The 45,535-nt window shown below is 58.8% G+C and carries 41 protein-coding genes and 2 pseudogenes; 24 read left to right on the forward strand and 19 right to left on the reverse strand.

The genetic code is table 11. The features are described from left to right. The first annotated feature begins 239 nt into the window (after positions 1-239). The 7 genes and pseudogenes from ACZYSM_RS12660 (at position 240) to ACZYSM_RS12690 (ending at position 5,651) form a co-directional block, all read left to right on the forward strand. On the forward strand, positions 240-362 hold the full coding sequence (locus tag ACZYSM_RS12660; RefSeq protein WP_489071829.1) for a hypothetical protein: 123 nt from the start codon (positions 240-242) through the stop codon (positions 360-362). 49 nt (positions 363-411) lie between these two features. Further along, positions 412-1,326: pseudogene (locus tag ACZYSM_RS12665) on the forward strand (pyridoxal phosphate-dependent aminotransferase); the annotation flags it as partial. Between the two features lie 159 nt (positions 1,327-1,485). Then, positions 1,486-2,247: an ABC transporter ATP-binding protein gene (locus ACZYSM_RS12670; protein WP_489071872.1), complete on the forward strand. Its 762-nt coding sequence runs from the start codon at positions 1,486-1,488 to the stop codon at positions 2,245-2,247. Positions 2,248-2,280: 33 nt separating this feature from the next. After that, positions 2,281-3,063: a transporter substrate-binding domain-containing protein gene (locus ACZYSM_RS12675; RefSeq protein WP_489071830.1), complete on the forward strand. Its 783-nt coding sequence runs from the start codon at positions 2,281-2,283 to the stop codon at positions 3,061-3,063. A 166-nt stretch (positions 3,064-3,229) separates the two neighbouring features. Continuing rightward, positions 3,230-3,943, forward strand: coding sequence for an ABC transporter permease (locus ACZYSM_RS12680; RefSeq protein WP_489071831.1), 714 nt, complete (start codon positions 3,230-3,232; stop codon positions 3,941-3,943). Positions 3,944-3,948: 5 nt separating this feature from the next. Then, a complete protein-coding gene (locus tag ACZYSM_RS12685) occupies positions 3,949-4,650 on the forward strand; it encodes an ABC transporter permease (protein ID WP_489071832.1) in 702 nt (233 codons plus the stop codon). Continuing rightward, positions 4,647-5,651 (forward strand): DMT family transporter, encoded by a 1,005-nt coding sequence (locus ACZYSM_RS12690; protein WP_489071833.1) that lies wholly within the window; start codon positions 4,647-4,649, stop codon positions 5,649-5,651. The genes ACZYSM_RS12685 and ACZYSM_RS12690 overlap by 4 nt, the downstream gene beginning before the upstream one ends. On the opposite strand, the pseudogene ACZYSM_RS12695 reads toward ACZYSM_RS12690, so the two are convergent. After that, positions 5,607-6,146, reverse strand: a pseudogene (locus ACZYSM_RS12695) (TetR/AcrR family transcriptional regulator); the annotation flags it as partial. The gene ACZYSM_RS12690 and the pseudogene ACZYSM_RS12695 sit on opposite strands and share 45 nt — an antisense overlap. Positions 6,147-6,247: 101 nt before the next feature. Here ACZYSM_RS12695 and ACZYSM_RS12700 point away from each other — a divergent pair. Beyond that, positions 6,248-7,261 carry a M14 family metallopeptidase gene (locus ACZYSM_RS12700; protein ID WP_489071834.1) on the forward strand — a complete coding sequence of 338 codons (1,014 nt, stop codon included), beginning with the start codon at positions 6,248-6,250 and terminating at the stop codon, positions 7,259-7,261. 47 nt (positions 7,262-7,308) lie between these two features. Here the strand turns inward: ACZYSM_RS12700 and ACZYSM_RS12705 are convergent, their stop codons facing one another. Continuing rightward, positions 7,309-8,223: a LysR substrate-binding domain-containing protein gene (locus ACZYSM_RS12705; RefSeq protein WP_489071835.1), complete on the reverse strand. Its 915-nt coding sequence runs from the start codon at positions 8,221-8,223 to the stop codon at positions 7,309-7,311. Positions 8,224-8,430: 207 nt separating this feature from the next. On the opposite strand from ACZYSM_RS12705, the gene ACZYSM_RS12710 reads away from it, so the two are divergent. The 3 genes from ACZYSM_RS12710 to scpB are packed head-to-tail and all read left to right on the forward strand — an operon-like array spanning position 8,431 to position 11,822. After that, positions 8,431-9,723: an MFS transporter gene (locus ACZYSM_RS12710; RefSeq protein WP_489071836.1), complete on the forward strand. Its 1,293-nt coding sequence runs from the start codon at positions 8,431-8,433 to the stop codon at positions 9,721-9,723. A 45-nt stretch (positions 9,724-9,768) separates the two neighbouring features. Further along, on the forward strand, positions 9,769-11,025 hold the full coding sequence (locus ACZYSM_RS12715; protein ID WP_489071837.1) for a CaiB/BaiF CoA transferase family protein: 1,257 nt from the start codon (positions 9,769-9,771) through the stop codon (positions 11,023-11,025). Beyond that, complete coding sequence (scpB, locus tag ACZYSM_RS12720) at positions 11,022-11,822, forward strand: methylmalonyl-CoA decarboxylase (protein ID WP_489071838.1); 801 nt, start codon at positions 11,022-11,024, stop codon at positions 11,820-11,822. Before ACZYSM_RS12715 ends, scpB begins: the two co-directional genes overlap by 4 nt. 123 nt (positions 11,823-11,945) lie before the next feature. Here scpB and ACZYSM_RS12725 read toward each other — a convergent pair whose 3' ends face one another. The 8 genes from ACZYSM_RS12725 to ACZYSM_RS12760 all read right to left on the reverse strand — a co-directional run bounded on the left by ACZYSM_RS12725 (position 11,946) and on the right by ACZYSM_RS12760 (position 21,533). Beyond that, a complete protein-coding gene (locus ACZYSM_RS12725) occupies positions 11,946-12,545 on the reverse strand; it encodes a phosphatase PAP2 family protein (protein ID WP_489071839.1) in 600 nt (199 codons plus the stop codon). Between the two features lie 308 nt (positions 12,546-12,853). Then, on the reverse strand, positions 12,854-14,278 hold the full coding sequence (locus ACZYSM_RS12730; protein WP_489071873.1) for a gamma-aminobutyraldehyde dehydrogenase: 1,425 nt from the start codon (positions 14,276-14,278) through the stop codon (positions 12,854-12,856). A gap of 118 nt (positions 14,279-14,396) precedes the next feature. Then, a complete protein-coding gene (locus ACZYSM_RS12735; RefSeq protein WP_489071840.1) occupies positions 14,397-15,944 on the reverse strand; it encodes an APC family permease in 1,548 nt (515 codons plus the stop codon). Between the two features lie 146 nt (positions 15,945-16,090). Further along, positions 16,091-17,131: a heme-dependent oxidative N-demethylase family protein gene (locus ACZYSM_RS12740; RefSeq protein ID WP_489071841.1), complete on the reverse strand. Its 1,041-nt coding sequence runs from the start codon at positions 17,129-17,131 to the stop codon at positions 16,091-16,093. 17 nt (positions 17,132-17,148) lie between these two features. After that, positions 17,149-18,117, reverse strand: a complete 969-nt coding sequence (locus tag ACZYSM_RS12745; protein WP_489071842.1) for a PDR/VanB family oxidoreductase — start codon at positions 18,115-18,117, stop codon at positions 17,149-17,151. Continuing rightward, positions 18,114-18,716 (reverse strand): dimethylamine monooxygenase subunit DmmA family protein, encoded by a 603-nt coding sequence (locus ACZYSM_RS12750; RefSeq protein ID WP_489071843.1) that lies wholly within the window; start codon positions 18,714-18,716, stop codon positions 18,114-18,116. The genes ACZYSM_RS12745 and ACZYSM_RS12750 overlap by 4 nt, the downstream gene beginning before the upstream one ends. Positions 18,717-18,966: 250 nt before the next feature. Then, on the reverse strand, positions 18,967-20,403 hold the full coding sequence (locus tag ACZYSM_RS12755) for a sigma-54 interaction domain-containing protein (RefSeq protein ID WP_489071844.1): 1,437 nt from the start codon (positions 20,401-20,403) through the stop codon (positions 18,967-18,969). Then, a complete protein-coding gene (locus ACZYSM_RS12760) occupies positions 20,400-21,533 on the reverse strand; it encodes a PAS domain-containing protein (RefSeq protein ID WP_489071845.1) in 1,134 nt (377 codons plus the stop codon). Before ACZYSM_RS12760 ends, ACZYSM_RS12755 begins: the two co-directional genes overlap by 4 nt. Before the next feature lie 322 nt (positions 21,534-21,855). Here ACZYSM_RS12760 and ACZYSM_RS12765 point away from each other — a divergent pair, with 322 nt between their 5' ends. Genes ACZYSM_RS12765 through ACZYSM_RS12775 form a run of 3 tightly spaced genes read left to right on the forward strand, consistent with a single transcriptional unit; the run spans position 21,856 to position 25,097 of the window. Then, on the forward strand, positions 21,856-23,145 hold the full coding sequence (locus ACZYSM_RS12765; RefSeq protein ID WP_489071846.1) for an NAD(P)/FAD-dependent oxidoreductase: 1,290 nt from the start codon (positions 21,856-21,858) through the stop codon (positions 23,143-23,145). A 25-nt stretch (positions 23,146-23,170) separates the two neighbouring features. Next, positions 23,171-23,728 carry a helix-turn-helix domain-containing protein gene (locus ACZYSM_RS12770; RefSeq protein ID WP_489071847.1) on the forward strand — a complete coding sequence of 186 codons (558 nt, stop codon included), beginning with the start codon at positions 23,171-23,173 and terminating at the stop codon, positions 23,726-23,728. A gap of 22 nt (positions 23,729-23,750) precedes the next feature. Then, complete coding sequence (locus ACZYSM_RS12775) at positions 23,751-25,097, forward strand: glutamine synthetase family protein (RefSeq protein ID WP_489071848.1); 1,347 nt, start codon at positions 23,751-23,753, stop codon at positions 25,095-25,097. Between the two features lie 48 nt (positions 25,098-25,145). On the opposite strand, the gene ACZYSM_RS12780 is transcribed toward ACZYSM_RS12775, so the two are convergent. After that, positions 25,146-25,820, reverse strand: coding sequence for a DUF3313 domain-containing protein (locus tag ACZYSM_RS12780; protein ID WP_489071849.1), 675 nt, complete (start codon positions 25,818-25,820; stop codon positions 25,146-25,148). Between the two features lie 279 nt (positions 25,821-26,099). Between ACZYSM_RS12780 and ACZYSM_RS12785 the strand changes: the two genes are divergently transcribed. The 6 genes from ACZYSM_RS12785 to ACZYSM_RS12810 all read left to right on the forward strand — a co-directional run bounded on the left by ACZYSM_RS12785 (position 26,100) and on the right by ACZYSM_RS12810 (position 33,676). Continuing rightward, on the forward strand, positions 26,100-26,984 hold the full coding sequence (locus ACZYSM_RS12785; RefSeq protein WP_489071850.1) for a helix-turn-helix domain-containing protein: 885 nt from the start codon (positions 26,100-26,102) through the stop codon (positions 26,982-26,984). 152 nt (positions 26,985-27,136) lie between these two features. Then, positions 27,137-28,495, forward strand: coding sequence for a glutamine synthetase family protein (locus ACZYSM_RS12790; protein ID WP_489071851.1), 1,359 nt, complete (start codon positions 27,137-27,139; stop codon positions 28,493-28,495). Positions 28,496-28,573: 78 nt separating this feature from the next. Beyond that, positions 28,574-29,638, forward strand: coding sequence for a polyamine ABC transporter substrate-binding protein (locus ACZYSM_RS12795; protein ID WP_489071874.1), 1,065 nt, complete (start codon positions 28,574-28,576; stop codon positions 29,636-29,638). Between the two features lie 51 nt (positions 29,639-29,689). Then, entirely contained in the window at positions 29,690-30,988 is a 1,299-nt protein-coding gene (locus ACZYSM_RS12800) for an NAD(P)/FAD-dependent oxidoreductase (RefSeq protein ID WP_489071852.1), read from the forward strand. Between the two features lie 59 nt (positions 30,989-31,047). After that, complete coding sequence (locus tag ACZYSM_RS12805) at positions 31,048-32,790, forward strand: amidohydrolase (RefSeq protein ID WP_489071853.1); 1,743 nt, start codon at positions 31,048-31,050, stop codon at positions 32,788-32,790. A 109-nt stretch (positions 32,791-32,899) separates the two neighbouring features. Further along, positions 32,900-33,676 carry a TorF family putative porin gene (locus ACZYSM_RS12810; RefSeq protein ID WP_489071854.1) on the forward strand — a complete coding sequence of 259 codons (777 nt, stop codon included), beginning with the start codon at positions 32,900-32,902 and terminating at the stop codon, positions 33,674-33,676. A 55-nt stretch (positions 33,677-33,731) separates the two neighbouring features. On the opposite strand, the gene ACZYSM_RS12815 is transcribed toward ACZYSM_RS12810, so the two are convergent. From ACZYSM_RS12815 to ACZYSM_RS12835, 5 genes are all read right to left on the reverse strand, one after another. Continuing rightward, positions 33,732-34,115: a VOC family protein gene (locus ACZYSM_RS12815; RefSeq protein ID WP_489071855.1), complete on the reverse strand. Its 384-nt coding sequence runs from the start codon at positions 34,113-34,115 to the stop codon at positions 33,732-33,734. Positions 34,116-34,208: 93 nt separating this feature from the next. After that, on the reverse strand, positions 34,209-35,327 hold the full coding sequence (locus ACZYSM_RS12820) for an S-(hydroxymethyl)glutathione dehydrogenase/class III alcohol dehydrogenase (RefSeq protein WP_489071856.1): 1,119 nt from the start codon (positions 35,325-35,327) through the stop codon (positions 34,209-34,211). 58 nt (positions 35,328-35,385) lie between these two features. After that, entirely contained in the window at positions 35,386-36,528 is a 1,143-nt protein-coding gene (locus ACZYSM_RS12825; RefSeq protein WP_489071857.1) for an FAD-binding oxidoreductase, read from the reverse strand. A gap of 1 nt (position 36,529) precedes the next feature. Continuing rightward, on the reverse strand, positions 36,530-37,603 hold the full coding sequence (locus tag ACZYSM_RS12830; RefSeq protein WP_489071858.1) for an aromatic ring-hydroxylating dioxygenase subunit alpha: 1,074 nt from the start codon (positions 37,601-37,603) through the stop codon (positions 36,530-36,532). A gap of 207 nt (positions 37,604-37,810) precedes the next feature. Next, positions 37,811-38,581 (reverse strand): ABC transporter substrate-binding protein, encoded by a 771-nt coding sequence (locus ACZYSM_RS12835; protein ID WP_489071859.1) that lies wholly within the window; start codon positions 38,579-38,581, stop codon positions 37,811-37,813. Between the two features lie 165 nt (positions 38,582-38,746). Between ACZYSM_RS12835 and ACZYSM_RS12840 the strand changes: the two genes are divergently transcribed. The 3 genes from ACZYSM_RS12840 to ACZYSM_RS12850 all read left to right on the forward strand — a co-directional run bounded on the left by ACZYSM_RS12840 (position 38,747) and on the right by ACZYSM_RS12850 (position 40,587). Further along, positions 38,747-39,691 carry a LysR substrate-binding domain-containing protein gene (locus ACZYSM_RS12840; protein ID WP_489071860.1) on the forward strand — a complete coding sequence of 315 codons (945 nt, stop codon included), beginning with the start codon at positions 38,747-38,749 and terminating at the stop codon, positions 39,689-39,691. Between the two features lie 67 nt (positions 39,692-39,758). Beyond that, positions 39,759-40,097: a carboxymuconolactone decarboxylase family protein gene (locus ACZYSM_RS12845; protein WP_489071861.1), complete on the forward strand. Its 339-nt coding sequence runs from the start codon at positions 39,759-39,761 to the stop codon at positions 40,095-40,097. Between the two features lie 19 nt (positions 40,098-40,116). Further along, positions 40,117-40,587 carry a YbhB/YbcL family Raf kinase inhibitor-like protein gene (locus ACZYSM_RS12850; protein ID WP_489071862.1) on the forward strand — a complete coding sequence of 157 codons (471 nt, stop codon included), beginning with the start codon at positions 40,117-40,119 and terminating at the stop codon, positions 40,585-40,587. Between the two features lie 161 nt (positions 40,588-40,748). Here the strand turns inward: ACZYSM_RS12850 and ACZYSM_RS12855 are convergent, their stop codons facing one another. The 3 genes from ACZYSM_RS12855 to ACZYSM_RS12865 are packed head-to-tail and all read right to left on the reverse strand — an operon-like array spanning position 40,749 to position 44,714. Further along, complete coding sequence (locus ACZYSM_RS12855) at positions 40,749-41,909, reverse strand: iron-containing alcohol dehydrogenase (protein WP_489071863.1); 1,161 nt, start codon at positions 41,907-41,909, stop codon at positions 40,749-40,751. 2 nt (positions 41,910-41,911) lie between these two features. Beyond that, positions 41,912-43,303 (reverse strand): aldehyde dehydrogenase family protein, encoded by a 1,392-nt coding sequence (locus ACZYSM_RS12860; protein ID WP_489071864.1) that lies wholly within the window; start codon positions 43,301-43,303, stop codon positions 41,912-41,914. Between the two features lie 37 nt (positions 43,304-43,340). Beyond that, positions 43,341-44,714, reverse strand: a complete 1,374-nt coding sequence (locus ACZYSM_RS12865) for a glutamine synthetase family protein (protein WP_489071865.1) — start codon at positions 44,712-44,714, stop codon at positions 43,341-43,343. Positions 44,715-45,048: 334 nt separating this feature from the next. Between ACZYSM_RS12865 and ACZYSM_RS12870 the strand changes: the two genes are divergently transcribed. Beyond that, positions 45,049-45,366 (forward strand): Rieske (2Fe-2S) protein, encoded by a 318-nt coding sequence (locus ACZYSM_RS12870; protein ID WP_489071866.1) that lies wholly within the window; start codon positions 45,049-45,051, stop codon positions 45,364-45,366. Positions 45,367-45,535 lie beyond the last annotated feature (169 nt).

Genomic DNA, 45,535 nt, shown 5'->3' on the forward strand with positions numbered 1-45,535 from the left:
CCACTCTCACGCAGCGGCTGCAATCGCGCCATAACCCGATCGGGTAGGTGAGCGGTGCGTTCGAGTTTGAAACCTTTTTCCGGGCTATGAACTCCCTCAAATCACGGTTGTTTGAGCACCGTTCAACGCTCGTTGAAAATTCACGTTGAACGAGTGTTCAGTTTCATTTATGTTGGCTGCACCCCCCGGCTGGTTACATGCGGGCTTGCGCTTTTTCTATCTGAACGAGAGGCTCTGGCATGCGGTTTTCACCCTTTGTTGAGCGAATTTCAGGGCAGGGTGTCGCTGCCTGGGACATCCATCACGAGGCTTTCGATGCTCAGCGCAGGGGCGAAGACGTGATTATCCTCAGCGTCGGCTGATCCGGATTTCTCCACCCCGCAGTTCATTACCGATTCTGCGGTAGAGGCCTTGCGCAAGGGTGACACCCATTACACCGAAATCGCTGGCCGCCCGGCCTTGCGCGACGCTATAGCCACCCGTTACAGCCAATCTCTCGGTCGTCCCCTGCAGGCAGAAAACGTCATCACCGTGGCCGGTGCGCAGAACGCCTTGTACGTGACGTCTATGTGTCTGTTGCAGGCCGGCGATGAGGTTGTCGTACTCGATCCGATGTACGTCACCTACGAGGCGACGCTCAAGGCCAGCGGCGCGACCCTGGTGCGGGTGCCGTGCTCCGCAGACTCGGGTTTCCGCCTCGACGCCGCGCTGTTGGCAAAGGCCATTACTCCTCGAACCCGGGCGATTTTTTTCTCCAATCCGAATAACCCTACCGGCGTTGTGCTCAGTCGTGAAGAGCTGCAGGGTATCGCCGATCTGGCGATTGCCCATGACCTGTGGGTGGTGGTGGATGAAGTCTATGAAAGCCTGGTGTTCGATGGCGAATACCTCAGTCTCGCCGCGTTACCGGGCATGGCTTCGCGCTGCATAGTGATCGGCAGCCTGTCCAAATCCCACGCCATGACCGGCTGGCGCATCGGCTGGATCATTGCCGAACCGACCATGATTGCCCACGCCGAAACCCTGGTGTTGAGCATGCTTTACGGTTTGCCCGGTTTTGTCATGGAGGCGGCGCTGACCGCGATATTGGCCCATGACGAGGTCACCCAGGGCATGCGCGAGACCTATCGTCGGCGGCGCGATCTGGTGGTCGAAGGGCTGAGTAATTGCCCGGGCATTTGCGTGCTAAAGCCGCAAGCCGGGATGTTCGTCTTGGTGGATGTGCGCGATACCGGGCTTGGCTCACTGGATTTCGCCTGGCGTCTGTTTCGTGAAGCCGGCGTGTCGGTGCTCGACGCGGCGGCGTTCGGTAAGCCCGCCGAGGGCTTCGTTCGGCTGTCGTTCACCTTGGGTGAGGAGCGGCTGTTGCTGGCTTGTGAACGAATCACCGCATTCGTCCGGGCTCTGCAAGCCGAAGTGCCGACACGAGTCAGAATCGCCGTCGCTGCGGCTGTAACACCGCCCGCGCCCGCAGCGGCGAAGAAAATGATCGAGGTCGACACGCTGCATAAACGCTTCGGCAATATCGAGGTGCTCAAGGGCATTTCCCTGACCGCTCACGAGGGTGAGGTGATCTCCCTGATCGGCGCCAGTGGCTCAGGCAAAAGCACACTGCTGCGCTGCATCAACATGCTCGAAGTGCCGGACCAGGGCAGCATTCATGTCGACGGCGAAAGCATCAAACTCAATTACGAGCGGCCCGGCAGCCCGCTGGTTGCCGACGCGAAACAACTGGTGCGCATCCGCTCCACCCTCGGCATGGTCTTCCAGAATTTCAACCTGTGGCCCCATCGTACGGTGTTGGAAAACCTCATCGAAGCGCCGATTCAGGTGCTGCGCGAAAGCCGGGCCGAATCCATCGAGCGCGCTGAAGCGCTGCTTGAGCGGGTCGGGTTGTCGGCCAAACGTAATGAATACCCGGCCTTTTTGTCCGGTGGACAGCAACAGCGGGTGGCCATCGCCCGCGCCTTGGCCATGCGGCCCAAGGTCATGCTGTTCGATGAACCCACCTCGGCGCTGGACCCGGAGCTGGTCGGGGAAGTGCTGAAGGTGATCCGCTCACTCGCCGAAGAAGGCCGGACCATGATCCTTGTGACCCATGAAATGGCCTTCGCCCGCGATGTCTCTTCCAAAGTGGCCTTTCTCCATCAAGGGCTGATTGAGGAAACCGGTTCGCCGGATGAAGTGTTTGTAGATCCACGCAGTGAACGTTGTCGTCAATTCGTTAACGCACATCAAACTCGCTAACTCCAACACACAATAAAAAGACGGGGCAACATCATGGGACAAAAACGTTTGGCAAACTGGTTGGGCAGTGCAGTGTTCATGCTTGTGGCAGGCACCGGCCTGGCTCAGGCAAAACCCATTGTGTTTGCGGTCGCGGCGGAACCCTATCCACCGTTCACCCTGAAACAGGCCAATGGGCAATGGTCCGGGTTCGAGGTCGACCTGATTCACAAGCTGTGCGAAGAAATAAAGGCGCAATGTGAGATCAAGGAAGTGGCGTGGGACGGGATCATTCCATCGCTGCTGGCGAAGAAGATCGACGTGATCTTCTCTTCGATGTCGATCACCGAAGAGCGTGAAAAGCAGATCGCCTTCAGCAAGGCTTATTACGATACGCCGGTAGCAATTGCCGGTCCCAAAGGCACCAAAGTGGACATTTCCCCGGCCGGGCTCAAGGGCAAGACAATCGGCGTGCAGATTTCCACGGTCAGCGCCAACTTCCTCAAGAAATACTACGAAAACATCGCTGACCTGCGTTATTACGACACTCAGGATTCGGCCAACGCCGACCTCATTGCCGGCCGCATCGACCTGATGATGGCTGACGGCACTGCGGTGTCCAGCTTCGTCAAATCCCCGGACGCCAGTGGTCTGGACAACCTCGGTACCGTGCCGTACGACCCGGTATTCGGTCGCGGTGTAGGCGCGGGTCTGCGCAAGGACGACACCGAACTGAAAGCCCATCTTGATACGGCCATCAAGACGCTACTGGCGAGCAAGGATTACGACGCCATCTCCCAGAAATACTTCGATATCAGCGTCAAGCCCGCTCAATAACGGATCCGTAGGTTAAACGCATCTACTGTAGGAGCGAGCTTGCTCGCGATAGCGGAATAACATTCAGCAGTGATGTCGACTGTCAGTCTGCTATCGCGAGCAAGCTCGCTCCTACATTGGATTGTCGCTATGGGTGAGACCGTCGATAAATCCGTGGAGGGCTGAGATGCCGGCGATATTCGATTTGATTGATTTCAGCGAGCAAGGATGGGGAAACGCGCTGATGAAAGGGTTGTGGATGACCCTGCAAATTTCGGCCGGGGCCTTTATGGTCGGTCTGTTCATCGGCCTGGTGGTGGCCTGCGCCAAACTCAGTGGGCCGCGCCCGGTGGCGACTCTGATGCGCGGTTACACCACCTTGTTTCGGGCAATCCCGGAGTTGTTGCTGATTTTACTCCTGTATTACGTAGGCTCCATGGGCCTCAACGCGCTGATGGTGTGGGCCGGCTATTCCGAAGTGAACGTCAGTGGGCCGTTGGTGGCGATTCTGGTGTTGGGCCTGGTGCAGGGCGCGTACGCCTCGGAAATTTTTCGTGCGGCGATTCTGGCCATTCCCCATGGGCAGATCGAAGCGGCGCGCGCTTTCGGTTTGAACGGCTTCGGGCTGTTTCGCCGGGTCACGTTGCCGATCATGGCGCCGTATGCGCTGGCCGGCATGTCCAACTTGTGGATCAACCTGATCAAGGACAGCGCCCTGATCAGCGTGGTCGGGACCAACGAGCTGCTCTACACCGCCAAGCAGGCGGCCGGTTCAACCCGTCATTACCTGCTGTTTTACCTCACGGCGGCCGCGCTTTATTACCTGGTGACACTGACCTCCAATTACCTATCGGGACGCATCGAGCGACGAATCCGTCGCTGGATGCCTTTGGCTGAGTGAACGCGATGATTCCAGCGTGGATGTTCGAATATGCGGCGCTGATGGTTCGAGGCTTGCAAACGACGATCTCGATTCTGTTGATTTCCAGCGTGTTGGGCTTTGGGTTGGCGGTGCTGACGGCACTGGCCCGCTTGTCGCGGCGCAAGCTGATTGCCAAATGCAGCCTGGCCTATACCAGCGTGATTCGCGGTACGCCGTTGTTGATCCAGATTTACATCTTCTACTACGGACTGGGCAGCCTGTTCGCACAGTTTCCGGCGCTGCGCGGTAGCTTCCTCTGGCCGTTTCTACGGGAGGGTTACTGGTACATCGTGTTTGCGTTGGTGCTGTCGGTCGGGGCTTATGTCGGCGAAGTCATTCGCGGTGGGCTGATGGCGGTGCCCAAAGGGGAAATGGAAGCCGCTTCGGCGTTTGGCATGACCCCGCGTCAGGCGTTGCTTCGGGTCCGTCTGCCGCGCGCGATGCGCCTGTTGCTGCCGACCCTGGCGGGTGAAAGCGTGATGTTGATGAAGTCGACCGCATTGGCCTCGACCATTGCCGTGGTCGATTTGTTGGGCGCAGCCAACGTGGTTCGGGCTCAGACCTTTCAGATTTATCAGCCATTGCTGTTGGTGGCGGGCGTTTATGTCTGCCTGACTTTCCTGATCGAAGCCGTGTTCGCCATTGCCGAGCGGCGGGGCACTCCGTTGCGCAGGTCCGTGGGATGAGCACATCGAAGGTCGACCGTTCGCTGCAAGGCATCGCCTTGTGCACCCTGGCCTATGCCTTTTTGGCCCTGCAGGATGCGGCAATCAAGTGGCTGGTGGCGGATTACTCGGTCTTCACCATCCTGTTCTGGCGCAGTCTGGTGGTGGTTGTAGCCTGTGTTCTGGCTGGGCGCATGGGTTTGCTGCAACGAGCCTGGCGCTCGTCCAGCATGCGTCTGTTGGTGACGCGTGGGTTGCTGTCGATTGTCGCCTGGCTGTTGTATTACACGGCGGCCCGGGACCTGACCTTGGCGGAAATGACCACGTTGTATTTCTCCGCGCCGATCATGGTCACCGTGCTTGCCGCAGTCATTCTCAAAGAGCGCGCCAGTCGTTGGCAGTGGTTTGCCCTGATCATCGGTTTTGTCGGCGTTGTCATCGCGTGTCGGCCCAGCAACATGGTCGAACCGCTGCCGATTGCGCTGACTTTGTTGGCGGCGATGTGCTGGGCATTTACCTATATTCAGTTGCGTCAGGTCGACAACGAAACCTCGGTACTGGAACAGATGCTGATCACCAATGTGGTGTTCGTGATGTGCATGGCCGTGGCGTTGCCCTGGACCCACACGCCGCCGCCGACTTCGGCCTGGCTCGGCATGCTCGGTGCCGGCCTGGTTGGTGGCATTGGGCAGTTTCTGTTGTTCGCCAGCTTCCAGCGCGCTACCGCGACCTTGCTGGCACCGTTCGAATACACCGGTTTGATCTGGGCATTCATATTGTCGAGCCTGGTCTGGGGCACGCTGATGGATGTGTCGCTGATGATCGGCGCCGGTCTGATCGCGGTCAGCGGCACCTTGGCGATGATCTTCGCCCGGCACCATTCACAGGACGTGGTCGGGGCTGAATGCTCCGTGACGCAGGCCCTTTATCCAGCAGCGGCAGATGTGCAACCCGTTGTCGGGGCTGAAGGTGCTGGGGTTCAGGCACCACTCGAGCCAGAGGCCATCGAGCATCGCCGATAAACCGATGGCTGCCAGGCGCGTGTCGTGAATCACGAAGCCTTCGCCGGCCGCCAAATCGTCGAGTAACTGCCTGATCAGATCAAGGTAGGCCCGATAGCTTTTTTCATGAGACTCACTGACATGGGGCGAATGCCGGATCAGGCTCCAGAACACCACCCAAACGCTGAGCAGTTGCGGGTCCAGCACATTGGACGAGAAGGACCCTACCAGAAACGCGTCCATCCGGGCGGCAGGACCTTGGACTTGATCGACTTCGTGCCAGAGGCCGGCGGTTACTTCGCTGGCGAGTTTTTGATAGGTGTCGGCAATCAGCACGTCGATGCTGCCGAAATGATGATTGAGCAAACCGACGGAAACCCCGGCCTCTTTCGCGATACGCCGTACGGAAATACCGGCGTGGCCGTCGCGCGCCAAGCATCTGAGTGCAGCGGCGACCATCAGGTCGCGACGTTCGTCGGGGTCGGTGCGGCGAAACTTGAACACGTCGGTAGTCATGGGATTCCTTTGACGAAGTTACAGGCTAGCGAGCTTAGTTGAACGACTGTTCAATCTCCAGTCGCACACTTGACCATGCAGTTAGAAAAGGAGGGGAGAGTATGGCGAAAGATGTTTCGTTAAGCGCTCGGGGTGATTCCGGTGAAACGCTACGCATTGGTGCGTGGCGTTTCGACGGCGATGGCGGCGGCCCAAACGTGCACCTCCAGGCAGGGGTGCATGCCGACGAAATCGCTGGCATGTTGGTGCTGCATTTGTTGTTGCCGCGTTTACAGGCAGCCCTTGATCAGGGGCTCCTCAAGGGCAGTGTGACGGTGGTGCCGCAAGCTAATCCGTTCGGCATCGGGCAATTTTGGCAGGGGCGGATTCTCGGCCGTATTCACGAGGCAACCGGGCAGAACTTTAATCGGCTGTTTGATCAGTCGCTGGCCTTGACTCGACCAGCGACCAATCTAGGGCATTGGCAAAAAAGCCTGGCGCTATTGGCGGCCGACGCCGACCTGATGCTCGACCTGCACACCGATGATGAAGCGCTGCCTTACCTCTATATCCACCGCAGCTTCTGGCCCAAGGGCCGCGAGTTGGCGGCAGCGCTGAAGGTCGACGTGGCAATCCTCTGGGATGAAGGCGGCGATGGTTCTTTCGAAGAGACCATCATTGAACCCTGGTTAAGAGAAGGCGGGGTCGGTCAGCGGCTGGCCGCGACCGTCGAACTGCGAGGGCAGGCTGACGTCAACGATCTCCTGGCAGAGCAAGACGCCGCCGGGCTCTACGCTTGGCTCTGCGCTTGCGGGGTCATCAATGAGCATGTTCCGCTTGAGGAGTGGCAGGGCGAGGCGGTGGATATCGGCTGTATGGAGTCGATCTTCGCTCCGCAGCCCGGCGTACTGATCTTCGAGAGGGTGCTGGGCGATCACCTTGAAGAAGGCGAACGCTTCGCCAGGATTCTCGGCAGACCAGGCGATCCGGCATCGGAGGTCGTACTGCATGCTGCCCAGTCAGGGCGGATGGTGACCCGTTATCGTGATCGATTGATCCCGCAAGGCGCGGTGGTCGCCAAATTCACGGGGAGTCGGCAGTCACAGAACTGGGCGGGTGGGTTGCTGGATCCGTAACATCGGCGCTTCAGCAAGAGGTGTTTCACCACGCAACGGACGGGTAATTATCCACCTGTCCACTCCGGGTACCGCCCCAACTCGTCGAACAATTCAAAAATGGTTGCCTTGACCTTTTGCACGGCGTTGCTCAGCACCGCCGTGTCATGCCAGCACAGAGAGAGATCACGAGAGAACAGTCCGTGATCGATCTTGGCCAGCTTGAGCTTATGCTGATCAAGTTCAACGCGCGCGGCCGCCCAAGGCAGGATGGTGACGCCTAGCTTTGCCAGAACGGCGGCGAATAACAAGTCCGTGGAATTGGCTTCGAACTGAATGTCACATTGCAGACCGGCCTCGTGCAATGCCGACTCGACTCGACTGCGAATCGTGTTCGGTGCACTTGGCAGAACCAGCGGCATCTTCGCCAGGTCGACGATCGACACCGGTTCATCCGGTATCGAAAATTCCGGCCACGCGACCAGATACAGCGCTTCGGTGAGCAGCCGTTGCGAGGCCACACCACGGGTTTCGACCGCATCGACAATTACCGCGAGCGCAACCCGCCCGACAGTGATCAGGTTTCCCAGGTCGGCGCTCGGTGCATCGATCAACTCCAGCTTGATACCCGGATAGCGGCTGCGAATCGTGCGTGCGAGCGGGATCGCCAACATGCGAGCGGTACTCGACGGCATGCCGACCGACACCTTTCCTTGCGGGAGTTCGGCGTCCTGACGGAGTAGTTCACGGGTACCGTCGGCTTGACGCAGCAGTTCGATGGCATGCCGGTAAAGCGTCTGCCCAGCTGCGGTGGGTACCACGCCATGCACGCTGCGCTCGAGCAATTGCATGTCCATATCACGTTCCAGATTGCGCATCTGCTGGCTGATCGCAGGCTGTGCGATATGCAGCGCTTCACTGGCGCGCGTGATATTGCCGCATTCAACCACCTTGATGAAATACCGCAACTGTCGCAGGTCCATGCTTGCTCCCAAAGACGTTCACCCTATACAAATATCCGATAGAACCAAAGGAATATCATATTTGTAGCTTATGAGGCGGGTGCCTAGACTGATTTCACAATAAACGAAGCGCTGACGGCCGCAACAGCCTCGCGGCGCTTCTATAGGCCTGATCAAGGTCAATGGGAGATCTTAATGTCTAGAGCATTAACAGCATCAGCAACGAGCGTGAAACCCATCAAAACGCCCCTGACCCGCGAGCAGATACGCGGCTTCTGGACGGTCTACGTGGGATGGGTTCTGGATGGCGTGGATTCGGTGATCTTCGCGCTGGTTTTGATTCCTGCCCTGACCGAGCTGCTCCCCGTCTCGGGCATTGACCCAACACCCACCAATATCGCCATGTACGGCTCGCTGATGTTCGGGCTGTTTCTGATCGGTTGGGGCTTGTCGTTTATCTGGGGGCCGCTCGCCGACCGCTTTGGCCGGGTGAAGATGCTGGCGGCCAGCATTCTGGTCTACTCGCTCTTTACCGGGGCGGCGGCATTCTCGGAGAACATTTGGCAGTTGGCCGCTTTTCGGCTGATCGCCGGGATCGGCGTAGGCGACGAGTGGGCACTCGCCGGCACCTATGTGGCCGAGAGCTGGCCGGAAGATCGCCGCAAGATGGGCGCGGGCTATCTGCAAACGGGCTACTACTTCGGCTTCTTCATCGCCGCGCTGCTGAACTACACCGTCGGCGCAACGTACGGCTGGCGCGTCATGTTTCTCTGCGGCCTCTTCCCCGCGGTCATTGCGATCTATACCGCGCTGAAGGTGAAAGAGCCTGGCCAGGTGCGCAAGGCTGCGCACAACGTCAAACGTCCCGACTCGACGACTGCCCCGCGCACATCGTGGTGGGAAATATTTGCCCCCGCCTTTCGGCGACGCACGCTGACCAGCTCCTGCCTGGTCGGGGTTGCTATCGTCGGTTTGTGGGCCGGCTCGGTTTACGAAGCGACGGCTGTCGTGACACTGGCGACGCGCGCCGGTATCGACCACGTCGGGGCGGTGCATCTGGCATCCATTGGCGCTGCGGTGCTGTCGCTCAGCACGATCCTCGGATGCCTCGTGGCGCCATGGCTGGCCGAACGACTGGGGCGACGGGTTGCGCTGGGCATCTACTTTGCGGGCATGGCCACGTCGATCGTGGTCGCCTTCGGTTGGGTTTTCTACATGGACGACGGCCTTAACCTATTCATGGTGTCGTTGGTGTTCCTCGGTTTCTTCGGCGGCAATTTCGCGATTTTCTCACTCTGGCTGCCCGAGCAGTATCCGACCCGTATACGCGCCACGGCGTTCGCCTTCAATGCATCGGTCGGGCGCTTTATCGGTGCGGGCGTCAACTTCCTGTTGGCCGCTGCGATCCACTGGTATGGCTCGCTGGGCGCGCCCATCGCATGGACGGCAGCTGCCTTCGTGATCGGCATTCTGATCCTGCCGTTTGCCGTTGAAACCCGTGATCAGACGTTGCCGCAATAGCGCGCACTCAAAACGGCATCGTTTATTAATTCACTGGAGAACACCATGCAAGCATTGCAAGGCGTAAAAGTAGTCGACCTGAGCCGTGCGCTGTCGGGGCCGTTCTGCACGATGGTGCTGGCCGACCTCGGGGCCGATGTGATCAAGATTGAGCCCGGCCCGACTGGCGATATGAGCCGAACCTGGGGCCCGTTCGACCGGGGCGTGAGTACCTACTACCTATCGTGCAATCGCAACAAGCGCGGCGCGTGCATCGATTTCCGGGATCCCCAAGGGTTGGCCACGATCCATCGGCTGATTGATGAGGCCGACGTCGTGATCGAGAACTTCAAGCCCGGCACGCTTGAGAGCATGGGGCTCGGCTATGACGTGCTCAGCGCACGCAATCCGCGACTGATCATGGGCAGCATCAACGCCTTTGGCGCCGACGGACCAATGAGCAGCTGGCCGGGCTTCGACCAGATTGCACAGGGATACTCGGGGCTGATGAGTCTGACCGGTTTCGTCGATGGCGATCCGACCCGCACCGGCACGGCGATCGGCGACCTGACCTCGGGCATGTGGCTGGTGACGGCGGTGTTGGCAGCGTTACTGGAGCGTGAACGCACCGGGCGCGGTCAGCACGTCAGCACGTCGTTGCTGGCCAGCCTGGTCGGGCTGTTAAGTGTGCACGGTCAACGCTACCTAAGCCTGGGTGATGTCCCGCGCCGCACGGGTAACGCACATTCGGTCATTGCGCCTTACGGCGTATTCCAGACGCAAGACGGCCCGCTCAATCTGGCGCCGATTACCTCTGCCATGTGGGGGCGTTTATGCGTCCTGCTCGACTTACCCACGCTGCCGGACGATCCGCGCTTCGCGACCAATGAAGTTCGGGTCGAACATCGTGACGAATTGAAGGTGATCCTGGAGAGCCGCTTGAAGACTCGCAGCAAGCGAGAGTGGACCGAACTGTTCATCGGTGCGGGGTTGCCGGCTGGCCCGATCAATACACTCGACGAGGTGTTCGACGACCCGCAGGTGGTGCATTGCCAACTGGTCGAGACACTCATGCATCCCAAACTTGGCGCACTGCGTCAGGTGGTGACGCCCGTGTTCAGCGCCACTGATGGGGCTGAACCGTCGGTAGGCGTCAGCCAGCGGCCACCACCCAGCCTTGGCGAGCACAGCGTTGAAGTGCTACGCGAGGCAGGTTTCGACGCAGCCTCGATCAATGCGCTGCTGGCCGCGAAGGTCGTGTACCAGGACACAGACGATTCGCTAGCAATGGCGTCCAGACAATCAACAGGAGCAGCACAATGACCCCGACGCAAGTATCTTCCGCCACCGTGATTGCCAACATTGTCGAAGAACGAATTGGGCGGTTGGTCTTCAGTAATCCCACACGTCGGAACGCTCTAAGCGCCGAACTGCTGATGGCGCTCGACGAAAGTCTTGCCGCATTGGCCTCACAACACATACCGGTCGTTGTACTGGGCAGCGAGTCGGGACAGGCGGTCTGGAGCGCCGGCCACGACATCCGTGAACTGGAGCATGACCGCGACCCGGTTGCCTACGGCAAGCCACTCGAACAAGTATTGCGCCGCATACGCGCCTACCCCGGCGTGGTCATTGCCATGGTATCCGGCTCGGTGTGGGGCGGCGCGGTCGATCTGGTGATGAGTTGCGACCTGGTCGTCGCCGATCGCAGCGCATGCTTTGCCATGACCCCGGTAAACATCGGCTTGCCTTACACAACGAGTGGGCTGCTGCGCTTCTTCAACAACCTGCCAATACACGTGCTGAAGGAAATGTTTTTCTCAGCGCAGGCGCTCGATGCAGAGCGTGCCGAGCGCTTCGGTGTGGTGAACAGGCTGGTCGATAGCAACGCGCTGGAGGCAACTGCGCTTGAACTGGCACGCGGTATCGCCGGCAAGGCGCCACTGGCCATTCAGGCGGTCAAAGAGCAGTTGCGTATCCTCGAAGACTTGCAACCGATCCCCGTCCAGGCAATGGAGCAGATCGCCGAACTGCGTCGGCAGGCGTGCGAAAGCAGCGACTTTGGTGAGGGGCTGGCAGCATTTGCGGCGCGCAGGCCGCCAGTATTCTGCGGTAGGTAATACCCTCGGTGCGTGGCGAAACCGTGCCAATATCAGGATGGTTTCGCCTTCCATGGCAGCACCTGTAAATGCTGCTACGTAGCCATCCTATGGGGCAGGAGACCACGAGAACTCGCATGAAGGTCAAGCATGAGCCCATCCCTTGGCGATCGGTAATGCGAACAGACGTCGGTACAGGCTTTCCAGCCCATCCAGTAAACGCTCGCGCAGTGGTTTGAAACCCAGTACTAGCGCGACGACCCAATTACTGACAAATGCCACCAAGAGGCCCCCGACGATGTCGAACGGGAAATGCACTCCCAGGTAAACGCGAGCCCATCCAACTCCTACGCCAAGCAACAAGAGCAGAGCCCCGGCCTTGCGCAAAGAGCCCCACATAAAGGCCAGACCCAAGGCGAAAAACACAACGGCATGATCGCTGGGGAAGGAGGTTTCCGCTTTGTGTGCCAGGAAAGTGTGACCCAACTCAATCATGAATGGCCGTGGGTGCGTCCAGAGCATGCCGATCAACACGTTGCAACCCAGTGCGAACGCGATACTCAGCACGGCAGCCAACACGACAGCTCGGCTCTCTCTCCCGCCCCATAGCCATAGCCCGGCCAGCAACAGAGGAACACCATAAATCAACCATTGTGCCAGGGCATTAGCCATGAACAGCGCGCCTGAGGAGGGGTTTGCACTGGCATTGATGATCAGAAACAGTGAACGATTCAGTTCTTCCATAACGCGATTTCACTCATAGATAAAATATTGATGGCGGCGAAAGCCTCATCACCTTGATCGCCCGCTACCTTAGGTGGAAATACCCCATTCAAAGCGTAACTGATTCAGCGAAAAAGCTTGCCCGAGGGAGCGTGAAGAAACCGTCATTTTGGACGCGGGAAATTAATAAATCCGTGTTAATCGGGGGGGGGACGGTGCTTCATGCAAAGTGGGTCGAGGAAGGGGGGGGATGCCAGAAAAGATCGCAGCCTGGCGGCAGCTCCTACGCTGACCGCGTACAGCCTCCCGCAGGCTGCGATCTTTTGAGGTTAATGCTTGAACATCACATGCCTTACGGTGGTGTAGTCCTCCAGCCCGTACATGGACATGTCCTTGCCATAACCGGACAGCTTCTGCCCGCCGTGAGGCATTTCGCTGACCAGCATGAAGTGTGTATTGACCCAGGTGCAGCCGTACTGCAAACGCGCAGCGAGGCGATGGGCACGACCGACGTCGGCGGTCCACACCGACGACGCCAGGCCGTAGTCCGAATCGTTGGCCCAGCCCAGCACCTGTGCTTCATCGGTGAATTGGGTGACCGACACCACCGGCCCGAACACTTCGCGACGAACGATTTCATCGTCTTGATGCGCATCGGCCAACACCGTGGGTTCGAAGAAGAACCCGTTGCCTTCCACCGCCTTGCCGCCGGTGATCAAGCGAATGTGCGGTTGCGCCACCGCACGTTCGACAAACCCGGCCACACGGTCGCGATGTTGAGCCGTGATCAACGGACCCAGCTCGGTAGCCGGATCATCCTGCAAGCCGTACTTGATGGTGCTGACTGCCGCGCCGAGCTTCTCGACGAATGTGTCGTAGATGCCTTCCTGCGCGTAGATGCGGCAGGCGGCGGTGCAGTCTTGCCCGGCGTTGTAGAAACCAAACGTACGAATGCCTTCCACGGCGGCGTCGATGTCGGCGTCGTTGAAGATGATCACCGGGGCTTTACCGCCCAGCTCCATGTGCATGCGTTTGACGCTGTCGGCGGTGCTGGAAATGATGTTCGCGCCGGTGGCAATCGAGCCGGTCAAAGACACCATGCGCACTTTCGGGTGAGTGACCAGCGGGCTGCCGACACTCGGGCCACGGCCGAAGACCAGGTTGAGCACGCCGGCCGGGAAGATGTCCGACGCCAGTTCAGCCAGACGCAACGCAGTCAGCGGGGTTTGTTCCGACGGCTTGAGCACCACGGTATTGCCGGCGGCCAGAGCCGGGGCGATTTTCCAGGCAACCATCATCAGCGGGTAGTTCCACGGCGCGATGGAGGCAACCACGCCCACCGGATCACGGCGGATCATCGAGGTGTGGCCGGGCAAGTATTCGCCACCGGCCGTACCGCTCATGCAACGGCTGGCGCCAGCGAAGAAGCGGAACACATCGGCAATCGCCGGAATCTCGTCGTTCAGCGCAGCGCTGTAGGGTTTGCCACAGTTGTCCGATTCCAGCTTGGCCAGCTCCTCGCCGTGGGCCTGGATGACGTCAGCAAGTTTGAGCAACAGCAGCGAGCGCTCTTTCGGCGAGGTCTGCGACCAGCCTTCGAACGCGGCATCGGCGGCGCGTACGGCGGCGTCGACCTGGGCTTCGCTGGCTTCATTGATCTCTATCAGCACCTGACCGAGAGAGGGATTGAAAACAGGTTGGCTCGGGCCTTCGCCGACCACCAACTGGCCATTGATCAGCAGTTTGGTTTGCATATTCATGTTCTCTTCAATGCAGTGCGTAGGAGTTGCCTCAGGCTGCGATCTTTTAGCGCCAATGAAACCGCCAAAGATCAAAAGATCGCAGCCTGAGGCAACTCCTACAGGGGGTTAGTTATTTACCGCTGCTACCGACAACCTTTTCACCGCCGCGAGCCTGATATCCGGGCTTGGCAAGCGGTTTGGAAAACTTCCAGGCATCGCCCGCAGGCGCTGTACCTTTGTCATACGGCCTGCCCAGCAGCATGTAAACCAGACCGGCGCCCATCACCACCAAGGTGGTCAGAATCATCCCGTAGTTGATATGCCAGGGGGCTTCCGGCGTGCGCGGCCATACCATATTGACGATGGCACACAGGCCATAGACGAGCGCCGCAAGGTTTACCCACAGCCCCCAGACGCCGAGGGTGAACTGGCCGTTGGGGCGCCAGCCGTTGGCACGGGCGATCAATGCGGCAATGACGATCAACTGGAAGGCCACGTAGATACCAATTGCCGCAAAACCGACAATAGTCGCCACCGCATCAGCCATGAACAGCCCCAGACAGACAATGGCAGCCGGTACCAGGCCGCTGACCAGCAGCGCGAAAGACGGCACATGGTTGGCCGACAGGCGCTTGAGCAACGAGCTACCGACGATCATTTCGTCCCTGGCATAGGCGAACAACAAACGACTGGCCGCGGCCTGCAGACTCAGCACACAGGAGATGAAAGACACCATCACCACAGCCATCACCAGCCGCGAACCGACCGGGCCGAAGGCAGTGGCCAGGATGGTGGTGACCGGGTCGGTATCTTCTCCGCTCAGAACCTTGGCCATGTCTGGCACGGAGAGGATCAGTGCCAGGCAGGCGAACATCGCCGCAGCGCCACCGATATAGATGGTCATGCGCATGGCCTTGGGAATGCGCTTGCCCGGGTTCGGGGTTTCTTCGGCAACGTCACCGCAGGCCTCAAAACCGTAGTACTGGAACAGACCGGCCAGGGAGGCCGCGAGGAATGCCGGCAAATACGAACCACCGACCTGGATGTTGAAGGTGTCGAACAGCACGCTGAACGGCTGATGACGCTCGAAGATCAGCAGATAGCCGCCGACCAGAATCGCCCCGACCAGTTCACAGAGAAAGCCGAACATCGCCACCCGCGCCAGCAGTTTGGTGCCCACCAGATTCAGCCCGGTCGATAACAGGATCAGCGTGAGGGCAATATAGATATTGGCTTCGGGGCTCGCTTTAAAGCCTAGCAAGGTAGCCAGGTATGGCCCGGCACCCACCGCGACCCCGGCGATGGTCGCACACAAGGCCCAGGCATAAACCCAGCCGACCATCCACGCCCAACGCTTGCCCACCAGACGACGGGCCCAAGGGTAGACACCGCCGGAAATCGGGAATTGCGAGACCACTTCACCAAAAATCAGACACACCAACAGTTGCCCGGCGCCGATCAGCAGATAGGACCAGAACATCGGCGGGCCACCGGCGGCCAGACACAAGCCGAACAAGGTGTAGACGCCGACGACGGGCGACAGGTAGGTAAAGCCCAGGGAAAAGTTTTCCCACAGGCTCATGCTTCGATTGAAATCCGAGCTGTAGCCGAGGGCGCGAAGTTGTTCGGCATCCTGATCGGCACTGACGCTTGCACGCGCGGTAGATGAGCCACTCATGTTATTTCCTCATTATCAATGGCAGGTGATTGCAGGGTTGGCGGGTTGGCCCGCCAATGCTCTTGTAGGAGCAAGGCTTGCCCGCGATGACGATCTCAACGACGCCATCGCGGGCAAGCCTTGCTCCTACGAAGAGCGGTTACGGTTCAAGCCTGTTTTTTTGGCTCACTGTCGCGACCGTCGTCGTACTGCGAGAGCCATTCAACAGCGGCGTCGCGGTAGCGGCTAAAGCCTTTGTAGTCGACCAGTTGCTGGTTCAGGTCCCTGAGGACCCTATGCATGCGTCGGGCCCAGGCCGGGTTGGTGGCGATGTCCTCAAGGCTGAGCAGGTAGGTGCGAATCGGAAAGACGATGGCGTTGCTACGCGGCAGGCGATGCAACGGCTGTAACTCGATGCGCAGGTAGACCAGCTTGCCGGCGTTTTCCGCGGTCACGATGGTCCGATCCGGCGCCCATTCCGGCAGGCTTTCGGCAGAGACCTCCAGACGTGGGTTGACGGTCAGCGACCAGTTCAGCCGGCGTACCGGGTGGCCGGTGCGCAGGCGCAGAAGGAACTTCAAGGCACGGTCGAGCATGCCGATCTCTTTGACCAGCGGCACCGGGCCGTGGAACTCCTCCCAGCTCATGCCAAGGTTGAAGCGCAAGGAGTAATCGGCGCGCTGGGTGGCGATCCCGGCACCCCAGTACAGGGTGCCATCGCGCTCTTCCTGCAAGACCCAGTCACCCTGGGCCTGGCGAGTCACGTATTCCATGGGTTCGTAGGGCAGGGTGGCCGGATCGCCGAAGGTGAAGCGGTCGTCGATGTCCAGCAAACGGTTGACCCAATGCCACTGCCGACCTTCACGCGCCAGGCTGAAGTACTGCGGATAGTCCCGGGCATAGGATTCCATGATCAGTTCGAGCAGGTCCCATTGCGCCTCCATCATGTGCGGCGCCGAGACATAGTGCATGCCCGGATCCTTCTCCAGGGTGATGGCGCGGTCCCGGCACTCGCTGATGTAGTGCTCATCGATATCGAAAGCGGCGCGGAACGCACCATCGCCCACCGATACATGGGGCTCGAGATTCATCGAGTACATGTAGTCGTCGTCAGGGAACGGGAAAGGCGCACGGGCGATCGTTTTCGGGCTGTTGGCAAAGGTGTAGTCGTCGCGATAGGTTTCGTCGGGGTTGAATTGGATGTTCACTGTTATGTCTCCGTCGATCAGAGGTCGATGACCAGGCGATTGCACTTGGCCCGGGATACGCATGGCATGATTTTCTTGCTGGTCAGCTTGTCTTCGTCCGACAGCCAGTCATCGCAGTGGATGAGTTCGCCGTCCAGTTCCAGCACCTCGGTTTCGCAGTGACCGCAGGCTCCACCCCGACACAAGTAGGGCATCGTGTAGCCGGCGGCTTCTACGGCCTCGAGCATGCTCTGGTCGGGCGAAACCGAGAGGGTTGCGCCGCTGCGACCGAGGGTGAAACTGAAGGCTTCGCCGCCGCTGCTTTGTTCGAGGAAGCGTTCGAAGTGCACATGGCTGTCGGTCCAGCCCAGGCCTCGGGCACACAACAATGTGGCGTCGATCATGCTGTCCGGACCGCAAACGTAGACATGACTGCCGAGCGGGCGGGCGGCGAGTACCCGGGCAATCTCCATACGCGGTTCGATACCCTTGCGGTACAGATGGACCTGCTCGCCGTAGGTGGCCTGAAGCTCCTTGCCGAGCTGCGCATGCTCCTCACCGCGGACCGCGTAATGCAGCTCGAAAGGCACCTTGCTCAGACGTAGCTCTTCAAGCTGAGAGATCACCGGGGTGATGCCGACGCCGCCGGCAATGAACAGATGCAGGCGGGCCTGTTTGATCAGCGGGAACAGGTTGACCGGTGGCGTGACCTCGATCAGGTCGCCTTCACGGACGTTGTCGTGCAGCGATATCGAGCCGCCACGGCCACTTTCCACACGGCGCACAGCGATCTGATAGGCGCTGGTGTCGTAAGGGGAACTCAGCAGCGAGTAGGGGTTGCGCAAAGTGTTGTGTTCGTTGGCGATCAGCACCACGACATGGCTGCCACCAGAGAACGCCGGCAGGTGTTCTCCGGTTGGCGAGACTAGGGTGAAGCGCTTGATTTCCGGGGTCACCGATTCGATTCGGGCCACACGCAGATTCAAAGTCCCATTGTTCTGGCTCATGTATCGAGCTCCTCGGCTTGCGGCAATTCACCCGGGACTTCGGCATCGGCCTTGACCGCCTGAAAAGCTGCCAGCCGCCGGGAATAGTGATCGCGCACCACCAGCGTCAGACCGCAACCGGGGCAGTCATAAACACGTTGGGTGACGTTTTCGGTATAGGTGTCGCAATGCACGCACCAGACTCGGCGGACCAACGTTCCGGAGTGCTCGCGAAGCACTTCATCGCGGTTCAGATCGAACAGCGTGGCCACTTGCATGGCACTGCCGAGGAAGCTCTCCGAGCCCGCGAGGTACAGCCGGGTTCCCATGCGAGCTTCGCCGAGCAGGGTCTGGAGGTCGTCGACCAAAGCCTGATTATCCGCATGCACGCGCAGATGATGGCTCGGGTGCTGCTGCAGCTCGCCGAGGAAGTCCTGACCAGAAAAGGATTCCTGCGAGTAAAGCAAGGTGATGTGCAGATCCAGGCCGACCATATCGCTCAGCAAGCGCAACATGGCCCGGCCGCCGCTCCCTTGGCCGGCAATGATGTGCCGGACACCTCCCGGCAGCGGGTGCAACTGGTCATAGACCGGTCGGCTTTTGATCCCGGTGATCAACATTTTTATTGTTCCTCCTGGCTACCGGCTCGGTTGATGGAGGCCGGCTTTGATGCAAAGACCCATAAACGGTGATGGGTTGCAGGTAGCAGGAGCACAGGGCGTGCCAGTTCTATAACCTATTGAATTTAAAGTATTTATATAAATTCAAAGAGCGAGATATAGGCAGGAATGATGATTTCTGTAGGCGTTTTTGCAGCGTTTCACATGGAAAGCAGGAGGTGGACACATCCCTGTGTCGGGGGGAGGGGAGTCAGTTGCGTTGAAGTTTGCGGATCAGCGTGCCGATGTCGATGCCCAAGTGCTGCGCGGCCTTGCGTTTGCTACCGCACAGGTGCACGGCCTTCAGGATTACTTGCCGCTCGAAATGTTGAACCTGGAGCTTGAGGTTCTGTTCAGGATTGTCTCTCGGGTCGCCGTCCACGGCCGAGGGTTTCAGACGTTCCTGGAAACCTGTCGGATCGAGCATCTCGGCCGGTAGATGATGCTCTTGCGCTTCATCGTCGGCGAGTACCGCCAGCCGTTCAAAGATATTCACCAGCTCACGGACATTGCCCGGGAAGTCATAGCTCATCAGCCGATGCCGGCATCCGGCAGACAGGCCCAGTGACGGTTCACGATCACGGTTAATGCGGCTCAGCAGGATGTCGATGAGAAACGGTAGGTCATCGCGGTGCCGGCGTAGCGGCGGGATTTCTACCGGCAGGACCGCCAGCCGATAGTAGAGGTCGGCGCGGAACTCGCCGATGCTGACTAGATGACGCAGGTCCTTGTTGGTGGCGGCAATGACTTGCACCTGCACGTTCTTGCTCAAGGGTGAACCGACCGACTGAATGGTGCTGTCTTCGAGGAACTTCAAAAGCTTGGCCTGAACATGCAAGGGGATTTCGCCGATCTCGTCGAGGAACAATGTCCCACCCGAAGCGGCCTCAATGTAGCCCTGCTTGCCGCCCTGCAGCGCGCCGGTAAAGGCACCGCGTTCATAGCCGAACATCTCCGATTCGAACAAGCTCTCCGGAATGCTCCCGCAGTTGACGTGAATGAATGGTCGGTCGCCCCAACCCGCCGCGCGGTGGATATGCCGGGCGATGGCAGTCTTGCCGACCCCCGGTTCGCCCAGCAGCAATAGCCGCGCGCGACGACGAAAGGCTCGTACTCCGGTGTCGGCGATGCTCGAGAGCTGGGGTGAAAGATGCAGGGCGTTGTCTTGGGGGTCGCAGAGTCCTTGTGTCTCCGCCGGCCGGTTGCTCAACGAGGGGCGTCGCTGTGGCTTGCTGCCGTCAAAGTCCCGCTGGGTCAGCATCATGAAGGGTTTTTCGTAGGCGCTGGTGGGAATCGCATGAGTACTGCTGAGTAGTACCCGGCCTTCCCTTGAGCGGGTCAGGGCACTGTTGCCACCGCGGTTCAGAGCGGCTTGCAAGTCGTCGTAATTCAACGCCGAGCGTTGGAAAAATTCGTTATTGGACAGACCGATGGCTTGCTGTCTTGACAGGTGATTGACGCGTTCGGCGGCCAGGTTGAGAAAACGCACCCGGGCTTCACTGTCAGTAATGATCAGAGCTTCGCCGAAGCTGTCCAGCAAGGCGTGCAACGCGGGTGTTTCGAGCAAGGCGACCAGGATCTCACTGCTGACGTTGACCGAAGAACGCATGCCCATCTGCAAGGAGGGCGGCAGGTTGTTGTCTTTCATGGGTGCAACTCTTCGGCGCGTGTCGCGCCTTGACGCGTTTCACGCAATACCGCGACCCGCCAGGCCACGCCTTCGCGAATCAAGATGCGCGAGCAGTGCACATTGAAGCTCAGGACGCGTCCACTAAAATCGGGCAGAGGCAGGCTATGCCAGGTGCGCTCGGGCAGGGCGTTATCCAGCAGCATGCGAGCAATGCCGGCGCCGTTGGTGATGCCGAACGTGTCCTCGAAGGCCGCGTTACGCCATTGCGGTTGTAAGTGTTCGTCGATCACCAGCACCGCATCCGGCACCGCATCGAACACCCGGCGCAAGGCATCGATGCGCTGCTCGGCGTCATGTTGCATCCTCAATTCCTGGCTGACGTCACGAATGCTGCCCCACATGCGCAACAGATACCCGTTGACGATGGTCGCGCGTACATCGTTTTCTACATAGGCCGGTGAGCCATCGTGACGACGATCCACGGAGAGTGCGCCGTCGACGCTGAACCCTGCTTCGATCAGGCGTCGTACGAACTCTTCGTTGGCCGGGCTGCGAGGCCAGTAAAGGCGCACCGGCTGTTGGTTGAAATCGACATCCGAGGGCATTTCATAGACCTCGGCCATGGCACGGTTGCACAGGCGCCAGTGGGAGTCGTTTTCGAATACCTGGCGAACGATTTCGTCCGGGGAGTTGTTGATGTCCACGGCCTCAGCGAACTCAATACACCAGTAGGCGACCTTGGCGCTCTGCAGCATCTGGCTCATCACTTCATTGGCGTTGTGCATTTCCCGCAGCCGATGACCAAGAGTACCGAGGGGGATTTTCAGCAGATGCAGGTGGGCTGGTTGCATCGAACGCCACTCCAGAAGGCCGCAGGCTATGATCGGCAGCAAGCTGCCGTTGTGACGGATCAGGGTCAGTTCCAGACTCTGAATCCGCTCATCGGCCGGGGGATTAGCAAACAGGTACTGCAAGGCGCGCACAGACTCGGCGCTGTAGATGCGTTCAATCGGCTGATTCTGCAAAGTCTCAAGCTCATAGCCCAGTTGATCGCTCAAGCTGGAAGACAGGCTGATAAGTCGACCGTCAGCACAGACAGTGCTTGAAAGGGGCAGTGTTTTTTCTGCCAGCAAATTCAGGATATCCATCGTAGATCTCGGGCTCGATGTGGCTTATGGAGTACTTGGCTGCAAACACCAGGTAGCAGAAGCAGGGGCATTTTGCATGCCAATTAAAAACCGGGTGGGAGCTAGGCGATTGAGAGCGTTTTGGATGTCAAGTGCTGCGTTATTACAGCAGCGTGTGCATTTTTGCAGCATTTTTTTGGGCAGTTTAGCCCTGTTACATGCCTTGCTCGAGCCGATCTGATCAGAGGCTACTTGCCTGAGTAATGGGTGGAGTGTTGCGCTGGTGAAATTTATGATGTAGTTTTTCATGAAATTATAAGAACATAATTTCATGGGTGCCCAGATGTTTCAGCAGTCTACGCAGCACGTTGCCAGTTATTACGCCCACAGTTGCGCTGATCGCCTATTGACTCGGGCCGCTCTGGAAGGCGAACACAACACCGAGGTGCTGATCATCGGTGCCGGTTTCAGTGGCCTGCATACGGCCTTGCGTCTGGCCTTGGCGGGCAAGCGTGTGACGCTGCTGGAAGCCAGCCGGGTTGCCTGGGCGGCCTCGGGGCGCAACGGTGGTCAAGCGATTCTCGGTTGGTCGTGTGATATGCCGCCGTTAGAGGCTGCGCTTGGCTATGAGCGAGCACGGCGGTTGTGGGACAGCATGCGCTGGGCTGCGCAGGAGTTGCGTGAGTTACCCGCGCGCCATGACTTCGATTGCGATTACCGGGCCGGTCATCTGTGGACTTCGGTCATGCCGCGGCGGGTAAGCCTGCTGACCGAGTGGCAACGCGAGGCCAGCCACAAGTGGGGGCACGACGGCTTGCGATTCATCCCGCGGGCAGAGTTGTCGCAATGGGTCGCCAGCGAGCGTTATCAGGCGGGCCTGTTCGACCCCGAAGGCGGGCATCTGAATCCGCTGAAGTTGGCGCTTGGCCTGGCTGCAGCCATAGAACGCGCTGGCGGCTGCATCCATGAGCAGAGCAAAGCGTTGAGCTATCGCAAAGAAGGCAATCAGTACCTGGTGACCACCGAACGCGGGCGCATTCGGGCGGATGTGCTAGTGCTGGCGTGCAATGCCTATCTCGATCAACTTGACCCGAAGCTGGCCAGTTGCGTGTTGCCAGTGGGTACCTACCAGGTGGCTACCGCGCCGCTGACAGCGGAGCAGGCCACAGCGCTGCTACCGAGCAATGTCTGCGTCACCGATAACCAGTTCGTCCTCGACTATTTCCGGCGCACACCGGATAACCGCCTGCTGTTCGGTGGTGGCTGCACCTATCTGGGAGGGATGCCGAAGGACATCGCCGCAGCGACCCGGCCTTATCTGCAGCGGGTCTTCCCGCAGCTTAAGGACGTCGAGTTGGAGTTTGCCTGGGGAGGGCATATCGACCTGACTCTCAAGCGCACCCCCGACATCGGCCAGCGTGGTGACCTCTACTGGCTACAGGGCTATTCCGGGCACGGTGTACTTCCGACATTGGCCGGCGCCCGCGCTGTGTCCGACGCGATTCTCGGTCAGCCGGATGACCTGGCCTTGTACCAAGGTCTGAGTAATGGAAGCTTTCCCGGCGGTAAATACCTGGCAGCACCCTTGGAGGCCATCGGCAAGGCCTGGTATCGACTGCGCGATAGTATTTGATGAGCAATCTTTTGGAGCTATTGGCATGAACAAGCAAGAAGAAATCGCCGCCTTAGCGATCCTTATTCACGATCTACGCAAGCACAAGAAATACACCCTGAAGGAACTGGCAGACAAAATCGGCCGTTCCGTCGGCTTTCTCTCGCAAGTCGAGCGAGGCTTGTCACGGCCCACAGTGGCGGATTTGACGGCGATCAGCGAAACCCTTGAGGTGCCGACCACCTATTTTTACAGTTTGCCAAAACCTAAGGAGTTGCCTTGGGTTACCCGGCCGGATGAGCGACGCACGCTGTATTACGCCAACGGGATTACCGACATTTTGGTCTCACCGAAAATGAAGGCCTCCTTCTCCATGCTCGAAAGCCAACTGGAGGCCGGCGCCAGCAGTGGCGAGCGGCACTTGAGCGACAGCTCAGAGCAGGGCGGCTATGTCCTGGAGGGGGAGTTGACGCTGTGGCTGGACCAAGACGACGCACCGGTGACCTTGTATGCCGGAGACAGTTTTCAACTGGCCAGCCATACCCATTGTCGCTATGGCAACCTCACAGCCCAACTCACACGAGTCCTTTGGGTTTACACCTGATAACAATAAAGGAACAACAATGATGGATGCTGCCTGCTCTGATCTGCTGGCTGAGGTTCGTGCTTTTCGCCAATCCCACCCCAAGGTGCGTTATGTCGACCTGATTTCCCTGGATATTCCAGGGCATTTTTACGGCAAGCGCTATCCGGTAGAGATGCTCGAGAAGGTGGCTGCTGGCAGCGCTCTGAAGCTGCCACAGAACTGTGTGCTACTAGGTGTGCAGGGCGGGCTGTTCAAAATCGGCGACTACTGCTTTAACGATGGCGACCCGGATGCTCTCCGTCGCTTGGTGCCCGGTACGCTCAAACCTGTGAACTGGGAAACACAACCATTGGGGCAGATGCTGATTACCTCGGACGGTACTGAGAAGCCGATCGTCTTCGAGCCACGCGAAGTCCTGGCGCAGGTGTTGGAGCGGTTAAGGCATAAAGGTATTCATCCCGTGGTGGCGTTCGAGCTGGAGTTCTATCTGTTCGATAAACAGTTGCGCGATGGCCAGCCTCAGTTCCCCCGCGATCTGCTGACGGACGATGCGGATGATCAGCCGAATATGCACATCGAACGGCTGTCGCGCTTTTCCCCGGTGCTCGATGAAATAGCCGAGTCGGCGCGGGCCCAAGGCATCGATACCTCCGTGATCACTGCCGAACTCGGCCCAGGACAATTCGAGATCAACTTTGGTCACCTCGATGACGGCCTGCGTGCCGCCGACTGGGCAGCGCTGTTTTGCCGCAGCACGCGGGGTGTCGCCCTCAAGCACGGTTACCGCGCCAGTTTCATGGCCAAGCCTTACTTGCAGCATCCGGGCAGCGGCATGCATGTGCATGTCAGTCTTTACGACGCTGAGGGTAAAAACCTGCTGGCGGCTAACCATCAGCAAGCGCTGCGCCATGCGGTGGCCGGGTGTCTGGAGCTGCTACCGCATTGCATGCCGATCTTCGCGCCGAACCAGAACGCCTTTCGCCGTTTGGGCGGTACAGTGAACGCGGCGACAAGGGCCAGCTGGGGGTTTGAGGATCGCGATGCCTGTGTGCGGATTCCTGACTCGGATTCGAAAAATCTGCGGATCGAACATCGCCTGGCCGGTGCCGACGCCAACCCTTATCTCGTTCTGGCGGCGATTTTGGTAGGTCTTGAACAGGGTCTGGAAGACGGCCGGGAGCCGATCACATCGCTCAACGAAGACCGCAGCAGTGGTATCGATTTCCCGCTGGAAATGCTCGAAGCAGTGCGCGCCATGCAGCACCAGTCACAGCTGCGCGAGGGTTTGGGGGCGGAGTTTATTGATGTCTACTGCGAGAACAAGCGCCAGGACCATCTGGCCTTTATGCAGGAGATCAGTGCGCGCGAGTACCGCTGGTATCTGTAATGACCGCCGACTCAGCCTTGCTGGCTGAGTCGGCGATACACACCGTTGTTATTTGAGAAATGCCTGCATGTCGCTGGTCAGTTTTTTGATCGCCGCTTTGAAATCGTTGGCGGTAACCGGTTGGCTTGCATTCTTCAGCTGTTGACCGAAGACTTTGCGCACGACTTTGGCCACGGTTTGGCCGTTGCTCGCGTCGATCATCTCGGCTTCGATGTACAACTCGGTGTCTTGATCGCGGTGGCCGCTGGCAGCGGAAACACCGCCGACGACGGCCGCGACAGGAACCACCTCATACCATTTCATGCCTTCGTTGGATGCGGTGACGCCCGTAATCGCGGCGCGTACGACCAGGACTCGCGAACCAGCAGGGGCCGATTGAACGTTCGGTACGACGCGGTATTTTTGCCCCAGCACGCTCTTGGCGCTGTCCGTCATGTAGGTTTGCAACTGGTCCAGGGTCTGACGGTTGACTCGCTCATTGGGCTTGGGTGTCGGGTACAGTTCCAACTGTTTGAAGGCTACAGTGTCGTAAGCGTTCGAGTTCCAGGACGGGCTGACCCAGCGCATGGCCGTCTCGCCGCTGGGAGTTTTGACTTCTTGCAGGTTGTTATAGTTGGGGAGGAACCCTGAGTACTGTTCCTTCTGCGTGATTTTTGAGGTGCAGCCGCCGAGTAGCAGGCTGCCCAGCGCAACGCCGATAAGCAATTTTCGGGACAGATCCATATATTTTCCACTCCTGGGATTAGGATGCTCTTCGCGAAGATGTCATAGGCGATACCGGCATCCCATAGCCGCTTCGGCGTGCTGTGTTTCATCACTTTGCGCAGTTGGCGCAAAGGAAGAGGTGATGCTGCTGACATCAATCTCTGCGAAGCGTAGACGGCTATCACCGGCTTTTCTATCTGCCTTGCGCGGTTTTTTGCACGCTGATAGGGTGCGTCAATAATAATTATTGACCGTGTCCTGGCTTGTCCGAGCACGGATACAAGGAAGGAAATCCCTATGCAGATTCAATCGCACGACACTGCGGATGTGGATCAGCAACTTGTCATTGCCGGTTGGCAAGAGCATTACCAGCAGATGTCGCCCGGTTATTTCCAGGGCAAGGTTGTGCACATGGAGCTGGGCGGCGTTGAAGTGTATGAAGAGCGGATGAACACGCGCATAGAACAGCATTTTCATGCGCCCGCCGATTCATTAGTTTTCAGTTTTGATACTCAGAATGGCTCGCTGTACTTGCTCAACGAAGAAAGTCAAAACACCTGGATCACGCCGGAAAACTATAAAGAAGTCGCCGTCGTGATTGGCCCTCAGTACCTGAAACAACTCGAATGCCTGAACCTGAGCAACCTTGATGGATTGTTCCTGACGCCGCTGGTTTCCCAGCAGAGCGAGGTCTTCGGTCGCTGGTTGAGCAGCACCCTGCAACAGCTGGTCTCAGAACAACCCCCGGAGGCCGAGGAGGGTCTGGCGCAACAATTGGTCGACGATTGCCTGTATATCCTCGACTGCCCGAGCCAGACGCTGGATCGCGCAAGCCAGAAACACCTGGCCCATGATCGCCGGCTCATCCAGAAGGTTTTCGATCTGGTCATGGCGAGCCCGCAAGAACATTTCAATGTGCTGCAACTGGCCAATGGCGCCGGGGTATCTGTGCGTCAGTTGCAGCAAAGCTTCACCTCCTTTACCGGTGTCTCTCCCAGCCAATGGCAGCGGCTGCGCCGATTGAACTTCGCGCGCCGGGATTTACTGCGCACGACGGCAGGGGATACCACCGTGGCGGAAATCGCCATGCGCTGGTCATTCTGGCACTTGGGGCGTTTCTCAGAGGCCTATCGTGGCCTGTTCGGCGAGCTTCCCAGCTGCACACTCTTGCGCTCGCGCTAAATCACTGACGCCCATAATTTCACGCCCCAAAATGGGGCATGAACAAACGCGCAAATCGGATAGAAGCCAGCCTCCTCACGATTGCACTATCTCCTTGAAGCACGGAACTGAGCCGCCATGGGGCGCTCAGGCATTTCCCTGTACGAGGCGTTATGAAAGGCAATCTGGATCGACTGAGCCAATGGCTCAAAGAAAACAAAATCACTGAAGTCGAGTGCCTGATCTCTGATCTGAGCGGCATTGCTCGGGGCAAAATATCTCCAACCAACAAGTTCCTTAACGAGCAAGGCATGCGCCTGCCAGAGAGTGTCTTGTTGCAGACAGTCACCGGCGACTACGTCGAAGACGAGATCTACTACGATCTGCTGGACGCGGCGGATATCGACATGCACTGCCGTCCGGACCAAGACGCGGTATTTATCGTGCCGTGGGCTCTGGAGCCCACCGCGCAGGTGATTCACGACACTTATGACAAACAAGGGAATCCGATTGAACTGTCGCCTCGCAACATCCTGAAAAAGGTGTTGAGGCTCTACACGGAGCGCGGCTGGAAGCCAATCATTGCGCCCGAAATGGAGTTCTACCTGACTCAGCGCAGCCCTGATCCGGATTACCCGTTAAAACCACCGATTGGTCGTTCCGGTCGCCAAGAGACAGGGCGTCAGTCCTACTCGATCGAGGCGACCAACGAGTTCGATCCGCTGTTCGAAGACATGTATGACTGGAGCGAGGCCCAAGGCCTGGACCTGGATACATTGATTCACGAAGAAGGCACCGCGCAGATGGAGATCAATTTCCGTCACGGTGACCCTTTGTCCCTGGCCGATCAGATCATCGTCTTCAAGCGAACCCTGCGCGAAGCAGCCCTCAAACACGATGTCAGCGCCACCTTCATGGCCAAACCAATGACCGGCGAGCCGGGTAGCGCGATGCATTTGCACCAGAGCGTGGTGGACCTGGAAACCGGCCTCTCGGTGTTCTCCAATCCCGATGGCAGCATGAGTGAGTTGTTCATGCACCACATTGGTGGATTGCAGAAATACATTCCCGATACCCTGCCGCTGTTCGCGCCCAATGTGAATTCGTTTCGTCGTTTTCTACCCGATACCTCGGCGCCGGTTAACGTCGAGTGGGGCGAAGAAAACCGCACGGTCGGCCTGCGCGTACCGGATTCTGACCCGCAGAATCGTCGGGTCGAAAACCGCCTGGCAGGTGCTGATGCCAACCCCTATCTGGCCGTGGCGGCCAGTCTGTTGTGCGGTTACGTGGGGATGGTCGAGGGGGTCGAGCCAAGTCCGGCGGTGGTCGGTCGCGGTTATGAGCGGCGCAACCTGCGCCTGCCGCTGACCCTGGAGGCGGCACTGGAGCGCATGGAGCAGTCAGACATGGCCAAAGAGTACTTGGGCGAGCGCTTCACCAAAGGTTTTGTCGCGGTCAAACGGGTCGAGCACGAGAACTACAAGCAGGTCATCAGCTCCTGGGAGCGTGAGTTCCTGTTGCACAGCGTGTAATGGCCCACCTCGGTTGAACACATTCTCAAATGTACCCACAGTAAGGACATGTGAATGAAACGTTTCGCGCTAAAACTCATGCTCACGACACTCTGCGGTCTCGCCGGTCAGGCCTCGGCGCAAGGGATGGTGAACATCTATAACTGGACCGATTACATCGCTGAAACCACGCTCGTGGATTTCCAGCGGGAAACCGACATCAAACCGGTCTATGACGTTTTCGATTCCAACGAAACCCTCGAAGGCAAGTTGCTGGCCGGGCACACCGGCTATGACGTGGTGGTGCCGAGCAATCACTTTCTCGGTCGGCAGATCAAGGCTGGAGCGTTCCAGAAACTCGACCGGGCGCAGCTGCCCAACTGGAAAAATCTCGACCCGGTATTGCTGCAACGTCTGCAGGCCAACGATCCGGGAAATCAGTACGCCGTACCGTATTTGTGGGGCACCAATGGTATTGGTTACAACGTCGAGAAGATAAAACAGGTACTGGGCGTCGACACCATCGATTCCTGGAGCACGCTGTTCGAGGTCGAAAACCTCAAGAAGCTGCAAGCCTGTGGCGTTGCCTTCATGGACTCCGCAGACGAAGCCTTGCCGGCAATGCTCAACTACCTGGGGCTCAATCCCAACAGCACGCGCATTGAGGATTACAAAGTCGCCGAGCGCAAACTGCTGACCTTGCGTCCTTACATCACCTATTTCCATTCCTCCAAATACGTGTCGGATCTGGCCAACGGCAACATCTGCATTGCCTTCGGTTATTCAGGCGATGTGTACCAGGCAATCCATCGTGCGCAGGAGGCGGGGAACGGGGTGAAGATCGCCTACGCGGTCCCGAAGGAGGGCGGCAACCTCTGGTTCGATATGTTGGCCATTCCGGCCGATGCCAAGAACCCCGAACAAGCCCATGAGTTTATCAACTACCTGCTCAAACCCGAGGTGATTACCAAGGTCAGCGAGTACGTGGGCTACGCCAACGCCAATACCCAGGCCACGGCACTGATGAGCGATGACATCACCCACAATCCATCGATCTACCCACCTGAATCGGTACAGGCAAAGCTCTACGTTTCGACGGAGCTGCCACCCGACATCATGCGTTGGATGAATCGTTCCTGGAGCAAGCTCAAGTCCGGTCATTAACTCCTGCGCCGGGCGGGAACCTGCGCCCGGCAACTGATAGGCAGTACCCTTATGACGTCCCAGTTTTCTTCACCGCAGACGTATTACAGCGCCACTCGAAACCGTCAGCTCGACTGCCCTCCGCTTGAAGGCCAGGCACAGGCTGATGTGTGCATCGTCGGTGCTGGGTTCACTGGATTGAATACGGCAATCGAACTGGCTGAACGGGGCCACTCGGTGATTGTTCTGGAGGCACACCAGATAGCCTGGGGCGCCACTGGCCGCAACGGCGGTCAGTTGATTCGTGGCATTGGACACGACCTTGCTGCGCACGAAAAGTCCATCGGTAGCGAAGGCGTTAAGGTGCTTGAACAATTGGGCCTGGACGCGGTTGATCTGGTCCGTCAGCGAGTACAGCAACACGGCATCGAGTGTGATTTGCGCTGGGGCCACTGTGAGCTGGCCAACACTCCCCGACATTTTGAGAACTTGCTAGCGGAGCAGCGAGCACTCAAAAATCAGGGATACCCTCATAAGGTCGAGCTGGTCGAACAACACGACATGCACCGAGTGGTCGGTTCTGATCGCTATGTCGGCGGCCTGATAGACGAGGGCTCGGGGCATTTGCATCCGCTCAACCTGGCATTGGGCGAGGCTGCTCTGGCCCAGCGTCTGGGCGTACGTTTGTGCGAAAACAGTGCGGCCATTCGTATCGAATATGGCAGTCGCATTCGTGTGCACACGGCCAACGGTGTGGTGAATGCCAAGACCCTGGTGCTCGCCGGCAATGCCCATCTGGGCGATCTGGAACCGGCACTCAGCGGCAAGGTGCTTGCTGCGGGTAGCTACGTCGTGGCGACTGAACCGTTGAGCGAGGCCCTTGCCCAGATGCTGATACCCGGTAACCGGGCGCTCTGCGATCAGCGTGTGGGGCTGGATTATTATCGTTTGTCGGCGGATCGCCGGTTGCTGTTTGGTGGCGCGTGTCACTACTCAGGACGAACCCTCAAGGATATTGCCGGCTACATGCGCCCGAAAATGCTCGAGGTGTTCCCACAGCTCGCGGCTAAACGCATCGACTTTCAATGGAGCGGGATGATTGGCATCGGTGCCAACCGACTGCCACAGATTGGCCGCTTGAAGGCTCAGCCTAATGTGTTCTATGCCCAGGCGTACGCTGGACATGGGATCAACACCACGCACATGGCGGCTCGGCTGGTGGCTGAAGCCATCAGCCTTGAACACAGCAAAGGTTTCGACCTGTTCGCCAGCGTACCGCACATGACTTTCCCCGGCGGCAAACTGCTGCGTTCTCCGTTGTTGGCACTGGGCATGTTCTGGTACCGGCTCAAGGAAATCGCAGGCCACTGATGTGTTCAGTCGCCAAGAGCAACACCAAGATAAAAACAAAAACATAAAAGGACGTTCAAATGAAGCGATTTACCCCGTGCTTACTGGCGGCAATGTTAACGCTCCCCTCGCTGCAAGCCATGGCTGCGGCGGACCTGGTACTCACCAATGGCAAGGTATTTACCGGCATTCCCGGTCAAGCCTTGGCTAAAGCAGTGGCAGTAGAAAACGGCAAAATCCTCAAAGTCGGTAGCGATGTAGACATCAACGCACTGGCCGACGCCCACACCCAGCGCATCGATCTGGCGGGCAAGGTGCTGATGCCTGGAATGATCGATAGCCATAGCCATCCGGTAGTGGCGGCCTTCGACAGCTTGGGGGCCAACCTGCTGGACGAAGAAAAGCCGTTGCCCGCGCTTGAGCAATGGGTCATCGAGCAGGATCAGGCGGGCAGGGCGAGGGCCGGGGACGTGATCAGCATTGCCGGGGTCAGCTCGGCTTATTGGGAACAAAGCCGCGAACTTGGCAAACTCTTCAATCAGGGCCGCTGGGCCGATCAACCGGTGGTCCTGAACGGGATTGACGGTCATACCGGCTGGGCCAACAATGCGATGCTCAAGCGTCTGAAGATCGACGCTGCGCTGGTCAAAAGCCTGCCGGAAAACGAACGCAGCTATGTGGGCCACGAAGCCGACTTCACGCCCACGGGTTATTTTGCCGAATCTCGCTGGGATCAGGTACGCAACGAGATTCCCGCACCCAGCGAGGAGGTCATGTTGAAGGCGGCCCGCGAGGCTGTGAGAGTCAATAATCAATATGGCGTCACGGCCTGGATGGACGCCGCAGCGAATGCCGGCCATGTCGATTCGCTGTTCGATTTCACTGCAACGGAGCAGAGTTACGGCGTACTGCCGCTCTACCGCGAGTTGGCAGAGAAGGGCGAACTCAGCGCGCACGTCGCAGCCTTGATGTTGACCAACTCCAAAAGCAAGCCGGCCGACCTGGAAGTCGTGGCCAAGGTGATGAAAAAATTCGAGGGCGTGCCCAACCTGACATTCCCGGGCATCAAGATATTTGCCGACGGTATTATGGAGTTTCCAGGGCAGACCGCAGCGGTCATCGTCCCTTACAAGAACAGTAATAAACGCGGTCAGTTGCTGATCGATCCGAAGCATTTTGGCGAGTTGGTGGTGGCGGCGGAAAAACGCGACTGGATCGTGCACGTGCACGCGGACGGCGATCGTGCCGTACGTGAAGCACTCAATGGCTTTGCATATGCGCGCAAGCTCAATCCAACGCCTGTGGCCCATAGCATCGCCCACTTGCAAACGGTCAATCCAAAAGATTTCCCTCGCTTCAAGCAACTCGGGGTAATTGCCTCCATGCAACTGCTGTGGGCCACTGGCGAGAGTTACACCGTGGAGTTGGTCAAACCCTATATCAGCGCGTTTGCTTACGGTTACCAGTATCCCGCCAAGTCCCTGCATGACGCGGGTGCAACCATTGCTGGCGGCAGTGATTGGCCGGTGTCCAGTCCCAATCCATGGAACGCCATCGCTCAGGCCAGCACTCGAAAAGGGCCGCTGGGTGTGCTGAACGCCAAGGAAAGCATTGATCGCCAGACCATGTTCTACGCCTACACCATCAATGCTGCCAAAGCCCTGCGTCTGGATCAGCAGATTGGCTCTCTGGTGCCCGGCAAACAGGCCGATCTGATCATCCTCGACCGTGATGTGTTCAAGGTCAGCGACGACGAGCTGTTCGACACCAAGGTCCTGAAAACCTTTTTCGCCGGCAAGCAGGTTTACGCCCCCGACGCCTGACAACCCAAGCGCCCACGCCCCGCAACACACCTGACGCCGCGCCTTGCGGGGCGCTGGGCGCTGCCTTGCCCGAAATCACCCGCACCCTCATAAAAATAAGAGAATCCATATGAACGCATTGTCTGTCCTCGTGCTTGCCGGCCTTGCACTGTCGCCACTGATCAGCGCTCAGGCGCTGGAACTCAACGACAACTTCGTCCTCGCCATTACTCCCGCGCTGGTCAGTGATTATCGCGCTAGCGGCATCTCGCAAACCCTGGGCGACCCTGCTGCGCAACTGGGGATCACCCTAAACCACTCCAGCGGCTTGTATGCCGGTATCTGGACCTCGAATGTCGATTTTGGTGATGACACCAACACGCGCCAGGAGATTGAATACTACGGCGGCTACTTCTGGCAAATTGCCGACAAAATCAGCCTAGACACCTTCTACACACAGTACGAGTACCCGCGTGGAAGCCTGTACAACCAGAGCGACATCCAGTCCACCCTTGATGTGTATGGCGTCTTGCTCGGTGGCAAATACGTCAACAATATGAAAGGCCCTGACTTCGAGGATGAAAATGGCAATTTCCAGAAGGGCAATAAAGACGAAGACGTTTCTTCGGTGTTTATCGGTTACCACACCGTGCTGCCCGCCGAATTCGGTCTGGAAGCGCGCTATGAATACGTCGACTATAAGGACGACGTATTCTTCAGCGCCAACGGCAACAGCCGCGCCGATTACCACGATTGGATGGTCAAAATGAGCCGTGATTTTGTCGGTATTACCTGGGGCCTGAGTTATATCGATACTGACCTTTCGAAAACCGAATGCCTGAGCTTTACCGGTTACGACGACTTGTGCGGCGCGACGCTGGTGGCCAGTGCCGGCAAGACGTTCTAAGCCAAGTGGAGTGGGCGGTGCCGCGAGGTCAGCCAGGCTGACCTCGCGACAGCGTTTAGGCGGGTTTGAAGCAGTACGCGGCCAGCTTGTTACCGTCCAGGTCGCGGGCGTAGGCGGCATAGGCGTTCGGTGCCCAGTCGCGGGTGCCTGGAGCGCCTGCGCAGATGCCGCCGGCGGTCAAGGCTGCGGCGTGAAAGGCGTCGATGGCGGCGCGGCTCGGGGCCTCGAAGCTGACCGTGACGCCGTTACCGACGGTGGCGGGTTCGCCGTTGGCCGGTTTCAGAACGAAGAAGGAAGGGGCGCTCTCGCCCCAGATCGAGCCATTGTCGCCCAGATCGGCGATGCGTTTGTGGCCCAGCGCGCCCAGTACGCTGTCGTAAAAATTGCGGGCTTTTTGCAGATTGTTGGTGCCGACGGTGACGTGAGTGAAGACGCTCATCTTTTGGTTCTCTTTGGTAGAAACAAGGTGGGTTGGTGTTGCAGTACGTCAGGGTGAGTGGCCCCCCTGACAACTATCGTTGGGTCTGCTGACTCAGCGATCGAAGTGAATAACGGTACGAATGCTCTTGCCTTCGTGCATCAGGTCGAAGGCCCTGTTGATATCCTCCAGCCCCATGGTGTGGGTGATAAAGGTGTCCAGCGGGATTTCGCCCTTCTGCGCTTTCTCGACATAGCTGGGCAGCTCGCTGCGACCTTTCACACCGCCAAAGGCCGAACCACGCCAGACGCGGCCGGTCACTAGTTGGAATGGACGGGTGCTGATTTCCTGGCCGGCACCGGCGACACCGATAATCACCGACTCGCCCCAGCCCTTATGGCAGCACTCCAGGGCCGCGCGCATCAGATTGACGTTGCCAATGCACTCAAAGGAGTAGTCCACTCCACCCTCTGTCAGCTCGATTATCACGTCCTGAATTGGTTTGTCGAAATCCTTGGGGTTGATGAAGTCGGTGGCGCCCAATTGCCTGGCGATCTCGAACTTGGCCGGATTGATATCGATAGCGATGATCCGGCTAGCCTTGGCCATGGTGGCGCCGATGATGGCTGCCAGACCTATGCCACCCAAACCGAAGATTGCCACCGTGGCGCCTTCCTCGACTTTGGCGGTATTCAGCACCGCACCAATGCCAGTAGTCACACCGCAACCGAGCAGGCAGACCTTTTCCAGTGGCGCTTCCTTGGGGATTTTGGCCAGAGAGATTTCCGGCAGCACGGTGTACTCGGAGAAGGTCGAGGTGCCCATGTAGTGGAAGATGGGTTGGCCCTTGTAAGAGAAGCGGCTGGTGCCGTCAGGCATCAGGCCTTTGCCCTGAGTGGCACGGATTTTCTGGCAAAGGTTAGTCTTGCCGGACGTGCAGAATGTGCACTCGCCGCATTCCGGGGTGTAGAGCGGGATCACGTGATCGCCCACCGACACTGAGGTCACCCCCGGGCCAACCGCTTCGACTATGCCGCCGCCCTCGTGACCGAGGATGACCGGAAAGATGCCTTCTGGATCTGCGCCGGACAGGGTAAACGCATCGGTATGGCAGACGCCGGTTGCGATGATGCGCACCAGCACCTCGCCGGCTTGCGGCGGCGCCACATCGACTTCGACAATTTGCAGGGGCTGGTTGGCCGCGAAGGCTACGGCGGCTCGCGATTTGATCATTATCTTGATTCCTCAGTGCAACGAAGGCGGTGGGCGGTGTTGATCGTAGTCGGGGGTGTCACTTTCGCAAGTCCACCGTCACTGCGGTGGTTGGGCGCGTGCAGCAGAGCAGGATGTCGTCGTTTGCGGGGACATCCAGCGGCGCTTCGAAATACTCGACAGAGCCTTCGCGAAGGGTGACCTGACAGGTGTTGCACAGCCCGGCCCGGCAATTGAATGATGGCGTCAGGCCGGCCTGCTCGGCGAGCTCGAGCAACGAGTGGCAGTTCTGATCCCAGGCCACGCGGGTGCCGGAAGGCAGAAAGTGTACGGTCAGCGCGTTTTCAGTCGCCCCGACCGCCGCTGTGGGTGCAGGCGGCGCGGGCGTAGGCGGCGTCGCCGCTGGCATGACTTCGTCCTCTTCGAGGATGGTCGCCGGGCCGAAGAACTCGTAATGAATGCGCTTGCCGGCGATCCCAAGGTTGCGCAACAGGCGCCAGTTCGCCTGCATAAAGGGCCGCGGACCGCACAGGTAGACGTCATAGTCGTCCAGCGGTAGCAACCCTTGCAGGGTTTCCCGGCTTATCAGGCCCTGGCTGTGATAGACATTATTGGCTTGATCTTCGGCATCCGGGTTGCGGTAGCAGAAGTGCACGCTGATCCCCGGACGACGGCTGGCCAGTGTCAAGACCTCGTCACGGAAAGCATGCACGGCACCACTTTCGCAGGCATGAATGAAATACACCGGACGCGCCGAACGGCTGCTCAGTTGATGAAGCATGCTCAGCATCGGGGTCAGTCCCACGCCTCCGCTAAACAGCACCACGGGCCTTGGGCTCTCTTCGTCCAGCACGAAGGTGCCGGCCGGTCCGGCGATCTCGAGCAGGTCGCCGACGTGCACCCGGTCGTGCAGGTAATTGGACCCTTGTCCAGGCGGCAACTCTGGCCTGTCGAAAGGTGCCGGCTCGCGCTTGACCGAAATGCGCACGCGCGAAGGATCGCTGACGTCTCCAGAGAGGCTGTAGTTGCGCAGCGCCGTAACACCGCCGTCCAGTGAAAGGCGAACAATCAGGAACTGCCCCGGGCGAAAGGGCAGGCTTGAGGCTCCATCGGCAGCCGTCAGGACGAAGGAGGTGATGACTGCGCTTTCCTGTTTCCTCTCAATCACCCGGAAGGTGTTGAAACCTTGAGGGGTGAACTGTGTTTGCGGTTGAGTGCCCATCTTATGCCTCCGTCTTTTGTTCCGCGGCGTGCTGTTGGACCAGCGGAATCAAGCTGCCAGGCTGTTCCTGAGCAATCAATTTCTCCAGGTTGCGGCGAAAGCGTAGTGGCCCTGAGTCGGAGGCCAGATCGATGTTGGGGCTGCGCTTGTTGGCCATACCCCGGTGTACGGCGCTGAGGACTATCCGGTCCTCGGCGAAAGCGTGACGCACGTCTTCGTCGAACTGGCGTGACACCTCTTCGTTTTCGGGGTCGAAATTACGCACCTGGAACCAGTAATAACGCGTGTTTGATTCGTCGATGGGGGTCATGAAGTTGTAGGAGTTCATCAAGAACACTTGCTCGTGCAGTTCACCCTCGTCAAACCCCGTCCCGGCCGGGGTGAACAGGGCCTTGATAATGGCCTGTGCGGGGTAGTGCACCTCGTAGTGCTGCTTGCGGTCGCAGTTGCCGCTGAACTTGACGAACTTGGCATAGAAGGGCGCCACTTCGACATCGCGCATCCAGCGGGAAACGATCACGCCGACATCGGTTACCGTGGTTTGCAGCGGTTCCTCCGCACAGGCAGCGTTGCCAAAGGAAGATTGATGCACCCACGCCACATGCGACGGATCGAGCAGGTTGTCGGTCATGTACAGGTAGTTGCAAGGGATGACCATGCTATCGCCACGATTGAGCCCCCACGCCGAGTCGCCCCATTCCGGCACGTGGCAAATCTTCGCTTCGTCGGCCAGTTCGAGATCGCCCATCCAGATCCAGATCAAGCCGTAGCGCACTGCGAGGGGGTAGCTGCGAACCTTGGCGCCTTGTGGAATGCGTCGGCTACCGGGTGCGTGGACACAGCTGCCAGAGCAGTCGAAGGTCAGACCATGGTAACCACACTCGATGTCATCACCCTTGCGGCGACCCAACGACAACGGCAGTTTGCGGTGCGGGCAGGCATCTTCGAGGGCTACCGGGGTGCCGTCGCTCTTGCGGTAAAGCACCACAGACTCACTGAGCAGGGTGACGGGGTACAGATCCTCGCCCAGCTCAGCTTCACTGGCGGCTACATACCATGCGTTGCGCAAAAACATGGGGTCTCTCCTTATTATTGTGTTGTTCGCTCTTTGTAGGAGAACGATGGCGTCCTTCAGATCGCCATCGCGAGCAAGCTCGGCGCCTACAAAAAAACATCTATTCCAACAGAGGGGGATTGAGTGTTCAGGGAATAACGCCTGCCACTGCCGCAGCTCTCAATCGCCGGCAAGCGGGCGATCGAGAGCCGATCAGCAGGTGGTTTTTCAGTTATAGATATCGAAGGTGAAGTACTTCTTCTGAATCGCGTCGTAGGTGCCGTTCTTGTGCATTTCTGCCAGCGCACCGTTGATCGCCTGAGTCAGTTTCAGGTCGTCCTTGCGCAGGCCGATCGCGATCCCTTCACCCAGAAGTTCGTGGTCCTTGACGGTATCGCCGACGAAAGCGAATCCGTTGTTTCTTGGGGTCTGCAAGAAGCCGATATCCGCTACGACAGCATCCGTCAGACTGGCATCGATACGGCCACTGGTCAGGTCCGGGTACAACAGATCCTGATTGGTGTAAGACACCATGGTGACCCCGTGCGGCGCCCAAGCGGCCCTGACGTAAGCTTCCTGGGTGCTGCCTTGGGCGACGCCGACACGTTTGCCCTTGAGCGACTCTACGGTGGGCAGCAGACCGCTGTCGGCTTTCGCGATCAAGCGATTGGGCGAGTTGTAGAGCCGATCCGAGAACGCGACATTTTGTTTACGTTTTTCGTTGACGGTCATGGCCGAAAGGACCGCATCGAATTTATTGGCCCTGAGTGCAGGGATGATGCTGTCGAAGGCGGTTTCGACCCAGACGCACTTGACCTTGAGCTGGGCGCAAATGGCATTGCCCAGATCGATATCGAAACCCACCAGTTCACCGCTAGGTTGTTTTGATTCAAAGGGGGCGAACGTCGGGTCTACACCAAAACGTATAACGCTCAAGTCCTTGGCAAGGGCGCCGGTAGAAGCAAGTGCAAGTAGCGTGGCGAGGACAAATTTTTTCATTCTTGTTTTCCTTTGTCTGTCATTTGTTTTATTCACTGCGTCCAAACGGCACGCAGTACCAGCACCAGAATACGAGAGTCTGAATATTCGAAAAGATGTTGAAAGCTGTTGCTTTGTGTAGCTCAGCTAAAGTATCAAGCAGCCAGTTTCTTTCTGGAGATGCTGATGAACAGCTTGCCTTCTCTACGCGCCTTACAGGTTTTTGAAGCCGTCGGGCGCTTCGGTGGAATCGTCGAAGCCGCCAGGCGCTTGGGCATCTCGGCGGGTGCTGTCAGCCAGCAAATGAAACTGCTGGAAGATAGCCTGGGCTTGAGCCTGACCTTCAAGGTCGGCAAACGCATCCGCTTGACCGCGGCGGGCCAGCGCTACCACGACAGCTGTGCGGCGGCGTTCGAAAGCCTGCGCATTGCTCAGGTAGAGGTCGAACGCTCGAAGAACGCTAGCAACCTACGCATCAGTGCATTGCCATCGTTGTTATCGGAATGGCTGGCACCGCTCATCTACGCATGGCAGAGCGATCACCCTGAGCTCAATCTGTTTCTTGACGGCAGCCATGCGGAACCCGCACCAGACGGCTACGAGTTCGATTTTCGGGTCACCTACGGTGATCATGTGTCGACTGAAAGCGCCATTGAGTTGTTCCGTGATTGCGTCGTTCCGGTCTGTAGCCCACACATGTTGCGAGCCGACGCACCGCTGCGAGCCCCGGCAGATTTGTTGGCTTATCCGTTGCTGTCCATTGACTGGTTACCGAAGTTTGCTTCCCCACCGTCGTGGCGCGACTGGTTCAGCGCACAACACGTAGAGTGTTCGCAGATACGTGATGGTTATCGGGTCTATTCATTGTCATCGATGGCCATCCAGGCTGCGGTATCTGGGCAGGGGGTGGTGTTGGCGCAATGTTCAATGATTGTCGATGCGTTGGCGGACGGGCGTTTGATCATGCCGTTTACACAGGTGTTGCCATTACCCTCGTCGTATTTTTTGGTCGGTGCCAAAGACGCTTTCGACAAGGCTCACTGTCGCGACTTCCATCGCTGGCTGGTGGCTCGTGGGCGAGAACAAATGGCAATCAATGAGCAGTTATTGACCCATCCCTCGCGTACTTAATATGCCCAACGGGCCATACTGATTGATTGGGGCATCCCCGTCACACCTCCAACGCGAGGAGACAACGATGGAAAGGAAGAGAGAACACAACACCTACCAATACCTCAAACAGCAGTACCCGGATTACTTTGGCGCCGTGGAAGCCTTGGGTGCAGCTGTGCGTCATGCCGGCCCGCTGGAGGATAAGGTCGTCCAGCTGATCCAGCTCAGTGCTGCGGCGGCCATCCACTCTGAGGGCGCAGTGCACAGTCATACCCGACGAGCACTGGAAGCGGGCGCTACGACAGAGCAGATCCATCACACACTGATCTCACTGACGAGCACAATCGGTTTCCCGACTGTCGTTGCGGCCATAAGCTGGGCGGACGATGTGATCGGCAGAGCAAGCAAATCTGCCCCTGAATAATCAAAAAGAGGTAACGACCATGCCACTTGTGCTCGATTCTCCCGCTTTTCATGCCCAAGGCCCGATACCGGCGCTCTACAGCTGTGAAGGCAAGGATGTTTCTCCGCCGTTGGCCTGGAGTGGTGTGCCATCAGGCACCCAGAGTCTGGCGCTGATCGTCGACGACCCGGACGCCCCAGACCCAGCGGCCCCCAAGATGACCTGGGTCCATTGGGTGCTCTATAACTTGCCCGTGGGAACGACTGCGCTGCCCGAAGCCCTGCACGCGCTGCCGCCCGGCACGCTACAGGGGCTCAACGACTGGCAGAAAACCGGCTACGGCGGACCTTGTCCGCCTATCGGTACCCATCGGTATTTTCACAAGCTCTACGCGCTGGACACCGTCCTGCCGGACCTGAAGCAGCCCACCAAGGCCCAACTCGAAAGCGCCATGCGCGGCCATGTACTGGCACAGGCCGAGCTGATCGGCACCTATCGTAAAACGCGGTGAGGATTACATTTCATGAACAACGGCCCCTGTAGGAGCGAGCTTGCTCGCGATGGACGTTAACGATAACGCGTGTTTTTCTGAATAAACGTGTCGCCCATGAGTCCATCGCGAGCAAGCTCGGCTCCCACAGGGTGCAGCGTTGAAGATGGGGCGGCAGCTCGCTACAGACGGCCGTGGTACGCCGCTGCGAAAATTTCTGCCGCGCCATTTCGTGTCAATGGCAGCGGGTTGCCGCCGGCGCAGGGGTCGACAATCGCCATGTCTGCGATCAGATCGGCCTGCCGATCATCCACCCCCAGTTCAAACAGCGTATGCGGCACGCCGATGTCCTTGCGCAACTTGAGGACGAAGGCCAGAAAGCTGTCAAAGCCAGGGGTCGGCAGACGCAGATAAGCCGCGAGGCGGGTGATGCGCTCCTCGATGGCCGGGCGATTGAACTTCAATACATAGGGCATGAAAGTGGCATTGGTCATGCCGTGATGGGTGTCGTACAGGGCGCCCACCGGATGCGAAAGCGCGTGCATTCCGCCCAGGCCTTTTTGGAATGCGGTGGCGCCCATCGCAGCTGCCGCGAGCATTTGCGCTCGCGCATCGAGGTCGGAGGGTGTGTGTACTGCACGTACCAGAGCATTGGCCACCAGGCGCATGCCTTCCACCGCGATACCTTCGGCCATCGGATGAAAACCGGGGGCGCAGTACGACTCCAGGCAATGCGCAAAAGCATCCATACCCGTACCGGCGGTGACCTTTGTCGGCATGCCGATGGTGAGGGCCGGGTCGCTGATGACCACACGCGGCATCATCTTCGGGTGGAAGATGATGCGTTTGGTGTGTGTACGTTCGTCGATGATCACCGCCGCACGGCCCACCTCGGAACCCGTACCTGCGGTGGTCGGCACCGCAATGATCGGGGCGATGCTCCTTTCGTCGGCGCGTGTCCAGTAGTCGCCGATGTCTTCGAAATCCCAAACCGGTCGGGTCTGGCCGCTCATGAAGGCGATGAGCTTGCCCATATCCAGGCCGCTGCCACCGCCGAAGGCGACCACACCATCGTGAAAGCCTGCGCGATAAGCGTTGAGCCCACCCACCAGGTTAGCTTCAACCGGATTGGGCTTGAGGTCAGAAAACAGCGCTACGCCAAGACCAGCGGCGCGCAAGGCGTCCAGCGCCGCCGTGGTGATCGGAGAACGCGCCAGGCCACTGTCGGTAACCAGCAACGGTCGCTGGATACCTTGACTGCGGCAGGTCTCGGCCAGCTCGGCGATGCGGCCGACACCAAAGTGGATGCTCGTGGGGTAGTTCCAGTTCGCAGTCAGATTCATGCTCAGATCTCGTGGCGCAGATGGAAGGATTTCGCTCGAGTCAGGTGCTCAAAGCCCATGCGCGACAGCGTTACGCCGCGCCCGCTGTTCTTCCCCCCGGTCCAGGCCAGCGCCGGGTCCAGATAATCGCAGCGGTTCATGAAAACGGTGCCGGTGGCAATCTCGTCGCCGAGGCGCTCAGCTGCGGCGAGATCTTGCGTCCAGATGGAGGCGCTGAGCCCGAACTCACTGTCGTTCATCAAGGCGATGGCTTCGTCGTCGCTGGCAACCGGCATGATGCCGACCACCGGGCCAAAGCTTTCCTCACGCATCACCGACATTTTATGGGTGACGTCCACTAGTACCTGCGGCGCGAGGTAGGCGCTGCCGGGCCTGTCGGCGGGAAAAGCGCTTGGATCGATCAGCGCCTTGGCCCCCATTTTCAGTGCTTCGGCGATCTGCCCGCGAACGAAATCAGCAGCACCCGGTGTGACCAGCGGGCCGAGCGTGGTGGCTTCATCCAGTGGGTTGCCCAGCACGTATTGGCGGGTCAGGGCGACGAAGCGCTCGACAAAGGCCGGGTAAATTTTTTTATCGACATAGATACGCTCGACGGCACAGCAGCTCTGCCCCGAGTTAAAGAAGCTGCCGTCCACCAGGTTCTCCACCGCATGCTCAAGGTTGGCGTCTGCCCGTACGTAAGCCGGATCTTTGCCGCCGAGCTCCAGTCCCATGCCGAGGAAGCTTCCAGCGGCCGCCGCTTCCATGGCCTTGCCAGCGTCGACTGAACCGGTGAAGTTCACCTGCTGCACCCGTCCAGAGGCAATAATCGCGGCGGTCTGTTTATGATCGAGCAGCAGGTTGTGGAACAGGCCGGCGGGCAGATTGGCGCGGCGCAAGGCCTCGGCGAAACGCTCGCCAACCAGCAGTGTTTGCGTGGCGTGCTTGAGGATGACGCTGTTGCCAGCCATCAGCGCCGGGATGATCGAATTTACCGCAGTCAGGTAGGGGTAATTCCAGGGGGCGATGACCAGTACCGTACCCAACGGCTCGCGTTTGATACAGCGCCGAAAACCTGCGACAGGCGTGGGTTCAAGTGCTGCCAACGCTTCAGGCGCAATGGCGATCATGTGCCGGGCACGTTCTTCGAAGCCGCGCAGCTCGCCAGCACCAAAGCGCACCGGGCGGCCCATCTGCCACGCCAGCTCCGGTACGATTTCAGCCTTCATCGCCAGCACCGAGTCCACGGCAGCGCTACAAAACGCTGCGCGCTCGCTCAGTGGCCGGCGCTTCCATTGCGCCTGGGCGGCTGAGGCCGCCGCCAGCGCCTGCTCGATCTGCGCCGCATCGGCGCCGCGGCGTTCGGCATAAACCCGGCCATCGACCGGTGAGATGAGCTGAATCATTGCAGTCATGACTTTCTCGGTAATAGAGTGCTCGATAATGGATTGCTCAATAGCGCTCAAAGCCGCGCTGCAGTTCCCAGTCGGTTATCCGCCGGTCGTACTCTTTCTGCTCCCAGTCGGCGGTGTGCACGTAGTGGTCGATCACTTCATCACCGAACGCCTCGCGCAACATGCTCGAGGTCCGGAGCGCGGCACAGGCATCGCGCAGGGTCTTCGACACTTCAGGCAACTGCTCGTCGAGGTAGGCATCGCCCTCAAAGGGCGCCGCGAGGTTGAGCTGCTCGTCGATACCGGCCAGGCCCGCGGCGATCAAGGCGGCGAAAGCCAGATAGGGATTGAGGTCCGCGCCGCCGATGCGACATTCGATGCGAATGGATTTGCTGCCTTCTGCACACAAACGAAAGCCCGCAGTGCGATTGTCCCGACTCCACACCGCTCGCGTTGGGGCGAAGGTGCCGGCCTGAAAACGCTTGTACGAGTTGATGTAGGGCGCGAGAAAACACGTGATGTCGTTGGCGTACTTGAGCTGCCCGGCAACCCAGGAGCGCATCAGCGTCGACATGCCAAACTCAGCCTTGGGATCAAAGAACAGCGGCTTCTTGGCATTCTTGTCCCACAACGAGTTGTGTATATGGCTGCTGGAGCCGGCGGCGTCATAGCGCCACTTGGCCATGAACGTGATCGCCTTGCCCTGCAGTTGCGCGATCTCTTTGCAGGCGTGCTTGATGATGACGTGGTGGTCGGCCATGGTCAGGGCGTCGGCGTAACGGATGTTAATCTCTTCCTGACCCGGTCCCCATTCACCCTTGGAGTTTTCCACGGGAATGCCTGATGCCTGCAGATGCTTGCGAATCGCGCGCAGTACCGGCTCCTCGCGGGTTGTTTGCAGGATGTTGTAATCCTCGATGTAGTGGCCGGCGGTCTTCGGCTTGTGGTAGTTGCGCTCGTGGATGGCCTCGTAGCTCTCGTCAAACAGATAGAACTCCAGTTCAGAGGCGAACATGCCGGTGTAGCCGCGCTCGCGCAGTCGCTCGATCTGCTTTTTCAGGATCGCCCGCGGGCTGTGGGGCAAATCCCGCCGATGGTGATGATCGAGCACGTCGCAGAGCACCAGCGCCGTGCATTCAAGCCACGGCACGCGACGCAAGGTGGCCATGTCGGGTTTGAGCACAAAATCGCCATAACCTTTACTCCAACTGGCCGCGGCGTAACCCGGCACCGGCTCCATGTCGATGTCGTCGGCCAGCAGGTAATTGCAGCAGTGGGTTTCTTCATGGCCGCTGTCGATGAAAAACTCGACCTGGAATCGCTTGCCGACCAGTCGCCCCTGCATATCGACCATGCAGACCAGCACCGTATCGATATCGCCTGCGGTAGCGGCGAGTTTGAGTTCTTCGAAGCTGAGGAGGGGCTCGGTCATCACGTCAGTCCTGCGTGAAATGGTTGGGCCTGTCTGAATATCAGATGTACGTAGAACCTGTAGGAGCTGCCGCAGGCTGCGATCTTTTCGGGCTCACCGCCGATCTCCGGAAGATCAAAAGATCGCAGACTGCGGCAGCTCCTACGTCGACCGCGTACAGCCGCGAATGATCGGAGGTACGCAAAATATGAGCTTCCCCAAGCGTAGCCTACTGCTGCTATGCGCAAGTCTCGGTGATCGAAACCTGAATGCTATATTGACTATCAAGAGTGGGCCGTCCAGCTGTTGAATCTGGCGGCTTAGCGTCCTGCCGGCTGCATCCGGGAGTGGCACCATGAATGAATTCGTCAAGGTCGCCTGTGTGGGCGACATCCAGCCTGGTACCGGCAAGACGGTGAACCTGGGGGGAACGCCCGTCGCACTGTTCAACGTGGATGGCCAGTATTTCGCCATCCACAACACCTGCCCACACGAGGACGGCCCACTGGGAGAAGGCACGCTCTGCGGCAGCGTCGTGACGTGCCCCATACATGCCTACGAGTTCGACGTGATCAGCGGCGAATGCCTCACAGAGTCGGCTTATCAAGTCGAGCAGTTCGAGGTCCGGGTGGACGGTGATGACATCCTGGTGCGGCAATCGGCGGAGGCCTGATGCCTGATGGCGGCCTGTCTCTCGCGGATGTACACCGATCAATGTAGGAGCCGAGCTTGCTCGCGATGGCGGCCTGACAGCCGACCTGGCTCTCGCTGGTGTACATATCCATTCCTGCGGTAACGGCCACTTAGGGTTCCGCCCTTATGTATGGACTCGCCCCCACGGT

The sequence above is a fragment of the Pseudomonas sp. F220 genome (assembly GCF_057813935.1).

Excerpts from the sequence above, each read along its gene's own strand:
- ACZYSM_RS12660 (WP_489071829.1), top strand. The coding sequence starts at position 240 with ATGCGGTTTTCACCCTTTGTTGAGCGAATTTCAGGGCAGGGTGTCGCT.
- ACZYSM_RS12670 (WP_489071872.1), top strand. The coding sequence starts at position 1,486 with ATGATCGAGGTCGACACGCTGCATAAACGCTTCGGCAATATCGAGGTG.
- ACZYSM_RS12675 (WP_489071830.1), top strand. The coding sequence starts at position 2,281 with ATGGGACAAAAACGTTTGGCAAACTGGTTGGGCAGTGCAGTGTTCATG.
- ACZYSM_RS12680 (WP_489071831.1), top strand. The coding sequence starts at position 3,230 with ATGCCGGCGATATTCGATTTGATTGATTTCAGCGAGCAAGGATGGGGA.
- ACZYSM_RS12685 (WP_489071832.1), top strand. The coding sequence starts at position 3,949 with ATGATTCCAGCGTGGATGTTCGAATATGCGGCGCTGATGGTTCGAGGC.
- ACZYSM_RS12690 (WP_489071833.1), top strand. The coding sequence starts at position 4,647 with ATGAGCACATCGAAGGTCGACCGTTCGCTGCAAGGCATCGCCTTGTGC.
- ACZYSM_RS12700 (WP_489071834.1), top strand. The coding sequence starts at position 6,248 with ATGGCGAAAGATGTTTCGTTAAGCGCTCGGGGTGATTCCGGTGAAACG.
- ACZYSM_RS12705 (WP_489071835.1), bottom strand. The coding sequence starts at position 8,223 with ATGGACCTGCGACAGTTGCGGTATTTCATCAAGGTGGTTGAATGCGGC.
- ACZYSM_RS12715 (WP_489071837.1), top strand. The coding sequence starts at position 9,769 with ATGCAAGCATTGCAAGGCGTAAAAGTAGTCGACCTGAGCCGTGCGCTG.
- scpB (WP_489071838.1), top strand. The coding sequence starts at position 11,022 with ATGACCCCGACGCAAGTATCTTCCGCCACCGTGATTGCCAACATTGTC.
- ACZYSM_RS12725 (WP_489071839.1), bottom strand. The coding sequence starts at position 12,545 with ATGGAAGAACTGAATCGTTCACTGTTTCTGATCATCAATGCCAGTGCA.
- ACZYSM_RS12730 (WP_489071873.1), bottom strand. The coding sequence starts at position 14,278 with ATGCAAACCAAACTGCTGATCAATGGCCAGTTGGTGGTCGGCGAAGGC.
- ACZYSM_RS12735 (WP_489071840.1), bottom strand. The coding sequence starts at position 15,944 with ATGAGTGGCTCATCTACCGCGCGTGCAAGCGTCAGTGCCGATCAGGAT.
- ACZYSM_RS12745 (WP_489071842.1), bottom strand. The coding sequence starts at position 18,117 with ATGAGCCAGAACAATGGGACTTTGAATCTGCGTGTGGCCCGAATCGAA.
- ACZYSM_RS12750 (WP_489071843.1), bottom strand. The coding sequence starts at position 18,716 with ATGTTGATCACCGGGATCAAAAGCCGACCGGTCTATGACCAGTTGCAC.
- ACZYSM_RS12755 (WP_489071844.1), bottom strand. The coding sequence starts at position 20,403 with ATGAAAGACAACAACCTGCCGCCCTCCTTGCAGATGGGCATGCGTTCT.
- ACZYSM_RS12760 (WP_489071845.1), bottom strand. The coding sequence starts at position 21,533 with ATGGATATCCTGAATTTGCTGGCAGAAAAAACACTGCCCCTTTCAAGC.
- ACZYSM_RS12765 (WP_489071846.1), top strand. The coding sequence starts at position 21,856 with ATGTTTCAGCAGTCTACGCAGCACGTTGCCAGTTATTACGCCCACAGT.
- ACZYSM_RS12770 (WP_489071847.1), top strand. The coding sequence starts at position 23,171 with ATGAACAAGCAAGAAGAAATCGCCGCCTTAGCGATCCTTATTCACGAT.
- ACZYSM_RS12775 (WP_489071848.1), top strand. The coding sequence starts at position 23,751 with ATGGATGCTGCCTGCTCTGATCTGCTGGCTGAGGTTCGTGCTTTTCGC.
- ACZYSM_RS12780 (WP_489071849.1), bottom strand. The coding sequence starts at position 25,820 with ATGGATCTGTCCCGAAAATTGCTTATCGGCGTTGCGCTGGGCAGCCTG.
- ACZYSM_RS12785 (WP_489071850.1), top strand. The coding sequence starts at position 26,100 with ATGCAGATTCAATCGCACGACACTGCGGATGTGGATCAGCAACTTGTC.
- ACZYSM_RS12790 (WP_489071851.1), top strand. The coding sequence starts at position 27,137 with ATGAAAGGCAATCTGGATCGACTGAGCCAATGGCTCAAAGAAAACAAA.
- ACZYSM_RS12795 (WP_489071874.1), top strand. The coding sequence starts at position 28,574 with ATGCTCACGACACTCTGCGGTCTCGCCGGTCAGGCCTCGGCGCAAGGG.
- ACZYSM_RS12800 (WP_489071852.1), top strand. The coding sequence starts at position 29,690 with ATGACGTCCCAGTTTTCTTCACCGCAGACGTATTACAGCGCCACTCGA.
- ACZYSM_RS12805 (WP_489071853.1), top strand. The coding sequence starts at position 31,048 with ATGAAGCGATTTACCCCGTGCTTACTGGCGGCAATGTTAACGCTCCCC.
- ACZYSM_RS12810 (WP_489071854.1), top strand. The coding sequence starts at position 32,900 with ATGAACGCATTGTCTGTCCTCGTGCTTGCCGGCCTTGCACTGTCGCCA.
- ACZYSM_RS12815 (WP_489071855.1), bottom strand. The coding sequence starts at position 34,115 with ATGAGCGTCTTCACTCACGTCACCGTCGGCACCAACAATCTGCAAAAA.
- ACZYSM_RS12820 (WP_489071856.1), bottom strand. The coding sequence starts at position 35,327 with ATGATCAAATCGCGAGCCGCCGTAGCCTTCGCGGCCAACCAGCCCCTG.
- ACZYSM_RS12825 (WP_489071857.1), bottom strand. The coding sequence starts at position 36,528 with ATGGGCACTCAACCGCAAACACAGTTCACCCCTCAAGGTTTCAACACC.
- ACZYSM_RS12830 (WP_489071858.1), bottom strand. The coding sequence starts at position 37,603 with ATGTTTTTGCGCAACGCATGGTATGTAGCCGCCAGTGAAGCTGAGCTG.
- ACZYSM_RS12835 (WP_489071859.1), bottom strand. The coding sequence starts at position 38,581 with ATGAAAAAATTTGTCCTCGCCACGCTACTTGCACTTGCTTCTACCGGC.
- ACZYSM_RS12840 (WP_489071860.1), top strand. The coding sequence starts at position 38,747 with ATGAACAGCTTGCCTTCTCTACGCGCCTTACAGGTTTTTGAAGCCGTC.
- ACZYSM_RS12845 (WP_489071861.1), top strand. The coding sequence starts at position 39,759 with ATGGAAAGGAAGAGAGAACACAACACCTACCAATACCTCAAACAGCAG.
- ACZYSM_RS12850 (WP_489071862.1), top strand. The coding sequence starts at position 40,117 with ATGCCACTTGTGCTCGATTCTCCCGCTTTTCATGCCCAAGGCCCGATA.
- ACZYSM_RS12855 (WP_489071863.1), bottom strand. The coding sequence starts at position 41,909 with ATGAATCTGACTGCGAACTGGAACTACCCCACGAGCATCCACTTTGGT.
- ACZYSM_RS12860 (WP_489071864.1), bottom strand. The coding sequence starts at position 43,303 with ATGACTGCAATGATTCAGCTCATCTCACCGGTCGATGGCCGGGTTTAT.
- ACZYSM_RS12865 (WP_489071865.1), bottom strand. The coding sequence starts at position 44,714 with ATGACCGAGCCCCTCCTCAGCTTCGAAGAACTCAAACTCGCCGCTACC.
- ACZYSM_RS12870 (WP_489071866.1), top strand. The coding sequence starts at position 45,049 with ATGAATGAATTCGTCAAGGTCGCCTGTGTGGGCGACATCCAGCCTGGT.